Source organism: Pseudoalteromonas thalassia, from assembly GCF_049257215.1.
GTDB classification, from domain to species: Bacteria; Pseudomonadota; Gammaproteobacteria; order Enterobacterales; family Alteromonadaceae; genus Pseudoalteromonas; species Pseudoalteromonas lipolytica_C.
Window position 1 is genome coordinate 1 of the sequence record NZ_JBMMUE010000011.1, and the last position, 57,671, is coordinate 57,671.

A 57,671-nucleotide genomic window follows, 5' to 3' on the forward strand; every position below is an offset into this window, starting at 1 on the left:
GTAACAAACTTCTTAACTAATTGCCAATACTACTAAAACACAGTGGTTTTAGCTTTTGTCACGGAACAAAAACGAGCGATTGGGTCGTTTTCTTGACTATGCGAGCAATATACTTTTACGAAATAGAAAAGCAATTTTGAATGGCCGAAGTTCGCTCTTTTGAGTAATTCGCCTTAACACATTTTGGGGCAATAACGAGTTATGTCAGCTATTGGACCTTAGTCGAACTTTGGCATGGATGGTGGGTTAGCTCTTAGTTGCCTTTCAAATAAACCTCCAACCTAATAGATAAACTCTCAGATGAGATATAAACCGCTTACCTAAACAGATAAAAGCCCAGCTTAACTGGGCTTTGCACTCTCACAATTTAATGCTTTTTCATTTTACTCATTTCGGCATGACAACTTTGAATTGTCAGCAGGGTTTTTGATAACGCGGCTTCACAATCATGGGGTTGTGGTTTTTTAAGCGCATGTTTGATTTCAGCTAGTGTTTTATCTTCAACTTCTTCAAGTTCGCTAACATAGGTGGCGTTTTTGTCGGCACCTAGTTTAGTAATTAGTGATGTATAGGCTTTACGTGCTTCTACAGCAAAATCAGAGCCATTTTCGCGCTCGCCATTTTCGTTAATAGCATAAGGTTGTAAGCGCTCAACACTTACTTTACGCGCATCTATCATGCGTTGAAATAAGGCAATAATGCTTGGGTCGGTTACTTTTTCCTGAGCTTTTTCATAAAAATCGATACCGCTATTCATAACTTGGATGATATCTGCAATATGATGAACGTCTTGTCCTTGATGAGTATTCATAATGACCTCTTTTTGAATATTAAAAACAATGCAATTAGATACTTGCAAAGCATATTCCAGTTCATTACTTAAATATAAAGTTGATTTATTTCAGGTGGTTGTTGGTTTTTAATAGGACGGAACCTGCTGATAAGCTAAGTTAATACTTTGCTTATCAGCAATAATTACAATTTGGTGGGTAAAATCTTACTTAAGCTCGTCGGCCACTTCTGCAACCTTTTGGCGTAACCAAATATGGCTTGCATCACGGTGTAATAGCGGGCTCCAAATCATATCGAGCTCAAATGGCGGAATAGGGAATGGCGGCTCAAGAATTTTAAGGCCCGGATCGTCTAAATAAATATTTGCTGCTTTTGATGGTAAGGTTGCAACCAAGTTTTGTTCTTTCGCTAAGTGAATGGCAACGTGGTAGTTACGGGTAAAGGTGGCAATATTACGGTGTTTACCAAAGTGAGCGAGCGCCTCATCGACCCAGCCTAGCTTTTGCACATCTTTAGGGTCCATACCAACACCTACACCAAAGCCTGTTTTACTTACCCAGATGTGGCGCGCTTTTAAATAGCTGTCGAGGCTAAAGTCTTTAATAATCGGGTTATCTGCTTTTACTAGGCAACAAAAGCTGTCTTTCCAAATTTGCTTATAGTGAAACGATTGCGGTAAGTTTTCAAAGCGGTTGATAGCCATATCCACTTTACCGTTTTCAACATCGTGGAAGGTTACATCACTTGGGGTCAAAATATCGAGTGTGGTATCAGGGGCTTCTTCGTGTAATTTACTTAACAAGCGTGGGGCAAGGGTACTTGCTGCATAGTCACTGGCCATGATGCGAAAAACACGTTTACTTTGTGATGCTTCAAACTCGCGGTTTGGTGCAAGTGTTTCTTCAAGGGTCATTAATATGCCGCGGATCACTGGCTGTAACTCTTTTGCACGCTCTGTCGGTACCATACCCTCACTGGTACGCACCAAAATTGGGTCGTTAAATAAATTACGTAAGCGTTTTAAGCCATTACTCATTGCTGGCTGGGTAATGCTAAGCTGGTTAGCTGCTTTGGTTACATTACATTCCCTGAGAAGAGTATCTAGGTAAACAAGTAAGTTTAAATCTATTTTACTAATATTCATTCTGTGTCCTTGGTGTTTACCAATAATGGATAAATCGTTGTGCAGCAGGGTATGGGTAAATATGGCTTACTACACCTTGCTTAAAGTTGTATTGTGCTTGTCGCCAATAGGCTGGATCTTCAAGCTCTGGGTGTGTACTCAATAAGTATTTCTTATACACCGGGTTTGCTGTCACAAAGGTACATAATTGCTCTGGAAACACATCTTGTGGTGCCAAAGAGTAGCTTTGCTCATTGGTTAGGTAATCATCGTACGTTTTGGCCTTAGGTAAGGCACGAAAATTCATATCGGTTAGATACTGAACTTCATCGTAGTCATAAAAAATAACGCGATTATGTTTACTCACCCCAAAGTTTTTCAACAGCATGTCGCCTGGGAAAATATTAACGGCGATCATTTCTTTTAAGGCTTGGCCATATTCTTCTATTGCCTCAAAAGCTTGTTGCTCACTGGCATTTTCAAGATAAAGATTTAACGGTGTCATCCGTCTTTCAATATATAAATGCTTGATGATTAGCCATTCGCCTTCAATAATCATCGAAGAACCAATGGTTTTATGTAACTCTTCAAGTAATTTACTATCAAATCGGGCTAGTGGAAATACGACGTTCGAATACTCTATGGTATCGGCCATGCGACCGACACGATCATGACTTTTTACTAATTGGTAGCGTTTTAATACGGTATCGCGGCCAAAGGGTTTGCTTTCACCAAAGGTGTCTTTAATGACTTTAAATACATAGCCAAACGAGGGCAGGGTAAATACCATCATTACCATACCTGGTGTACCGGGGGCTATAACGAGCTGGTCATTTGAATGATCTAAATGACTTAAAAACTCACGATAAAATTCGGTCTTACCTTGTTTATGAAAACCTATGGCGTTGTAAAGCTCTGCCAGTGTTTTATTAGGCATAAGCTGATTTAAAAAGCGCACTAACGCAGATGGTGCATGGGTTTCAACCATAAAATAAGCGCGCGCAAAACCAAAGATAACCCGCATTTGTGATGATTTGGTAAGTAGGGCGTCAAGGTATAGGCCTTTGTCTTCGTGGTGCAATACCGCAATAATAAATGGCTGTACGCCACTTTCTGAAACGACCCGGCCAACAATATAAGCGGCTTTGTTACGGTAAAAAGGGGCTTGCAGTATATCAAAGCGCATTTGCCATGCTTGATGATGTGTATCGGGCGCTTGCTTATAAAAGGCTTTTACCAGCAAGCGAATATCGCGTTCTAAATCAACAAAGGAGGCTTTAAAATCAAACTGGTTAATAATTTTGCGAATAGTAGGTCTTAAACCATCAACAACCGGGTGGTAACTACGGTATTCGGCTTCCATTGGCAATGCTGGGGCATCTGCTAGCGTTGCTTTTACAAATATAAAGTCATTATTAAAATAACGGCGATGGAATAAACGACAAAAAACTGAGTTGTAAAAGGTTTCGGCGAGTTCTGCTTGAGGGTGAAAGCGCAAAAATTGCTGATAAAGTTGTTTGGTTTCAAGCCAGCAGGTTTGGTCTAAGGTAATAATTTGCTGTTCATTAAGCGATTTGAGCTTAGCAATGGTTTCGTTAACCCGATCATCGTAATGGCTAATTCTGAGTTTGCTTATTTCATTTATTTTTTGCCAATCACGCTGTGCAAACGCGAGTGGCGCTTTAGCAGTAATTGCTTGAAAGAGTTTATAGTGATTGCGAAACCCAGATAAAATTAACTCTGCAATGTGTTGTGGCTGCATATAAACTCCTTACTTATACCAAAATAGAGCAATAACTCTATAAGTGTTAAGAATATGTTATTTATTCTTCAAACCCAATAGTAAAGTGTATTTAATTATATCGAGCGAGTTTTTTCTCTAAGTTTACGATTTTTTTGTTAATGTTTTTCACGTCTCGCACGTATTGCTTATTAATTGCTTTAAGCTGTTTATTTATGTCTTTGTTAATTTCTTTCGCTTTTTTATCTGACAACCTTCTATTTAAGCGTTGTTCTTGTTGATATTGCGCTCTATCTCGATCGCGGCTCAAAATATCTAAACGATACTTATAACTACGGATCTCTGCTTCGAGATCTCTAATAATTTGCTGGCGCTCTAATTCATTCAGCTCTTTAACATAATTATTAGGTGCTTTAATGTCGGGATCGGTAACGTGGATTTTGTGCTTGGTTGCACGGTTACCGCAGGGGTATTCACTAAAAACGGTGCCTCTGTCTGTGACGCACTTATAGTATTCAGTTGTTGCAGCAAGTGATGAAAGGGAGCAAGTCAACAAACAAACTATTATTGAAAAAGTGATTATAGTTTTCATGACATCCATGTCTCCTAAATCAGTAAAAGGGCTGTGTGTGGGTATATTTAAAACTAGCTCGTAATAATGATTTATCAATAATCACTAAGGCGTATAACGTTTTAGTTTTTTAATACTTTGCACCAAAAACGGGACATCAAGTCTTTGCTCAATCGCAAAACCTTGTGCAGCAGAAATATTTTTAAAATTACCATCAGAGTCAATCAGAGTAATTCGGTCTTTCTTAAAGGCAATGAAAACATCTTGAGAATAGTTAACACCGGTATCATCATGGCGTTTATATAAATTGCTTCCCAGCATAGTTTGCTTTGCGAGCGTATTACAGCTGAAATAATGGCCAACACTTGTGGCAATGATATCGCTTGGTTGGATAAGACCATCAGTTTGCACCACTTTTTTGTCTGAGCTGTATAAGCGTGAGGCTGTGACAATTCCATTGCTGTTATTAGCTAAACTAAAGGCAAAAACGGCATTTGCTGCTTCACGTGGGCGTGTAGTTTCATCCGCGCGAATAAGACGAATAGCCGGATTTATATCTTCGTTGTTAATAAATTCGAATTGTTCAAAACCATTAATTTGTATTGAGCGATTATCTGCAAGCCAAACAGGGAGTTGCTGTTTGTCTAGAATCGGGGCTTTGTAAAATGCTGGTAGGCCGTACACTAAACTAAATAACGTGTCTTCAGCTTCGATAGGTTGTAAGAACAAGTCTGTCTTACGAAGTGCAGGTTCAGTGCTAACAAATTGCTCAAGAGCGTTATTGTTTTCAAATACCAAAATATCAATTGTGGCACTTGAGTCAGCCTTACATTCAGCAAGTGGAGTAGGTGCTAAGTAATCTATGTTGTGTGGGTCTAATCTAACATCATGCGCTTCTTTATAGCTTTCGATATCTAGTAAATCATTTTTAGCTAATAAGCTTTTTGCCGTTGTTGGATAAGACAATGGCAATACATTATCTTGTTTAGTGATGTCGAACTTTAAGTTGGCATCAGCCCAAATATGAATGCTATGGCTCAGTGCAAAACACACTAGAATCGTGCTTGTCGCATAACGCGGAAATTTATATTGCTTTAAGCGTGCTAAGTGGTGCCATGTATAGTTACTTACTAATAACTGAAACGCTAAAATTAAAAGTACAATACCACCCGCTAGAATCGTGGTAAGAGCAGGTGAGCTTGTTAAGCGGTGCCAAAGCAAAGACACAATTTCGGGTAGTGCAGATGTATTTAAGTGATAACCCAAGTTGAAATACACATAGGCATCAAGTGTCAATAATGAAGCACCAAGCGTTGCGATAATAGCCGCCATCCCTCGGATATGCCGAGGGTATGGAAACACTAAGCTTAATGGAAATATCGTCAAAACAAAGGCAATAAAAGTAATAAAGCTGGTGTGGCTTAACCAAGTTACGAGCATGTATAAATAGCCCATAAAGGTGGTTGGTGCACTGTCTGCAACTAAGTAGCTTACGCTAATAAATAGTACTAAGCCTATGTTTGCAAAGGTGAACCAATGTCCCCAACTTAGAAGCTGACTTACTTTTGATGAGAATTGACTTTGTTGCGATAAATTCATAAATCTTATTTAACCGACTGAGCTAATGCTTTGGCGAAATTGTCGGCAACCGCTTGTCTTTTCTCTGATGGTACATGCTCTTTTAAAATATGCGTGATAGAATTTCCTAAACACATAAGGCTTAAATCAACAGGCGCTTTGTGCTCTGTTAGTACATCGATCAGCTGATCAACGATTTGTTCTACTTGCTCATTAGAATATTTTGATATGATAGGCATCAGTTGGTTCGGTAAAAAGAGTTATATTCCCGTATTTTAACACCAGAGGCGTGAAAAACAAAGATGACAATAGATGTTAAAAAATTAGTCGTTCATTATGTAGACAAAAAAGATGACGACACAGATATTCATTTACGCAATGATGAGATGGTTGTTAACGATAAAGTGGCCGTTTTTATTGAACAGCTACACCATGCATACAATGGTAAGCCGGGTAAAGGTTATTGCGCATTCAGTGGCGAGAAAAACAGTATTGTTGCATCAGCTATGCAAAGCTACCGTAATAACGAGCTTGGTTTTTGGCACATGACAGAGCAAGCGACAAATGTGCTAAAAGAAGAGCTAAATAAGTATGCCTTCAACGAAACGGGTTATTTAGTTTTTTGCCATTATCAGTATGTTGCGAGTGACTTTTTGTTAATTGCCATGATTAATATTAAAGAGCACTACTCAATTACTTCTGAGCTTGATCTAGCGTCATCACGTCATTTAGATATTTCGCGTATGCAATTAGCTGCACGTGTAGATTTAACAGCGTGGGATGCGCAACCAGAAGATAATCGCTATGTGTCGTTTATTAAAGGTCGTGCTGGTCGTAAAGTAGCAGACTTCTTCTTAGACTTTTTAGGTTGTGAAGAGGGCATTGACCCGAAACAGCAAAGCCAAGTTATGCTTAATGCCGTAGAAGATTACTTATCTGAGCAACAATACGATAAGTCAGAAAAAGACGAGCTACGCAAACAAGTTTTTGATTACTGTAATGATTGTGTAACTACAGGTGAAGATGCCAATGTTAAAGCACTTTCTGCGACATTATCAAAAAGTGACGACAGCCCATTTGAAAGCTTTTGCCAAGAACAAAATTATGACTTAGAAGAGTCGTTCCCTGTTGATAAGAAAACAGTTACCAGCATGGTTAAGTTTTCAGGTATGGGCGGCGGTGTTAGCGTGAGCTTTGAACGTAAACACTTAGGTGAGCGCGTAATGTATAACGAAGCAACCGATACCCTTGTGATCAAAGGTATTCCACCTAATCTTAAAGATCAGCTACAGCGCTTTATGGAGCAAGAAGAAAGTTAATCTGACTCAAGCTTCAAGCGATAAGCTGAGAGAGAATAGTTTTTAGCCCAGCACTTGCTGGGTGTTTTATTTTTTGGGTACTTAAATCACTATTACGTACAAGGAAGAAACATTACACCACTATAGTTTTGTAGCGGCAAATAGTTGAAAGGATCTGCTAGATACTGTCAGCCTTTTCAGAAAAGTTTTTAGAGTGGTTAAGTGAAAAGAGTATTTAAATTTTTCCCTAATCATTAGAGGTTGTAGAATAAAATTAAATTAATTCTTTATAGCTAATATTAAATTTTTTTTATTTTTTAATGTGGCTGGGGGTTTATAGTTAATTATAAATAGATTATTTTCAGATTACGATTAATTGCTGATGAGATGGGTGTAAATGGAAAGTTATATCGCAATTTTAATTTCGGCTGGGTTCACATCGATAATTGGTAGTATTGCTGTGATTGTCAACTTTCGAATTAATCAAAGGAATAGGAAAATAAATAACACATTACAGTTGGCTAAAGATTTTGATCAAGATCATTCATTTGTTCAGGTTAGAATGTTCATGTGGGAGAAGTTTTTAGACTTACCTAAAAATAATTATGATTGGGAAGACTTAATTATTGAGTATCAATCTAATGAAAAACCATCAGAGTTAGTGAATATTACAGATAATGATTTAATAGCACTAAATAGAGTCGCAGCTTTTTATAAAATGATAGCTGGATTAATAGAAAACAATGAAGTTGATATAAAGCTTCTACGCTCTTTGTTTGGTTACAATTATAATAGGTTTTGGCAACCTTTAAGAGATAAATTCGAAACTCATACGAATAAAAATGATAGGCCATTGTTTGTTAAAATTCCTGAGCTAGAGGATTGATTTTGAGCTTATGCTATAAATAGGTATTGTAGAATTTATAGCAATTAAGAAAGAGAAGTGATTAGGAACATAAATGAAACTTGCCCAGCTAAATATTGCACTAGCTAAATATCCATTAGATGTGCCAAAAATAAAAGATTTTGTTGATAATCTCGATTTAATAAATGGCGTTGCTGAAAGTAATGCTGCTTTTGTATGGTGATTGAAAGATAAATCAGCTGATGCCACTAATATTAAACTATTTGATGATCTGAATATGATTATCAATATGTCTGTGTGGGAAAGCGCTGATGATCTAAAAATCTTTATGTTTCGCACTCACCACAGAGATTTTATGCACAGAAAAGGTGAATGGTTTCACCGTTTAGAAGAAGATAGCTATGTTTTATGGTGGATTGAAGATAACCATATTCCAACCCCTCAAGAGGTATTAGAAAGATTGCAATATCTGCGAGAAAACGGTGACACTCCTCATGCTTTTATATTTAAAAGTAATTTTATGGCTGAAGATCATAGAGGGTAAATGACTCTTTCATTTAACACTGCAAGATTAAATGTCATTGAAGTAAATTCTAATGCAGCTAAATCAGAGCGTACTGCTCTAGTTAAAGCTTTACCTTCGATATTAACCCCCGCTGTAGTTGCAAATTTACCGAGTTATTTTCAAGGCATAGAATCTAAATTAGCGGCTGAAGAGTGGCTTAATAAAATGCTTAAAGAATGCCATTTATTAATGCTGCAGTCTTCAGAAAGTGAAATTATAGGGTTCTTGTTTGTATATAGCGATAACCCAAATGCCCATATTGGTTACTTATTAGCTGAGCAATATTGGGGGAAGGGCCTTGCATTTGAATTACTGCATGGCTTTATCAACTTGGTTTATACCCACCCACAATGGCATAAGCTTATCGCTGGTGTTGATAAATCAAATACCGCGTCAGTTAAGCTTTTAAATAAACTTTCATTTGTTCAGCAAGATGAAGTGATAAATGATATGTTGTTTTGTGAATTTGACTTACGCAAAGAGCCTTTTGGAGAAGAGAAACGATGACTTACGAAGCAGTTAACTTTAAAGATAAGTTTTCTAAATTCACTGAACATTGGTCGCCACGGGTCATTGCCGAAATGAATGACTATCAATTCAAACTCGCTAAAGTTGAAGGAGAGTTTGTTTGGCATGATCATCCTGATACTGATGAAGTATTCATAGTTATTGAAGGGATACTTGAAATTGAGTTTAGGGATGGCGCTGTGACTTTGGAAGCTGGTGAGTTATTTGTAATTCCTAAGGGTGTTGAGCATAAACCAAAAGCAAACAGCGAATGCAAAATAATGCTTGTTGAACCCAAAGGGGTTGTAAATACAGGTAATGCGGGTGGGCAATTGACTGCCACAAATGATGTATGGGTGTAGCGATAATTTCGATGTCAGATTCAGAACAGTAAGAATTAAACCTTAAAAAACCGACGCATCTTAGTGTTTTTGTGCTTTTACTATTTGGCTTATACTCGTGTTTTTATTTCAGGTAATATATAAAAATCAGCCAATTTGGATCTCAACTAACAAGGCACTAGTTGCATAACGATATATTTTAAGCTTGTGCGGTGATCCTAGTTTTTAACTTAAGTATGGAAAAAGTAATGACAATAACTGCATTTTTAGTTAATTCATTTACCGCAGAGGGAACAGGTGGCAACCCTGCAGGTGTGGTATTAAATGCTGACAATCTTTCAGATACAGAAAAATTGAAGATTGCAAAAGAAGTTGGCTTTTCAGAAACGGCATTTGTAGCCCAAGATCATGAAGTTGACTTTGCAGTATCATTTTTCACGACAACAGAAGAAGTTGATTTTTGCGGCCATGCAACACTTGCGGTGTTCGCTACGTTTTATGAAAAGGGTTTATTAAAACCAGGTTATTATACTCAGCGAACAAAAGCGGGTTTGTTAGGCGTCACAATTGCCGAAGACGGCAAAATTACTATGGAGCAAGCTTTACCAAAATATCTTGGTGGCTTTTCTTATAGTGACCTTGCAGGCTTATTAGGGCTTGATGAAACTATACTTGCAGCAACAGGTTTACCAATTGACATAATAACCACAGGCTTGCCTGATATTATCGTTGCTGTGCCTAATGGCTACTTAGATAAAATGACTATTGATGAAGAAGCGCTGAGCGAATTTTGTCAACAACATAAAGTGATCGGTGTTCACGCATTTGAGCTTTTAGAGAGCGAAAGTGGGCTAACAGCAAGTTGTCGTAATTTTGCTCCTTTGGTTGGTATACCTGAAGAATCAGCAACGGGGAGTGCCAATGGTGCGCTTGCTTGCTATTTAACTAAACATGTATTTGTTCAGCAAGAAAACCATTTTCAGTTTGAACAAGGTCGAGCAATGGGCTGTCGCTCACATATTTCTACAAGTGTTTACTCGGATGAGCAGGGCGTAAGAAAAGTGTTAGTGGGCGGATACGCCAGTGCCATCGGCACACAAAAAATCGAGATTTAGTGTACATCTAAAACAAAAAAGCCGCGTTTCATAACGCGGCTTTTTTATATAGCTATCAACTAGTCAGTAGATAATGTTTTCGTCATTTCTGCTCGCGCTCTACCTGCAGGTTTAACTGAACCTGGGCGTAGACCACTATCAGGAATAGCGTCACGTTTATCATGTGCCATAGCCGCCGGAGTAGGTTGTGGCTCGCTGTCTGCAACTGGCGCTGGTTTTGCCATTGCTGCGCTTGCTGAACCTTTAACTAACATTGTTTTTTCATTGTTAGGTGTTGGTTTAGCTTCTTCAGCTTTAACTGGCTCTTCAGCTTTTACTGGCTCTTCAGCTTGTGCTGGCTCTTCAGCTTTTACTGGCTCTTCAGCTTGTGCTGGCTCTTCAGCTTGTACTGGTTCGTCAGCTTGTACTGGCTCTTCAGCTTGTGCTGGTTCGTCAGCTTTTACTGGTTCTTCAGCTTGTACTGGCTCTTCAGCTTGTACTGGCTCTTCAGCTTTAACTGGTTCGTCAGCTTGTACTGGTTCGTCAGCTTGTACTGGTTCGTCAGCTTTAACTGGTTCTTCAGCTTTTACTGGCTCTTCAGCTTTAACTGGCTCTTCAGCTTTTACTGGTTCTTCAGCTTTAACTGGTTCTTCAGCTTTAACTGGCTCTTCAGCTTTAACTGGCTCTTCAGCTTTTACTGGTTCTTCAGCTTTAACTGGTTCTTCAGCTTTAACTGATTCTTCAGCTTGTACTGGCTCTTCAGTTTTAACTGGTTCTTCAGCTTGTACTGGCTGTTCAGTTTGTGACTGCTTTGCTTTTAACTCAGCTTCATACTCTGCAGCGGCTTGATCTGCAACTGGAATAAACGCAGGTGCGTCACTTTTCGCATCACTTGATTTTTCGTCTTGCTCTGGGCGACGACGACGTTGACCAGCGGCACGTAAATGACGCGGTGAACGACGAGAGCGAGTACGAGGTTGAGCTTGTTCTTCATCAGTTGATGCTTCAACTACAGATTCAACTTGCTCTGTTTGTTTTGGCTCAGCGTCAGCTTTCACAGGTTCAGCTTTTACTTGTGATTCAGCAACTTGTTGCTCTGCTTGTTCAGTCTCAACTGCAGCCGATTCTTTTGCAGGCTTAGCTGGTTTTTCAGCTTTTGGTGCTTGCTCTACCGGTTCATTAGTTTGTACTGAATTAGCATCATCTGCATTTTCGTCTTTAACGCGAACTTTCTTGCGCAAGTTACGGCGTTGACGACGAACCTTTGGTTTAGTTTCCTTCGGTTGCTCAGACTGTGTTTCTTGTGCCGTTTCTTTTGTCGTTTGCTCTACATCATCAGTGCGTTTTTCATTACGCTTTCTGTTGTTAGAATTACGACGACGCTTGTTACGATTTTCGTTACCTTCTTTTTGCTCAGGTGTTGAAGTATTTGTATTTTCTTCTTTAGCCTGTGCGTCTTCAGGGCGTTTGTTACGAGAGTTACGACGGCGCTGATTGTTGCTACGACGACGGTTATCGTTGTTGCGACGATTATTGCTACGTCTTTGTGCTGCCTTTTTCTCTTCTTGCTCTTTCTCTGTTTCGTCTTCAGCAGTGCTAAATAACGATTTGAAGAACTTACCAATTGCAGCAAATAAACCACCTTCAGACTTTTTAGCTGCAGGAGTTGCTTGCTCAGCTTTAGGTGCTGCTTGAGGAGCCGGTGTAGTCGGCATAACGACACCTTTTAAAACTGGCTCTTCACGAACTGGTGCTGTAGGCGCTTTAGCCATTTCAAATGCTTCTGGCTCAGGCGCAACAACTTGCTCGTAGCTCACTGTTTCGATTGTTTCGTCTTTACGTAAGCGAATTACTTCGTAATGTGGCGTTTCCATGTGTTGATTAGGAATGATCACTACATCAACGTTGTGGCGCTTTTCGATGCGTTGAACACTACGACGCTTTTCGTTTAATAAGTAAGCGGCAACAGCAACAGGCACTTGTGCATTAACTTGTGATGTGTTGTCTTTAATTGCTTCTTCTTCGATTAAGCGAAGGATAGACAGAGCAATTGATTCGTTTGAGCGAATCGTACCTTGTCCATTACAACGAGGACATGGACCTTGGCTCGCTTCGCCTAATGAAGGGCGTAAACGTTGACGCGACATTTCAAGTAGACCAAAGCGTGAGATCTTACCGATTTGAACACGTGCTCTATCAGGACGAGCGGCATCTTTTAAACGGTTCTCAACTTCACGTTGGTGACGTGGTGGGGTCATATCGATGAAATCGATAACAATAAGACCACCTAAGTCACGTAAACGTAATTGACGCGCAATTTCGTCTGCTGCTTCTAAGTTTGTATTAAGCGCAGTTTCTTCAATATCACCGCCTTTAGTGGCTTTTGACGAGTTAATATCGATAGATGTTAACGCTTCAGTTGGATCAATAACAATTGAGCCACCTGATGGTAAGCGAACTTCACGTTGGAAAGCTGACTCGATTTGGCTTTCTATCTGGTAATGAGTAAATAGCGGTACATCACCTTGATAAAGCTTTACGCGGCTCATGAAGTCTGGGCGGAAACGCTCAATGTGCGCTTTCGCTTCTTCGAATACACGTGCTTTATCAATTAATATTTCGCCAATATCACGACGTAAATAGTCACGAATCGCGCGGAATATTACGTTGCTTTCTTGGTGAATTAAGAACGGAGCTGGGCCACTGTCAGCTGCTTGCTGAATAGCTTGCCAATGCACCAATAATGCTTTTAAGTCGTACTCTAACTCTTCAAAAGACTTACCAACACCTGCAGTACGAACAATTAAGCCCATACCTTTAGGAAGTTCTAAACGGCTTAGTGCTTCTTTAAGTTCAGTACGCTCATCACCTTCGATACGGCGAGAAATACCACCTGCACGTGGGTTGTTCGGCATAAGTACTAAATAGCTACCAGCAACACTGATAAAGGTTGTTAACGCAGCACCTTTTTGGCCACGCTCTTCTTTATCAACTTGCACGATAACTTCCTGACCTTCTTTGATCACGTCACGAATGTTCGGACGGCCTTGGAATGTATAGCCTTGTGGGAAGTAGGTGCGAGCTATTTCTTTAAGTGGAAGGAAACCATGTCTTTCAGCGCCATAATCTACAAAGGCAGCTTCTAGTGACGGTTCGATACGGGTAATTTTACCCTTGTAAATATTTGCTTTTTTTTGTTCGTGACCCGGGCTCTCTATGTCTAAATCATACAGGCGCTGGCCATCAACCAGTGCAACGCGCATTTCTTCTTGCTGCGTCGCATTGATTAGCATACGTTTCATATTGTTACTCTACTAATTTTGTCGCTGACATGACGAAGTAAAATCGTCTGTTCAGTGGTATTTGACGGTTATTCTTGTGCAGTCTCACGACTGGGTAAAGTCAAAACCCTAGGTTGTTTGCTTACATTGAGCATCAGTATAGTGTGGCAGACAATAACATGCTGTCATGTTATTAGATTCTATTTGGTGCCAAAACTGCCGCATTTTTTGCGGTTTTAATTTACGAGTTTTGTCCTGAAGTCGACCAGATTTCAATTTTTATTCAATGTCTTGCTACAACAGCTGCTTCTGAATGACGATGTTACGTTGTCACTATCAGTCAATTTATCTTGTTCAATTGCTTTTTATGTTCATTAATCAACATTCGTGCTCAAATTATTCAGGCGATATATTACGCGCACCGCCGATAATTGAACGCTCGTGTTGGCTGGGTAATTATAAAAGCTTTGGAAAACTTAGCGCGGATCTGTATGATCGGCAACCCAGAATATGCATCACGAATGTATTAATGTGATAAAAGCACCGTTGTTACTTGCAAACTTATGTTCGCAGCGGCGATTATCCCACTAATACAACCGGGTTAGCAACTAAATTATTTACTTAAATCAGTGATTAGGCAATGTCAGAAAAAACCGGCTTACAAGTTTCGTTTGTTACCATCAGTGAAGACCATCTAGGTCAACGTATTGATAACTTTCTTATTACCCACCTAAAAGGTGTGCCTAAAAGTGCAGTTTACAAAATCCTTCGTAAAGGCGAAGTGCGAGTAAATAAAAAACGCATTAAACCTGTTTACAAATTACAACTTAACGATGTTGTTCGCATTCCGCCTATTAAAGTCGCTGAAAAGGAAGAGTTCGTTCCGAAGAAACTTGATAAAGTTAAACAACTTGAAGATGCGATTTTGTTTGAAGACAAGTATTTAATGGTTATTAACAAACCTTCAGGAATGGCTGTTCACGGTGGCAGTGGCTTAAGCTATGGCTTAATCGAGGCACTACGTGTGCTTCGTCCTGAAGAGCGCAGCTTAGAGCTTGTCCATCGATTAGACCGCGACACATCAGGCTGTTTACTTATCTCAAAACGTCGTTCAGTGCTTACTGATTTACATAAGCAGTTACGCGAAAAAACCATGGAAAAAAACTATTGGGCACTTGTTGATGGCCAATGGGATGCGAAAACTAAAAACGTCACCGAAGGGCTTCGTAAAAACACTTTAAAATCAGGTGAGCGAGTAGTGCGTGTAGATAATACCGAGGGTAAACCATCGCATACACGTTTTCGTGTCCTTGAGCGTTATGCTGAATGCTCATTAGTACAAGCATCGCCAGTTACTGGCCGTACACACCAAATTCGTGTGCATACACAATGCAAAGGCCACCCAATTGCGTGTGATGATAAATACGGTGTGGCAGAGTTTGATCAGTACGTGAATAAGTTAACTGGATTGAATCGTTTATTCTTGCATGCCCATGATTTGCGTTTTATGCACCCTAAAAATGAAACGACTATGCATGTTGAAGCGCCATTAGATAATGCACTTCAAAACTGTATCAAAAAGCTACGTGCAGATAATGAACAAGTTTAAGTTAGTTATTTTTGATTGGGATGGCACTGTAATGGACTCAGTGCCAAAAGTCGTCAACTGTTTGCGTAATACGGCTCGTGAATTAGGAATTGATATTCCATCTGAACAGCAAGCCAAGGATGTTATCGGTTTGTCGCTGGCAAAAGCAGCTGAAGTGCTTTTTCCTGCCCATGCACATTTAAACGATGAGCTAGTGGCAAGTTATAAAGCGCAGTATCGTGAGTTGGATGTAACAACTACGCCGCTATTTGCAGATGTAGAAACTGTGCTAAAGCAGCTAAGCGAGGCTGGCATGCAACTCGCTGTGGCTACCGGTAAAGGGCGTGAAGGCATCGACAGATTACTTAATGAGTCAGGTCTTGGTCAGTACTTTGTAAATGTAAAATGCTCAGATGATGCTAAGTCGAAGCCATCACCGGACATGCTTGAGCAAATTTTGCACGAGCAGGGTATAGCTAAACGTGATGCCGTAATGATTGGCGATAGCCAACTCGATATGGCAATGGCTAACGCTGCAGGTATTGCCTGTATTGGTGTTAGTTTTGGCGCTCATAGCCCGGCGCAGTTACAAAAACATACGCCGTTATGTGTTGTTGATTCATACCAACAACTATTGCAGGTTTTAACTACGCCCCTTGCAGCGTCAACACATCAACACCAAACTCAGCCAGTAGTTTAGTTAATGTGATCAGTGGCAGGCCTATAAGTGTATTTGGGTCATCGCCACTGAGTTTTTCAAATAGGCAAATACCTAACCCTTCACTTTTGAAGCTTCCAGCACAATTGTATGGTTGTTCAGCATCACAATAGGCATTAATTTGCTCAAATGTGAGTGTTTTAAATGTCACATCAAAGGGCACTACGGTGGTAATTGCTTTACCACTTTTTATATCAAATACACTCAAACCCGTTAAAAATGTCACTGTATGGCCACTAAATGCCGATAGTTGCTTAATAGCATTCTCTTTAATATGAGGCTTACCTAAAATTGTATTGCTGAATACCGCAACCTGATCAGAGCCTATAACTAAACCTTTATCAAAATGCTTTATTGCTTCACGGGCTTTTTGTTCACTTAAACGCGCTACCAATTGCTCGGGTGTTTCAGCTTTAAAAGGGGTTTCGTCAATATCTGGAGAGAAACTTTCAAAAGGTAGATTGAATTTAGTTAATAATTGCTGTCTAAATGGTGAGCTTGACGCTAATATAAGTGTTGGTTTCATAATAAATTCTGGATGAAAATTGTATTTTGCCAAGGATAAGCCACATTGAATCCGAAAACAAAGCAGAAGATCGTTAAAAACCGGCTAAAAATGGTTTTTTACTTTGACTAACTTACTAACTATCTATATGATGCAGCCCCTATGCAAAAGGTGAAAATTCCCATCACTCTTCATCCCAGCAAAGCAGCACAAAATCGTTTAACGTATGACGGTATTGTACAGCTTGAAAAACTTTCTCGTTTAGAGCAAGTTGTGCAGGAAGAAGCAGGTGAAATAGCGGTAAAGATTCATTGCAAAATTGATGAGCAAGGTTTAGTGGTAATAAGTGGAAACTTATCAACACATGTAACTGTAACTTGTCAACGCTGCAATGGTGAATTAGGGTTGGATTTGGAACAAGACTTTGTGTATTCGCCAGTTGGTTTGGATGCAGAGTCAGATCATCTACCTGCAGGTTACGATGAAGTAGAACTGGACGAAAACGGTGAAATCAACGTATTTGAGTTAATCGAAGACGAATTGATTTTGGCTATTCCAATAGTGCCTACACACAACGAAACCTCGTGCAGTTATTCATCAGAGCCTGCCAGCTTTGGTAAATTAGCGGCAAAAGATGACAAACCAAATCCATTTGATATTTTGAAACAACTTAAGAAAGATTCTTAGGAGAAGACTAATGGCTGTACAAAAAAGCAAAAAGTCTCGTGCAAGACGCGGCATGCGCCGTTCACACGATGCGATCAGTGGTCCAACTTTAACTGTAGATCAAGTTTCTGGTGAGACTCACCGTCGTCACCACGTAACTGCTGACGGTTACTATAAAGGCGTTAAAGTAATTTCTAACTAAGAGATTGCTATATGCTGACCAATCTAACCATAGCGTTAGATATGATGGGGGGCGATTACGGCCCCCGTTCATCTATCCCCGCTGCAGTAAACGCAGTTAATGCGAATACCAACTTAAGACTCATCTTATGTGGTAATCAGCAGGTTATTCTAAAAGAACTCGAAGCACTCGATTCTGTTTCACACCCTCGTTTAATTATTCGTCATTGTAGCGAAGTCGTTACTAATGCGTGTGAACCCGCTTTAGCAGTTCGTTCTAAAAAAGACTCTTCAATGCGAGTTGCCCTTGATTTAGTTAAATCGGGTGAAGCGCAAGCATGTGTAAGCTCTGGTAATACGGGCGCTTTATTTTTTATGGCGCATTATGTATTAAAGATGCTTCCAGGCGTAAAACGCCCTGCATTAATTTCTGCTGTTCCAACTGAACGTAAAAACCCTGTCTATTTGTTAGATTTAGGTGCCAATGTGCATTGTGATGCACAAACACTTTATCAATTTGGCATTATGGGGTCTGTGGTAGCAGGGCAAGCTCTAGGTTGTGAAAATCCTAGAGTTAGTTTATTGAATATTGGCTCTGAAGACATAAAAGGGCACGAAGGAATAAAACAGGCTGCACAGTTAATGCAGCAGTGTAAATATCTTAATTACACAGGTTATAGTGAAGGTAGTGATATTTTCAGTGGCAAAGCCGATGTTATAGTTTGCGAAGGATTTGTAGGTAATGTGGCATTAAAAACCTGTGAGGGTATTGCCAAACTCATTATGCATAAACTCACCAAAGCCTTACACAAACATTTCTTATACAAGTGTTTAGCATTTTTATTACGTCCAGTGATAAAAAAACTCTACAAGCGGGTGAACCCCGACCAGTATAACGGCGCAAGTCTGGTAGGATTGCGCGGTATTGTTGTTAAAAGCCATGGTAATGCCTCTGCGAAGGCGTTTCATGCTGCTATTGATGAAGCCGCGCGGGAAGTCGAACGCCAACTCCCTGAAAAAATCGCTGCGATTTTTGAGCAAACACATCCAACAACAAAGTAGTGCAGCATAGTTAAAACTTGTTATGCTGCCTACTGATGAATATTTTTTTGTTTAATTATAAGAGCAAAGTATGGCACATAAAATTGCACTCGTATTTCCAGGTCAAGGCTCACAAGCTGTGGGCATGTTATCTGAACTATTAGCTGATTCACAAATTGCTAAAGCAACATTCGCCGAAGCATCTGAAGCACTTGGCTATGATCTCGCTGCACTTGTACTTAATGGTCCAGAAGAAGAATTAAATCAAACCCATCGTACACAACCAGCACTTCTTACTGCCAGTGTTGCTATTTACCGTCAATGGTTAGACGCAAACCCTGAAGCTGATGTTGTTATGGCCGGTCACAGTTTAGGCGAATATTCAGCCCTTGTTTGTGCTGGCGTTGTAAGCTTAAGCGAAGCCGTTAAACTTGTTGAGAACCGTGGTTTATACATGCAAGAAGCAGTACCTGCGGGTGTTGGTTCTATGGCTGCAATCATCGGTTTAGGTGATGATGAAATTAAAGCTGCTTGTGAAGCGTCAGCAAATGGTGACGTTGTTTCACCAGTAAACTACAACTCTCCAGGTCAAGTTGTAATTGCAGGTCACAAAGCGGCGGTTGAGCGTGCATCAGAAGCATGTAAAGAAGCCGGCGCTAAACGTGCTTTACCACTTGCAGTTAGCGTACCTTCTCACTGTGAACTAATGAAACCAGCCGCTGAAAAATTAGCTGCTGATTTAGCTGCTTTAACATTTAATACACCTAAGTGTGATGTAATCAACAACGTTGATGTAAAAGCTGAGCAATCAAGCGAAGGAATTAAAGATGCATTAGTACGTCAACTATACAGCCCAGTACGCTGGACTGAAACAGTACAAGCATTGGTTGCACAAGGTATTACACAAAGCTATGAGTTTGGCCCTGGTAAAGTTTTAACGGGTCTTGCGAAACGAATTGATAAAGCAATGGTATGCGCTGCGGTTAATACGCAAGCTACGATTGATGAAGCGAAATAAGTAGGAATAGAATGACAAATTTATTTTCTCTTGAGGGCAAGGTTGTCCTAATCACTGGTGCAAGCCGTGGTATTGGTAAAGCAATTGCAAACACGTTAGTTGCACAAGGTGCAAAAGTAGCGGGTACTGCAACAAGCGAATCAGGTGCTGCTAAAATCAGTGAATACTTAGGTGACAACGGTAAAGGTTATGCTCTTAACGTAACCGATCCTGAGTCGATTGAGGCAACACTTGCTGCAATTAAGGCTGATTTAGGTGATATTGACGTATTAGTTAACAATGCGGGTATCACCCGTGATAACTTATTAATGCGTATGAAAGACGGTGAATGGGATGACATCATCGACACTAACTTAAGCTCAATTTTCCGTTTATCAAAGGCTGTATTACGCCCTATGATGAAAAAGAAAAATGGCCGTATCATTAATATTGGTTCTGTAGTGGGCACTATGGGTAACGCGGGTCAGGCAAACTACGCCGCGGCGAAAGCGGGTGTTATTGGTTTTACTAAGTCATTAGCACGCGAAGTTGCCTCACGTGGTATTACAGTTAATGTAGTAGCGCCTGGTTTTATCCAAACGGACATGACAGATGAGCTGACTGATGAGCAAAAAGCAGCTACGCTTGCAAATGTACCTGCTGGTCGTTTAGGTCAACCTGAAGAAATTGCTGCTGCAGTGTGTTATTTAGCATCTGACGCTGCTGCGTATGTATCAGGCGAAACATTGCACGTAAATGGCGCGATGTACATGGTTTAATGAAAGTTGGCAAAAATTTGCTAACGAAAGATTATCGAAAATTGTTGAATTTTTTGTGATCTTGCTTTAAACATACTTGAATTCGCTATGAAAATAAGCGATAAATGAACAAATACCAAGCAAGAGGTTTGACCAGATAAGTAATTATCAGCAAATCCTTGAATCACAGAATTATGCGGCGTAAACTACGCCGCAATCTGAAAATAACGCATTGGCGTTTTTATTAAAGGAAAGAAGAATGAGCGACATCCAAGAACGCGTAAAGAAAATTATCATTGAGCAACTAGGTGTTAAAGAAGAAGAAGTAAAACATGAAGCTTCTTTCGTTGACGACTTAGGTGCTGACTCACTTGACACTGTAGAACTAGTAATGGCTCTTGAAGAAGAGTTCGACACTGAGATCCCAGACGAAGAAGCTGAAAAGATCACTACAGTTCAAGCTGCAATCGATTACGTTACAGCTCACGCTGAGTAATTTTACGCATTTTGATTTTTAAGGGCAGCGTTTAGCTGCCCTTAGTCTATCTATAGAATGATACTAATTATTACCAATTAGCAGTAAAAATTGCTAATTATGAAGGTGAAGCCTAGCAACAATGTAGTGGAAGTTTCTGATTCAAAATCACTAACAATGAAACTTTTGCCATATTACCAATTTAGCTTTTTCTTCAAATGACGCGATATAACGTTATTGGTATAATTTGGTTTACACCTACCTAAAATAATTTCCTTATTGGAGGCAACCCGTGGCTAAACGTCGAGTCGTCGTAACTGGCTTAGGAATGTTGACACCGCTAGGTAATGATGTTGAATCTACTTGGCAAGGTTTGTTAAACGGTAAAAGTGGTATTCAAACTATCACACATTTCGATACCTCAAGTTTCGGCACCAAATTCGCAGGTTTGCTGAATGACTTTGATGCATCAGCTTACATGTCACCGAAAGATGCAAAGAAAATGGATTTGTTTATCCAATATGGCATTGCAGCGGGTGTACAAGCACTACAAGATTCTGGTCTAGAGATCACTGAACAAAACGCCACGCGCGTTGGTGTTGCAGTGGGTTCTGGCATTGGTGGTTTGACGTTAATCGAAGAAAACCACATTAAACTACTAAATAGTGGTCCGCGTAAGCTTTCACCATTTTATGTGCCTTCGACTATTATCAATATGATCTCGGGCCATTTATCGATTATGCATGGTTTACGTGGTCCAAACATTTCAATTGTTACAGCATGTACAACAGGCTTACATAATATTGGTCATGCTGCGCGTATGATTGCATACGGTGATGCAGACGCAATGGTAGCCGGTGGTGCAGAAAAAGCCTCTACACCAATTGGTATGGGTGGTTTTAATGCGGCACGTGCACTATCAACACGTAACGACGATCCACAAGCAGCATCACGCCCTTGGGATAAAGACCGTGACGGTTTTGTTCTTGCTGATGGTGCCGGTGTTATCGTACTTGAAGAATATGAGCATGCAAAAGCACGTGGTGCGAAAATCTACGCTGAACTGGTAGGTTTTGGTATGAGTGGTGATGCATATCACATGACTTCTCCACCTGAAGACGGTGCAGGCGCAGCACTTGCGATGGAAAATGCATTAAACGATGCACAAGTTAATGCAGACCAAGTTGGTTATATTAATGCTCACGGTACATCGACTAATGCAGGCGATAAAGCCGAAACATCAGCCGTTAAAACTATTTTTGGTGATGCAGCGAAAGATGTGATGGTAAGTTCATCTAAATCAATGATGGGCCACTTGTTAGGTGCAGCAGGCTCAGTAGAGTCAATTATTACTATCTTGTCACTTGTTGACCAGAAAGTAAGCCCTACAATTAACCTTGATAACCCTGATGAAGGTTGTGATTTAGACTATGTACCGCACACTGCACGTGACGCTAAATTGGATTACGCACTATGTAATTCATTTGGTTTTGGTGGTACTAATGGCTCGTTGCTGTTTAAAAAGGTATAATTCTTTTTAACAACGGACTAAAAAGAAGAGCCCAGTTGTTTAACTGGGCTTTTTTGTATGAGTAAATTAAAACAAACAATAAAAATAACCACACCAGACACCACAATAAGCACACAAGATCGTGGCTTAAATTATGGCGATGGCTTTTTCACGACTGCCTCAGTGGTGGACTCAGAGGTTGAGCACTGGGATTTACATAAAGCGCGTTTAGAAGAATGCGCGCAAAGGCTATTTTTCCCGGAATTAGATTTAACCGCAATTGAGTGTGAAGTTAACCAAGCAATTAGTGATACACAAACGGGTATTTTAAAAATAGTCGTCACTCGTGGCGCAGGTGGTCGTGGTTATGGTTTACCAGATACGCCCAATATCCAAGCTCTTATCACTGTATTACCTCCGGTTTCACACTATCTATCCTGGCAACAGCAGGGCGTTAAATTAGCAATAAGTGACGTGAGACTTGCATACCAACCGTTACTTGCTGGACTAAAAACCCTAAATCGTCTAGAGCAAGTACTTATTAAAAAGCACATGCATACTGTTGAGTGTGATGACGTTGTGGTGCTTGATTATAAAAATAATGTGATTGAGTGCTCAGCTGCAAATATATTCGCCATTAAAAACGGTAAAATCGTTTCACCCAAGTTAGATGGCTGCGGTATTACAGGGGTTTATCTAAACGCTTTATGTGGTAAGTTAGCCATTGAGTTTAAAGCAATCCAACTGGATGAGTTGCTAGCTATGGATGCCGTATTTATGTGCAACAGTTTAATGGGTGTGGTTCCGGTTACAAGCATTGCTGATACACAGTTTGATATTGTACGCAGTAACGCGCTATTAGCGGCGCAGTTTGCCAAGGAGAATACGTGATAAAAGTCATTGTTAGCGTGCTGTTATTAGCATTGCTATGTTGTGGTATTGGCTATCAACAGCTTCAATCAGCACTAAAAATGCCGTTAAAAGTTGAAAACAGTACTTTATTTAAAGTAGAGCGCGGCACTGGCTTTAATCAACTCTGCCAAGCATGGCAAGCAAAACAATGGGTTGATAGCTGCTTTAAATTTCAGATACTCGCTAAATTAGATCCGACTCTTACTGATTTAAAAGCGGGTCTGTATGAGCTTGATACAAGTGCTGTGATTGATAATATTCGCCGTATCAATGAAGGTGCACAAGTAAGCTTTAGTTTCACTATTATTGAAGGGCAACCTCTTCGTGAAGTGGTGGCAAACATAGCAAAACAAGCTCATTTAACACAAGATTTAGATCCAGAAAATTTAGCTACGCAGATAAGTAGTACGCAAGAAAATTTAGAAGGCTGGTTGTTCCCAGACACCTATCATTACCATAGTGAAGATAGCGCCAGTGGCTTATTAAAACGCGCATACAGCAAAATGCAGCAAGAATTAGAGGCTGCATGGCAAAAAAGAGCGCCAGATTTAGTTTTAAACTCACCCTATGAAGCTTTAATTCTCGCGTCGATTATTGAAAAAGAAACCGGCCTTGCTTCTGAGCGACCATTAATTTCGGCGGTATTTACTAATCGTTTAAAAACCAATATGCGTTTGCAAACCGATCCGACAGTTATCTATGGTATAGGTGCGGATTTTGATGGTGATATTAAGCGCAAAGATTTAACAACGTATACACCGTATAATACATATAAAATAAAAGGCTTACCGCCAACACCAATAGCCATGCCATCGAAAGCAGCGCTACTTGCGGCAGTTAATCCGCCTGAGTCTGAGTACGTGTATTTTGTCTCGAAGGGAGATGGCAGCCATCAATTTTCGAAAACGTTACAAGAACATAATCGCGCAGTTAAACAGTATCAATTGAATTAACAACCAGAATAGAGTCATATGACAGCGAAATTTATAGTGATTGAAGGCCTTGAAGGGGCTGGAAAATCAACGGCAATTGCCGTGTGCCAAGCTTATTTAGAAAATAAGCAGATCGAATTTATCAATGTACGTGAGCCAGGTGGAACACCCATGGCAGAAGAACTACGTAGTATCGTAAAACAGGCTCATCAAGAAACAGTCACTTCTGAAACTGAGCTGTTAATTATGTATGCGGCACGTTCGCAATTGGTTGCTAATGTCATTGCTCCAGCACTTAAAAAGGGCACTTGGGTGTTAGGTGATCGTCATGATCTCTCATCGCAAGCGTATCAAGGGGGTGGTCGTGGGATTGAACAAGAGCAACTTTCTTTTTTAGCTGATATGGTGCTAAAGGGTTTAAAACCAGACTTAACGATATATTTAGATATTGAACCTGCAGTGGGTCTTGAACGTGCAAAAGGACGTGGTGAACTAGACCGTATAGAGCAAGAAGCTTTAGGCTTTTTTGAGCGCACTCGAGAACGTTATCTTGAAATTGCAAGCACTGACAACAGCATCAAAACAGTAGATGCTAATCAAACCATGCCTGAAGTGCATACAGCTATTACCAGTGTGCTTGATGAATTCTTCAAAGGTGTCAATTAGCATGCCTTTGCCATGGCTTGAACCTTTATATCAGCAATTAGCTCAAAGCTATTCGCAGCAACGTTTCCATCATGCACAGTTATTTAATGGCGATATCGGTGTAGGAAAACGTGAGCTAGTTGATATGTTAGCTGATGCGTTACTGTGCTCTAATGCCCACAACCTAATTGCCTGTGGAAAATGTAAAAGCTGTCAATTAAACCGAGCAAACACACATCCCGACAAGCGCGTTGTAAAGGCTGAAGGCCAAACTATTGGTGTTGATGAAGTGCGTGAAATTACAGATTTTATCAATCATTCATCAGCTCAAAATGGTAATAAAGTGGTGGTACTTGAACACAGTCATAAAATGACTACCGCAGCCGCAAATGCCTTGTTAAAAACTCTTGAAGAACCCAGTTTAAATCGATACCTGCTTTTAACCTGTGAACAACTGGCTTTATTGCCAGCCACAATTTTAAGCCGCTGTGCAGTTCATGAGGTAAAGGTAAATCCTAGCTTAGCTAAAAAATGGTTGGGTGAATTTAATATACCTCATTATTCTTGGTTAGAACTATTTGTAGAGCAGCCAATGCTTATTGAGCATTGGTATAATGAAAAACAATTAGACTCAATAGATTCCCTCTATAAATTTGCAACTGAGTTAAAAGACAGCGATAATTTCAGTGCTTTAGTCGAGATCCTTAGCAAAGATAGTACCTTGATTAATGTATTTGTTCTGTTTTTAACAGAACACTTAAAGAAAAAATTAGTATTAGGGATGGATTTTTTCAGCTACCAAAAAGCACAACAAGCCATAGCAGAATTTCTGTATAATAGCTCGCATGTGCTAGGTTTAAATATGTCGCTGGCCATTTCGAAGTTAGCGTTTTCATTACGTGAAAGCCAAAATTAGGATACATCGTGCAAGAATTATTAGTAGATATTGAAGACTTAGAAGAATTATATCGCTGTTACATGCCGTACTTAAAAAATGGTGGTTTATTTGTTCGCACTAATATGCGTTTTGAAATGGGCCATTCACTTGCATTAAAAGTTACTTTACCTGATGCATTGGAAGACGATGTAGTGACAGGTAAAGTTGCTTGGATCACCCCGCAAGGTGCTCAAAGTTCAAATCCACCGGGTATCGGTGTGAATTTTATTGATGACAAAACGAATTTGAATGCGAAGATCGAAAAACTTTTGGGTACTATGTTAAACTCTGGCAATCCGACCTATACCATGTAATAAAAGTAGTACCATGATTGTAGATTCTCATTGCCATTTAGACAGGCTCGATTTCGATAAACTCGACCTTAATTTAGACCAAGTACTTGAAAATGCTCGCGAAAAGAAAGTTGAACATTTCTTGTGCGTGAGTGTCACTTTAGATCAATTCCCAACGATGCTGGATAAAATCAAACACTATCCAGATGTTTCTGCATCATGCGGCGTTCACCCACTTGATCAAAAAGACTCGCTCGATAAGCAAAAACTTATTTCACTTGCTAGCCACGATAAAGTGGTTGCGATAGGTGAAACCGGTCTAGATTACTATTACTCAAAAGACACCCATATAGTTCAGCAAGAAAGTTTTGTTGGTCATATCGAGGTTGCTAATGAGCTCAATAAGCCGCTAATTATTCATACTCGTGATGCCAAAGAAGACACCATTAATCTAATGCGTGCGCATAATGCAGAGAATTGTGGTGGTGTATTACACTGCTTTACAGAGAACTGGGAAATGGCCAAAAAAGCCATTGATATGGGCTTTTATATCTCGATTTCGGGTATCGTTACGTTTAAAAATGCCGTTGAGCTAAAAGATGTTGTAAAGCAAATCCCGCTTGATCGCTTATTAATTGAAACAGACTCACCCTATTTAGCGCCTGTTCCTTATCGTGGTAAAATAAATCAACCAGCCTACGTTGAAGATGTAGCTTACTACATCGCTGAGTTAAAAGGGCTTACTTTTAACGAGTTAGCCGAAGCAACAACTAACAACTTTTACTCGTTGTTCAATCAAGCTAAAAGGGCGTAGTGGTGCAAGGCGTATCAAATTTACCTCAGTTAGTAATGGGGCCAATGGTACGCCGAGCAGATGCAGGGCGAGTGTGCTTTCAATTTGTTACAACAGTGCCTTGCCAATACCGAATTGAGTTTAAAGGTGTTGATACTTACTCCAACTTAGAGTCAATTCAATTAGGGCAACATCTTTACTTAAATTTCATCAATGTCATGCCAGTCAGTGGCCAGTTTACAGTAGATTCACTGATCTATTATTCGTTACATGATGAAGATAAAAGCATTGATCTGTCGTCTTATTGCTACGAGCGAGCTGAATCTCCTGCATTTGTGATCCCCAATAGGCTCGATAGAATTCTTCATGGCTCGTGTCGTAATCCTCATCACCCAGCAAAAGATAGCCTCGTTGCTGCTGACAAATGGCAAAATGACCAGCGTCAATCTCTTAATGCAGGTGCTGACTTATTATTGTTATCTGGCGATCAAATATATGCAGATGATGTCGCAGGGCCTATGCTGCTCGCGATTGAAAAAGTGATTAGTTTATTTGGTGTGTTTGTAGAGCCCGAACTTGATTTAGATTTACCAGCAGGGTTTGAACAACAACTTTATAAGCGCCATTTACACTTACCTAAAGTGCCTTGGCAAAAACGCAGTAAATTTGGTGTTGGTTATTGGCTCAAAAAAGATGAGCCGCACTTCTCAAGTTTAAAAGCTGAAAACCACTTAATTCATTTTCAAGAATTTATAGCGCTTTATTTACTAAACTTTAGCACTATTACTTGGCAGTTAATCGAGTTTGAAACAATTGAATGCCCAGCATTAGCTCCTAAATACGCTAATTTATTCAAACTTGAAAAAGACGCTTTACTTGGTTTCGCAAAAGGCCTTGGTAGTGTCGAAAGATTATTTGCCAATGTATCGACATTGATGATGTTTGATGATCATGATGTCACCGATGATTGGAACTTAACCGCAGGATGGGAGCAGGCTATTTATCAGCACCCAGCTAGCCGACGCATAGTAAATAATGGCCTGATTAGTTATTGGTTAATGCAAGGGATTGGTAATGATGCGGGTACTAACTCATTGTCTTTATTGCCAAGTTTTAAGCAGAGTTTAAAGCAGCAGAGTTGGCATTTTAAAGACTTTGATAAGCTAATACTCAATTTTAACCATTGGCATTATGAGCTTAATACCATACCCAAAGTTGTGGTGCTCGATACCCGAACCCATCGCTGGCGTAATGAACAAAACTTCAATGAACCATCTGGCTTACTTGATTGGGAAAGGCTAACAGAATTAGAAGAAAGCTTATTGTCTCACGATAAAGTGATTATTGTATCTCCAGCACCGGTGTTTGGTGTTAAATCAATTGAAGCAATCCAAGCGATTTTTAATTTTTGTGGGCAACCTTTGCTTGTTGATGTTGAAAACTGGATGGCCCACGAAGGTTCCGCTAAAAAGCTACTTGATACTTTCCGCCGTGAAGATACACCAAAAGAAACCTTGATACTCTCTGGTGATGTACATTATTCATTTTGTTTTTCAGTGCAAAAGCGCTTTGGCAAACATAAAAACCGTATTTGGCAGTTAACCGCCAGTGGTATTAAAAATGAGTTTCCTCGCAAGCTCATTAATGTACTCGATAAGCTAGATTCGATTTTATATGCCCCAAAAAGCCCACTTAACTTTTTTACTAAACGTTGGCAGATGGAAGTTGATAAACACCAAACCATGGGTGAAGGGCAAAAGTATTTGGTTAGTAATGCAGCTATCAGTTTGATAGAGCTCAATGATGGTTTGCTCGCAAAATATCAACTAATTCATGCTGACAACCAAATTACAGAATTCGATTTAAACACACATTAATCGAATACTCAGAATAAAAAAACGCCCAGAACGAATCCGCATTGTTCTGGGCTTAGGGGTGGCTCGTGCGAGCCTGCGCTAACTATAAAAAAACACCTTCTAAATTCAGTAGGGAGAAGTAGAAAGTACTTTTAAGTGTAGTTAATAAGCAGGAAATTGCACGGTAAATGTACAAATTTTATACTAGTTTAAAATCAGCCTGTTACGGCTTTTTACCTAAAAAGGTGCCTACTTTATACAAGCCTTATGCGCAACTTATACCCAAGTTATCAACTGGGCATTTTGTACTAAATCACGTGGTAATGAGTTCTTAATTTTATTCTTTTGCCACTTACCAAGGCCTACAGGACAGTCACATAACATTAACACTACTTCACCATTATCTTGAGTTGGTTTTTCGAGCCGAATATCTTTACCGTTAAAGTAATCGTTTGCTTGGCAAGCAGACATCTCAAAGGTATTTTTATCGCAATCTTGGCCAAATACGGTGGCAAATTCATGCGCTAAACGAACCCCACCTTTGTGAATTACACCAAGTTGAATACCTAAACGTGAGTATTTAATTTTATCTTGCAGTTCATCAAAGCCATCAGGAAACAACCAAAGCTCTTTATCACGCTGCATTAAAGTGCCTTTAAGTGATTTTAGACCGAACTGTTTTTTAATTGTTTGCATAAACGCTTGGCTTTGCTTTTTATCAAACTCAGCAAACGGAAATGCGCCTTTCTTAACTTTTTGATTGGGGTTATCGCTTGACGCTACTTTCTTAAATTTAGCGATGAAGAAACCTTCACTATCGTAAGTTTGCGGCCAAACGTGCAAATAACCTTCGCTGGTTGTCGCTTTATCTGCGCCATCGAACAGGCTATCGAGTGATTGTACTTCGATGCAATCAGGGAACTCAGCTAATAGGTATTCGCACACTTGTTGGTTTTCAAGTGGTGTTAAAGTACAGGTCGAATAAACTAATGTGCCGCCGGGTTTTAGGGCGTAAAAGGCACTTTTGATGAGTGCTTTTTGCACAGCAGCAATATCAATATTAGATTCGATTGACCAATTCTTTAGGGCGTCTGCATCTTTACGAACCGTGCCTTCACCTGAGCACGGGGCGTCTAGCAAAATACTGTCGAAGCACTCATACATGTAATCTCCAAAGATCACACCATCAAAATGTGATAACGCACAGTTACCAACACCCATACGTTTGAGGGTTGCTGCCAATACTTTTAAGCGAGACGATGACAATTCATTGGCAACTAACACGCCACTATTATCCATCATGGCAGCGATTTGTGATGTTTTTGAACCTGGTGCCGATGCCATATCTAATACCGTATTGCTTTGCTCAACCTCGGCTCTCAGTGCAACCGGCGGCAGCATTGAGCTGGCTTCTTGTACATACATAGCGCCACTTAAGTGTAAATCGGTATTACCGATTGCAAGGGCTTCTTCTTCCTCACTTGGACGTGTTAACCAGAATCCTTCTTCACACCATGGAATTGCTGTTAACTCCCATCCTTTATTGGCGCATTGACGCTGAAATTCTGAGACTGACATTTTTAATGTATTTACGCGAACTGAGCGTCTAAGTGGGCGACGACAGGCTGCAATAAAGTCGTCTAATGATAAATGTTCAGGAAGGTAGCTTTTTACATCATCAATAAATGAATCTGGAATATATGTATTAGCGTCCACTAAATGGCTCTCACGTCACGTAATAATAGGCGGATCATACCATTTATAGCGCTGTCATGGGATATTTTTAGCTTTTTACGAGCGATATTAAAGTGTCGACAAATTGCCAATATAAATGTCTTTTATAGTCATTATTTTTGATAAATATCATTTTATGTCGACATTTTGCTGGTTTTTTAGTCTATTTTTCCGATCTCAAGGTTGACACATTCGATGATAGGGCGCATAGTGAACTCACAAATTGTCGACAATCTTAATCAAGTACTTAAATAGACCTATTTATGACAGAGCAAAAAGCCAACGATAACTACAACGATATCACGATAACAACGGCATCAGACCAAGTGTTTGTCGACATGCGTCGTGAAATTGTACAAGGCACCATAGAGCAGGGTAGCAAAATTTCTGAGCCAGAACTTGCTAAACGCTATGGTGTAAGCCGTGCCACCCTTCGCGAGGCGCTAAATCGTTTAGAGAGCTGTTATTTGGTAGAGCGTAAAGCCAATGTTGGTTGCCGTGTAGTCGCACTGACCGCTGAGCGTTTAATCGAAGTCTATCAGGTACGTAGTGCCCTTGAGGGGCTCGCTTGTCGGTTAGCTGCCGACAACATGGAACCTGAAGAAGTGCAGGGTTTAAAGCAGTTGTTAAACCAGCACTTACAAACGCAGCGTGTAAAAGAAGGTGAATCATACTACCAAGAAGCGGGCGACCTTGATTTTCATTATCGCATTATAAAAGGGTCGAAAAACGCACACTTAATTCATCTTTTATGTAATGAGTTGTACCAGTTAATTCGTATGTACCGTGTACAAATGGGTATGGTTGGGCCGCGTGTATCAAAAGCATTTGATGAACACTTGGCTATTATTAATGCCATTGAAAACCATGACGGTGAATTAGCCGAAATGCTTATGAAACGCCATATCAGCGCGTCTCAGGCAAATATTCAGACTAAGTTTGACTTACTCGCAGCAAAAAATCAGTAGCGCCGTAGTTAAACAGTCACAATTTAGATTTAAAAATAGAGTCAGCCAAAGAGCTGAAACCGTTCAAAGATAGGAGTTATCCAATGTCAGCAGGATTAAAGTTCAAACAGGCAATTGCCAACAACAAGCCATTGCAAGTGGTTGGCACCGTCAATGCGTACTGCGCAATGATGGCAGAAAAAACAGGTCACCAAGCACTTTACCTCTCAGGTGCAGGTGTTGCTAACGCGTCATACGGCATGCCAGATTTAGGTATGACTAGCCTAGATAACGTACTTGAAGATATTCGTCGAATTACCAGCGCTACCGACTTACCGCTTCTTGTTGATGCTGACACAGGTTGGGGCGGTGCATTTAATATTGCTCGTACCGTTAAAGAAATGACCAAAGCGGGTGCTGCGGGCTTCCATATTGAAGACCAAGTAGCACAAAAGCGTTGTGGTCACCGTCCTAATAAAGAAATCGTGTCTAAAGATGAAATGGTTGACCGTATTAAAGCAGCGGTTGATGCCAAAACTGACAGTGATTTTTACATCATGGCGCGTACTGACGCATTCCAAAAAGAAGGCTTAAATGCCGCGATTGATCGCGCCGCAGCATGTGTTGAAGCTGGCGCAGACGCTATTTTTGCAGAAGCTGTACATGATTTAGCAGATTACCAAGCGTTTGCTAAAGCGTTAAATGTGCCAATTCTTGCGAACATCACTGAATTTGGTCAAACACCGCTCTATACAAAAGAGCAGTTAAGCGAAGTTGGTGTTGAAATTGTACTTTATCCATTAAGTGCATTTAGAGCCATGAACAAAGCAGCGCTTAATGTGTATTCGTCTATTCTTAACGAAGGCTCACAACAAAGCCAATTAGACAACATGCAAACACGTGCAGAATTATATGAGTTTTTAGATTACCACTCATATGAAAACACACTCGATAACCTTTTCTCAGCTAAAAAATCATAACGACAACATATAAGGAGAACACTCATGGTAGATAAAGCATTAGGCGGCGCAGGTTTACGTGGTCAAGTAGCAGGTGAAACAGCACTATGTACAGTAGGTAAATCAGGTTCAGGTTTAACTTATTGTGGTTATGATATTAGTGAATTAGCAGATAAAGCGCAGTTTGAAGAAGTGTCTTTTTTACTGTCGCGTGGTGAATTACCAACAGAATCTGAGCTTACTGAATATAAAGCAAAGCTAAAATCACTACGTGGTTTACCTGAAGCACTAAAAACAGTGCTTGAAAACATCCCTAAAGACGCACACCCAATGGATGTAATGCGCACTGGTTGTTCTATGCTAGGTAACCTAGAAATGGAGCAAGATTTCTCACAAGCGAATGATGCGATTGACCGCCTAGTTGCCGTATTCCCAAGTATTATTTGTTACTGGTATCGTTTTAGTCATGACGGCGTTCGTATCGACACTGAAACTGATGATGATTCGGTAGGTGCACACTTCTTACGTTTATTACATGACAAAGCACCATCAGCACTGTTTGAGCAAGTAATGAATGTGTCTTTAATTCTCTATGCTGAGCATGAGTTTAATGCATCGACATTTACTGCGCGTGTTTGTGCATCGACATTGTCGGATATTCATTCTTGTGTAACGGGTGCGATTGGTAGCTTACGTGGTCCACTGCATGGCGGTGCAAACGAAGCCGCTATGGATATGATTGAAGGCTTCACAAGCCCAGATCAAGCTGAAGATGCACTGATGGGTATGCTTGAGCGTAAAGACAAGATCATGGGCTTTGGTCACGCTATCTACCGCGAATCAGATCCACGAAACGTGATCATCAAAAAGTGGTCAGAAAAACTGGCTGCAGAAGTGGGTGACGATGTTCTTTATCCAGTGTCTGTTCGCTGTGAAGAAGTTATGTGGCGTGAAAAGAAATTATTCTGTAATGCTGATTTCTTCCATGCATCTGCGTATCACTTCATGGGTATTCCAACTAAGTTATTCACGCCAATTTTCGTGATGAGCCGTGTTACAGGTTGGACAGCACACGTGAAAGAGCAACGTGCTAACAACCGTATCATTCGCCCAAGTGCAGATTATACGGGCCCAGAAGCGCGCAGCTATACGCCAATTTCTGAGCGTTAATCGTTAATTAAATCAGTGATAGGGGTAGCTTAGCTGCCCCTTTATGAAGGGGCGAAATAAATACAAAAACAATCAGCCCACCTTTGTTCACCGTCACCAAGTACAAGTAGAATCATCATGAATACAAATTTTAGAAAACCATTAGCAGGCACAGGAGTAGATTACTTTGATACCCGCGCTGCTGTTGATGCAATTAAACCAGGCAGCTATGCCACACTTCCTTATACATCGCGAGTACTTGCCGAAAACTTAGTTCGTCGCTGTGAACCTGAAATGCTAAATGATGCGCTGTCGCAATTGATTGACCGTAAGCGTGATTTAGATTTTCCATGGTTTCCTGCTCGTGTTGTATGCCACGATATCTTAGGTCAAACAGCGTTGGTTGATTTGGCAGGCCTACGTGATGCCATTGCTGCAAAAGGCGGCGATCCTGCAAAAGTAAACCCTGTGGTACCAACACAGTTAATTGTTGACCATTCATTAGCGGTTGAACACGCAGGTTTTGAACCGGATGCTTTTGAAAAAAACCGTGCTATTGAAGACCGTCGTAACGATGACCGTTTCCACTTTATCAATTGGACAAAAACAGCATTTAAAAATATTGATGTGATCCCGCCGGGTAACGGCATTATGCATCAAATCAATTTAGAGAAAATGTCACCGGTGATCCAAAACCGCGATGGCGTGGCATTCCCAGATACACTAGTTGGTACTGATAGCCATACACCCATGGTCGATGCATTAGGTGTTATTGCTGTAGGCGTGGGTGGTCTTGAAGCTGAAAGCGTGATGCTTGGCCGAGCGTCTTACATGCGTTTACCTGACATTGTTGGGGTTGAGCTAACAGGCAAACCACAACCGGGTATTACTGCAACTGATATCGTATTAGCGATCACCGAGTTTTTACGCAATGAAAAAGTTGTGTCGACCTACCTTGAGTTTTATGGTGAAGGTGCCGATGCACTTACCTTAGGTGACAGAGCAACTATTTCTAATATGACACCAGAGTTTGGCGCAACAGCTGCGATGTTCTACATTGATGACAACACACTTGATTACCTACGCTTAACAGGTCGCGAAGAAGAGCAGGTTAAACTAGTCGAAACTTACGCAAAAGAAACCGGTCTTTGGAGCGATAGCCTTAAAACGGCAGAATATGAGCGTGTGTTAACCTTTGATCTGTCATCAGTTGGTCGCAATATTGCGGGCCCATCGAATCCACATCGCCGTGTTGCAACAAAGGACCTTGATAAAGCGGGTATCACTGGCATCGTTGAAAATGAAGAAGGCTTAATGCCAGATGGCGCCTGTATCATTGCAGCAATCACAAGTTGTACTAATACTAGTAACCCACGCAATGTAATTGCCGCTGGTTTACTTGCGCGCAATGCTAACGCTAAAGGGTTAACCCGTAAGCCATGGGTTAAAACATCACTGGCACCGGGTTCTAAAGCGGTTAAATCTTACTTAGAAGAAGCAAATTTATTACCTGAACTCGAGCAACTTGGCTTTGGTATCGTTGGCTTTGCCTGTACGACCTGTAACGGCATGAGTGGTGCGCTTGATCCAAAGATTCAGCAAGAAGTGATTGACCGTGACTTATATGCAACAGCTGTACTTTCGGGTAACCGTAATTTTGATGGCCGTATTCACCCTTATGCTAAACAAGCATTCTTAGCTTCACCACCACTGGTTGTTGCTTATGCCATTGCTGGTACTATTCGCTTTGATATCGAAAAAGATGTATTAGGGTACGATCAACAAGGCAACGAAATTCGCTTAATGGATTTATGGCCATCAGATGAAGAAATTGATGCAGTGATCAAACAAAGTGTTAAACCTGAACAATTTAAAAAGGTTTACGAGCCAATGTTTGATTTAAGTGTAGATTACGGTGAAGACAACGATCCGCTTTACCAATGGCGTCCACAAAGTACTTATATTCGCCGTCCTCCTTATTGGGAAGGTGCATTAGCGGGTGAACGTTCGCTTAGTAATATGCGTGCATTAGCGGTACTGGGTGACAACATCACCACTGACCACTTATCGCCTTCAAATGCGATTTTAGCGTCAAGTGCAGCTGGCGAGTACTTAGCTAAAATGGGCCTCCCAGAAGAAGATTTTAACTCGTATGCTACGCACCGAGGCGACCATTTAACTGCACAGCGTGCAACATTCGCTAACCCTAAGTTATTGAATGAAATGGTTAAAGAAAATGGTGGAGTGAAGCAAGGTTCATACGCTCGTATTGAACCAGAAGGCAAAGTGACGCGGATGTGGGAAGCAATCGAAACCTACATGCAGCGTAAACAACCGCTTATCATTGTGGCAGGTGCCGATTATGGTCAAGGCTCATCACGTGACTGGGCTGCAAAAGGTGTACGCCTTGCAGGTGTTGAAGTGATTGCAGCCGAGGGCTTTGAGCGTATTCACCGCACTAACTTAATTGGTATGGGCGTACTACCGCTAGAATTTAAAGCCGGCACTACGCGAACTACATTAGGTATTGATGGCAGTGAAACCTTTAGTGTGAAAGGTGAGCCAACACCAGGTGCAACCCTGACCTTAGTGATCACCCGTGCCAATGGTGAAACTGTTGAAGTACCAATGACGTGTCGTTTAGATACCGCTGAAGAAGTGTCAATTTATTCAGCGGGTGGTGTACTACAACGTTTCGCGCAAGATTTCTTAGAATCTGAGGAGCACTAAGTAATGGCGTTTAAACCACAAATTAAGGTGCCAGCTACCTATATGCGTGGCGGCACCAGTAAAGGGGTGTTCTTTAACTTAACTGATTTACCTGAGCCTGCCCAAGTGGCAGGTGAGGCGCGCGATAACCTGTTATTGCGTGTAATTGGCAGCCCCGATCCTTATCAAAAACAAACTGATGGCATGGGCGGCGCAACGTCAAGCACCAGTAAAACGGTGATTTTATCGAAAAGCGCTAAAGCTGATCACGATGTCGATTATCTCTTTGGTCAAGTGGCTATCGATAAAGCGTTTGTTGATTGGAGTGGTAATTGCGGCAATTTAACTTCAGCAGTAGGGGCCTTTGCTGTGTCGAACGGCCTTGTTGATGCCAACAAAATTCCAGAAAACGGCGTTGTCGAAGTTAAAGTATGGCAAGTCAATATTAGTAAAACCATTATAGTGCATGTGCCAATTACAAATGGTGAAGTACAAGAAACTGGTGATTTTGAGCTTGATGGTGTGACATTCCCTGCCGCTGAAGTGAAACTTGAATTTATGGATCCTGCAGATGGCGAAGGGGCCTTATTCCCAACAGGTAATTTAGTCGATGAACTAGACGTGCCAGGCATTGGTATGTTGTCTGCGACCATGATCAATGCGGGTATTCCAACGGTTTTCATTAACGCCAGTGAAGTTGGCTATGATGGTACAGAGCTGCAAGAAGCCATTAACGGTGATGTATCTGCACTTGAAAAATTAGAAACGATTCGTGCTTACGGAGCATTGAAAATGGGGCTAATTTCTCATATTGATGAAGCAAAGGCACGTCAACATACGCCAAAAGTAGCTTGGGTTGCACCAGCTAAAACTTATCATGCGTCAAGCGGTAAAGTTGTTAGTGATACAGATATTGATTTAGTGGTACGCGCTATGTCGATGGGTAAATTACACCATGCGATGATGGGCACAGCTGCGGTTGCTATTGGTACTGCAGCTGCTATTCCTGGAACCTTGGTTAACCTTGCTGCAGGCGGTGGCGAGCGTCAGGAAGTAAACTTTGGTCATCCTTCTGGTACTTTAAAAGTGGGTGCCGCTGCTACGCTTGTTGATGACAAATGGCAAGTCACAAAAGCAAGTATGAGCCGAAGTGCGCGCGTGTTAATGGAAGGCTGGGTTAGAGTGCCCGAGTAGTAATCTATAGCGTACTGATATGATCAAAATAAAGCGGCGGTTACGTCGCTTTTTCTAATCCGTAGCACTGTTGTTTCATGCCTTCAATAAACTCATCAAACTTGCCGCTTTGTTGCATCATTTCTATTTCATCATTCAAATCTTGTAAAACTTTTTGCCAATGCGGTGTTGATTTACTGACAGAGTAATAAAGTGCTTTGTATTCAAGTTTTGGTTCTAGTGCGACCAGTGATTCTAATATTTGTCGCTTACCCTTAATTGATAACTCAGATTTATGAACGCTGGCTTTTAACACTTCAAGATCTGCCACAATGAGGCTTACACGATTACTTAATAAGAGGTGTATTAATTGATACTCATTATTTGCCACGATTGTATCGATTTCTTTGTTATCGATCATGGCATCTAATTCTTTGGTGTTTTTATATGAGCGTACCACTCCAATAGGCAGGTCTTTTACTGAGTTTAAGTCACCATTGAAAGGGATTTGGTTTCCTTTTAACGCCACGAAAGATAGATCTCCTCCCGGGATTGCATGACTTAAAGCGAGTAAATCGTTACGGGTTTTATCTAAAAAGTTATCAGAAATCACATTACCTTCAATGAGGTACTCAGGAAAGAGGATGTCTGCTCGGCCTAATTCAGCTTCTCTAACTGCACGAGCCCAAGGGTAAAAACTAATATGAACGCCGTAGCCTTTTTCAAGAAGAGCACTGACCGTAAATTGGAAAAGCCAACCTTTATTACATAAGTTTTCGTCTATATAAGGGGGCCAATCGAGGGTAACGAGCTTTAGAACGTGTTTGGCATCTAGGTTATAACCGTACCCGCCATTAAAGCGTACCGCTTGCTCTGTAATAAATTCGCCATCCATTTCATAAGTAACAGGAGTAAGGTTAGCAATAGCTTGATATGAAAAAAATAAAAATAACGCTGCAAACAGTTTCATATAGTATTTAAGTTTTGTTATTTACATATAGCTTAGTCTTTTGCTGTAAATATACAACCTAATCACTTGAACAATATACCTCTAAGCTGTAGCTTAAATCTAATTCACATCGTTGACAGGGTATTTGCAACATAGTAGATTTCTTCGGGTGTAGCGAAGTGTTACACCGCTTTAAGGACGACCTTAAAGTTGTGATTTTAATTCGGGGACGACCCCAAAAGAGGTCGACCATGAATTGGATCCTACTTATTACTGCCGGCTTACTTGAAGTCGCTTGGGCTTATGGCCTAAAACAATCAAACGGTTTTACTAAACCACTCATCTCATTCTTTACAGTTTTAACTATGGCTGCGAGCTTTTATTGCTTAAGTGTGGCGCTTAAATCATTACCACTTAGTTTGGCTTATGCCGTTTGGGTAGGTATCGGCGTAATTGGCTCAGCAATTATTGGTATGACGCTACTAGCAGAAGGCGTGAGTCTATTAAAAATAGCCAGCTTACTGCTGATTGCGCTTGGAATTATTGGTTTGAAACTAGCCAGTTAGATTTTTTATCTCTGAAAATAATTAAGTAATCTTTCGGATTGGTATTAAATAAAAATCCGATAGGCTGTCGCTCTATCGGATTTTGGTCCTGATCAAATGTAATTTGGGATTTATTACTTAGTGTAATTTCTTATAATCAACGACCCGTTGCTGTTGTACACCTAAGCCTTCAATGCCTAGGGTTACAACATCACCATCGTTCAAATAAATTGGCGGAGTTTGCCCTAAACCAACTCCCGGTGGAGTGCCTGTAGAGATAACATCGCCTGGTTGTAGGCTCATAAATTGGCTGAGATAACTGACGATAAATGCTGGATCAAACACCATGGTTTTAGTATTACCATTTTGGAATTGGGTATCGTTTACTTTTAACCACATATCTAAATTAAGTGGATCAGCAATCTCATCTTTGGTTACTAGCCAAGGACCAAGTGGACCAAATGTGTCACAGCCTTTACCCTTATCCCATTGGCAGCCACGCTCTAGTTGAAAGTTACGCTCAGATACATCATTACAAACACAATAACCAGCTATGTAGTCATTGGCATTTTCAACATTGACATAGGAGGCGTGCTTACCAATGACGATGGCAAGTTCAACTTCCCAGTCTAATTTTTCGCTGTTTTTAGGTTTGATAATATTATCGTTTGGTCCACTGATGGCGCTGGTGGCTTTACTGAATACTTCAGGCTCCTTTGGGATTGCCATGCCAGATTCTGCAGCATGATCTGCGTAGTTCAAACCAATGCAAATGAACTTACCAACGTTAGCAACGCATGCGCCGATTCTTACTGACTCATCTACAATAGGCAGTGATGTAAGGTCTAAGCGTTTTATTTTTTCTAGGCTCTCAACTGAAAGAGCGGCTCCATTAACATCATTAATAATGCCACTTAAGCAACGAATTTTACCGTCACCATCTATAATACCGGGTTTTTCTTGGCCTTCAGGGCCATATCTGAGTAGTTTCATAATGATTCTCTTTACTTCAGTTAATTATTAAGTGTGACGAAACCGCCATCAATCGGGAAATTACTGCCTGTTATAAATGCAGCGTCGTCTGAGCATAAGTAATCAACAAGTCCTGCGATTTCTTCAGGTTTACCCATGCGACCAATAGGTTGGCTTTTTGAGAGCTTTTCAAACATCTCAGCCTGATTATCTGGGTAGCTTTGTGCTAAAAAGTTATCAACAAAAGGGGTATGAACACGACCAGGGGCAATACAGTTACAACGAATACCGTATGATAAATAATCTTTTGCTACAGAGTAGGTCATGGTTAAAACGGCACCTTTAGTCATTGAATAGGCAAACCTATCGGCAATTCCTACGGATGAAGCAACAGATGCTAGATTAATGATGACGCCGCTTTGTTTTTCTTTCATACTTGCAATGGCTGCATGCATACAGTTATAAACACCTTTAACATTGATGTTGTAGAGTCTGTCTAAGTCTGACTCTGTGGTATTTTCGATATTGCCAATGTGGGCTATACCTGCATTGTTTATCAGAATATCAATGGCATAGTGTTTTTTTATAGTTGCAAACAACTCAGCTACTTGTTGATGGTTAGCTACATCCACTGCAAATGCTTGTGCAGATCCACCGTTTTCATTTATTTCTTGCATCACTGTGTTTGCAGCATCGATATTTAAATCAACAACAAGAATATGCATATTCCGTTTTGCTAAACGTAAACAGATACTTCGACCTATTCCGCTACCACCTCCTGTTACTAAGGCAATTTTTTTTGAGCTTTGCTGATTCATAATGTGTCCTTAAAAGGTGTGATTAGAGTAACTTATAAAAATTTCGCGCATTTTCTGACCATATCAACTGCCGTTCTGCGTTAGGCAATTCATTGATCAATTCCTGACTAATGTCATGCCACAAAGCATAACTGCCATTCATGTTGACAACAGGCCAATCACTTCCCCAAAGAATTCTTTTCGGACCAAACAATTGATAAATGAGCTGAAAATATTGACGATAAATAGCAACATCAACACAATCTGTTGCAGCTTGTGTCATTAGTCCTGAAAACTTAATAGAAACATTTTCTAACTCTTCCAAGCAGGTTAACTGGTGTTGCCATTTAGTTGACATAGGTTTTGTTAAGTCAGGTTTAGCAAGGTGGTTAACTACAATATTTAATTGTGGATAGCGCTTTGCAATTGATGTTATCTGCTCAAGATGTATATCAAGTATGAGTGCATCAAATGTAAGGCTGTTGTTTGCTAAAAAATCAAAAATAGCAGCAAAATCGTCATTGAGTATCCAGTCAGGGTCGTCAATATCTTGCAACATTGGACGAATACCTTTGAAATAGGGATTTTTACTTAATGACGCTAAATGAGAAATGACATCGTTGGCTTGAAAATCAACCCAACCGACCACACCTGCTATGAAATCAGTTTTTTTAGCTAGTTCGAGCAAGAAGTATGTCTCATCTATTGAATCTGCAGCTTGAACCACAATTGTGCTCGTTATGCCATATAACTCTAATGCTGGAGCTAGTAATTCAGGCAAATAATCTTTATAGAGACAAGTAAAGTCAGAAGTTAGCCAGTTATAGTCTCCTCGGCTTAATTGCCAAAAGTGTTGATGGCTATCTACTTTTTCTATTATTGAGCTAGATGTTGATTTCATAATTACGCTCATTACATCGGTACTGGGGCATTTTCAGCAAGTAACTGTTCAGATTTTAAATCTTGCCAAAATGCACAAGGGATCATTTCATTAAATAGCTGTACAGTTTTTGCAACTCGCTTTGCATTGCCAAGGCCTGGAATAACCGATGCAACTGCCGGGTGTGCAAGCGGAAATTGCAGTGCAGCAGCTGCGAGAGTGACATTATGGTCTAGACAAATTTGCTCAATTCTATCTACTTTTAAAATTACTTCTTTAGGGGCAGGGTTGTAGTTATAAAAGGGCGTTTTGTTAGTGCGAACGCCAGTTGCTAATATGCCCGAGTTGTAAGGACCGCCAAGTATTATCGACGTACCATTTGCAATGCATTGAGGAAGAAACTCGTTGACTGGTTCTTGTTCAAGTAATGAGTATCGGCCGGCTAATAAAAAACAATCAAACTGGCCAATATTCATGGCACGCTTACAAATTTCTACTTCGTTTACACCTAAACCAATCGCTTTGATTTGTCCGCTACTTTTAAGTTCATCAAGTGCTCTATAACCACCTTGCTCGAACTGCATAAAATAAAATGAATCTCTATCTCCATGAGTATCTCTGCCTAGATCATGAACCAGAAGAATATCAATTTCAGCGAGCCCTAAACGTTGCTGACTATCCTCAAATGAACGCATAATGCCATCGTAGCTGTAGTCATATTGAGCATCAAAAGGCATTGGAGTAGCAAAACCATGGCGAAGCTGAGTTACATCCGCTTTCGCGTCTGGTTTAATGAGTCTTCCAACTTTTGTGGATAATATATAATCCTGTTTTGGAAGTTCCCTTAGTGCATCTCCCACTCGACGTTCACTTAGTCCTGCACCATAACGCGGAGCTGTATCAAAATAGTTGATACCTATATCAATAGCCGATGATAAAGTTTTTTTAGCTTCTTCATCACTGACTGGTTGATATAAATTACCCATAGACGCAGCTCCAAAACCTAACGTTGATATATTTAGGTTTGTGTTACCAAGTTGACGAGTGTTGAAAACGTTTTTCATAATATTCCTACCATATTGTTCAGCTATTTAACTAGGAAGCTAGGTAAGTCCGTTACTTTTTCACAGCCTAATTGGTTCATTATCTGCGTTACCTGCATCATCAATGCATTAATGGTATGAATGCCTCCTTTATCACCTAATGCGCCAACACCATATACAAAAGGTCTACCCAGAAAAGTAAAATCTGCTCCACTTGCTAGGGCACTCACAATATTAGTGCCGCTTCGTAAACCGCTATCCATAAATATCTTTATGTCTTTTGAATACTTAGATGCGATAGTTTGTAGTGGTTTTACTGGTGATTCACCTGCATCAAGTTGTCGACCACCATGATTAGAAATTACGACAGCATCAGCGCCAAGTTCTATAGCCGATTTCACATCTTGTTCACTAATTAATCCTTTTATTACTAATGGCCCTTGCCACATATCTCGTATAGGCTTTAGTCCCTCAATATCTACACGGCCCATAACCGTTTTATTCATAAATGCTGCAAGTTCATCGGTTGGCATGTCTTTAGGCATATAGGGTTTTAGGGTTTGCATTTCAGGCTTGCCGGCAAGCGCTGTTTCGTAAAACCAACGGGGTCTACTTAGCATTTGCATGATGTTTGAAAGTGTCATTTTAGGTGGCATCGCCAAACCATTGCGGATATCTCTTGGGCGATAGCCAAATGTTGGCACATCAACTGTGACAACCAATACAGGGTAGTGTGCTGCTTTTATGCGACTTAATAGATCTTTACGAATGCTCTCATCCGTTGGGTTGTATAATTGGAACCAAGCATGACCCTCAGACACTTCTGCAATACGCTCAAGGCTAGATGACGAAACAGTACTTAATACATAAGGGATATTTTTTTCAGCGGCAGCTTTAGCCAGTATCTCAGGCGCTTTTGGCCACATTAGGCCTTGCAAACCAACGGGTGCAATTCCAAAAGGAGCAGAGTAGGTGTGGCCAAATAGTTCAACTGATTGATCGCTGCCAGAAAAAGGCTTTAATAATGTACTACGCAATTGTACAGCATTGATCTCGTCTCGATTTCGCTGAACACTTCGCTCATCCATACAGCCACCTTCAAGGTAGTCAAATGCAAAGCGTGGTATGCGTTGTTTGGCTTTTTTCTTGAGGTCCGATATATCAGGGTATTTATGATTAAAGTAATTATTCATGATGATGTCCTCTGCTCACATTAATTCAAGCAAGCAGGTCCTATGCTGTCGAATGTTTTATAAGTTAACAAAAATTCCTGATGTCCCATTTGTTCAGATTTACTTTGTTCACCACTTGCAATGCGGACAATAAGATCAAAGATTTCATCTCCCACTTGCTCTACCGTTTTCTGACCTTCGATAATACTTCCAGCATTTATATCCATGTCATCACTTAAGTTTTTGTATGTTTCAGGGTTTGCGCAGATTTTAATTACTGGCGAAATAGCTGAACCAACAACGGAGCCACGACCGGTTGTAAATAATGTGATATGGGCACCTGATGCAATCATTTCGATGATTTCTTGATTATCAGAGATGTTTGGAAATCCAAATTTAGGGTCTCCATCAGGGACTACATCCATCAAGAATAAGCCTTTTTTGTGAGGCTCTTCACCCGGTTTAATAATGCCATTAATTAACGAGCCACCTGACTTAGCATAAGCTCCCATTGATTTTTCTTCTTGTGTTGTTAAGCCACCCTCTGCATTACCCGGAGCAAAGCTGCCATAGCCCATTTTCGTGTAATATTTCTCAGCTTTTATGACACAAGATACAAGCTTGTCTGCAAGGTCTTTCGATTCGGCCCTGTGCGCCATTATTTGCTCGCAGCCCACAAGTTCGCCGGTTTCTTCAAAAATGCAGGTTGCATTTTGCGTAATTAAACGGTCGAAACACTTACCAACAGCAGGGTTTGCGCTGATACCACTGGTGCCATCTGAACCACCACAAATTGTGCCAATAACTAATTCATCAACCGTCATATCAACAACAGGGCATGAAGAAATTTGTTCTAGAATAGCCGCAGCTTCTTGAACCCCTTTATCAATGGTGTTTTTTGTTCCGCCGTTATTTTGAATAACAAGTGTACTAACGGGGCGACCAGACTGACTGATAGCTTCACTTAAGTGTTCACGGTTGAACCCTTCACATCCCAAAGAAACGAGTAACACACCGCCAACATTAGGGTGGGTACACAGTTTAGTCATCATAGAAAGTGCATAATTGTTTGGATAGCAGCCAGGAAAGCCAATAAGTTGGATGTCTTGGTTATTTGACTTATTAACGATTGTTCTTGCCACATGGTGTGCACATTCAACTAAGTAGGCTACAACCACAGTGTTACGAATACCTTTTTTACCATTACTTCTTAAATAGCCCTGCATATTAATCTCCACTAACTGAGTGCCTAGTGTGGCTTGCTATATAGTCACTCTTCATATTGTGAAGGTGCACATGCTGTCCTTTTTCAATATCGTCAGTGGCAGATCCGATAGGCACACCGTATTTTAAAATTTGTTCGCCTTTTTGAATTGCACGGCAGGCAACTTTATGACCAACAGTGACATCTGTATTTAGCGTTAGCTCATCATTTGCAATGGTGATCGCTTCACCAAGGTATGCAGCCTGACAACAAACAATGACGTTGTCTTGTTCATGCAGTAACACAAATTTATTTCCAGACATTCAATCCTCACAATTAAAGTTTGTTGGTACACTAGCAATTTATTTTAAGTATGAATTATTTTTTCATATTTAAAATATTTGTAATAATTAAACAAGTCAACATCTTTCTTTTGTCTCTAGCCACTGTCATTTGTTGCTAAAGCCAGGAACCTTTAAAAAAATAGTAAATAAACAATTGTTTTTTATAGACATATTTAAAATAATATTTTTCTTATATGAAATTTAATTGTATATATGAATTTATCGTGCAATCTTTTAAACATGAACTGTACTAAGCAGTTCGTATTAACAGCATTTAACTAAGAGCGTAATTAACAATGAACACATATCAATTAGGTACAAAAGAGGGAGGGGAAACTGCACCATTAATCGCAACGGATATGCTGATACCTTTTATTCTGGTTGCAGCACTTTTTCCTCTTTGGGGCTTTGCAAATGACATTACCAACCCGCTGGTAAAAGCGTTCAAAGATATTTTTCTAATTTCAAATGCACAGAGTTCTCTTGTGCAATTTGCTTTTTACTTAGGGTATGGAGTGATGGCTATTCCTGCCGCATTGTATATTCGGCGCTATTCGTATAAATCTGGGATACTACTTGGACTTGGGCTATATGCACTGGGTGCATTACTATTTATTCCTGCTAGTTATTACATGGAATTTAATTATTTTTTGGCTTCTTTGTGTATTTTAACCTGTGGATTGGCACTCTTAGAGACAACTGCAAATCCTTATATTTTATCAATGGGAGATGAGCGGACAGCCACAAAGCGGTTAAATTTAGCGCAAGCATTCAACCCTGTTGGTTCGTTGATGGGCATGTTTGTTGCTTCAACTATGATTCTAAATAAGCTTGAAATAGAACAGTTTAGAGCTGAAGAAAAATTACAACATCCAGAATATGCACATTGGCTCCCCGCAGTTGTTGATGAAAAGCTTACCGAAGCACTTTATACCTTTTCAAAAGAAGAACCATTTAATCATATGGCGATGCAGGCAGCTGATTTGGCGACAATACGCGACCCTTATGTGGTAATTGCTATGATTGTTATTGTCTTATTTTTTATCTATTTATTTTATCGCTTGCCTAATACACAGGCTGTTAAAGTAAATCAAAGTGACAATAGCGCGAAGGAGGTTTTTGTAAAACTTATTAAAAATAAGCGCTATGTTGAAGGTGTGATTGCTCAAGTTTTTTATGTTGGTGGACAAATTATGTGCTGGACTTTCATTATCCATTACGGGATGACTGAAGTAGGCTTAACCGCTTCTGAAGCGCAGAATTACAACATTGTTGCTATGTGTGTTTTTCTGGCCAGTCGCTTTATTTGTACGTTTTTACTTAATTGGGTTAATGCCGCATTACTGCTGATGATCTTTGCAATTGCTGCAGCGAGCTTGACGTTTGCTGTCATTTTTACCGGGGGGATACTCGGATTGTATTGTCTTATTGCTGTTTCGGGGTGTATGTCTCTAATGTTCCCAACAATTTATGCTATCAGTTTAGGCGGTTTAAAAGCCGATGCAAGTATCGCATCCTCAGGGTTGGTCATGGCGATTGTCGGAGGAGCGCTAATGCCACCTCTACAGGGGCAGATGATTGATGCAGGGCCACTGATTAAGTCACTAAGTGCAGTACAAACCTCTTTTTTACTACCTTTAATTAGTTTTATGGTGATAGCTGTTTTTGCTTATCGCGTTATCTATATACATAAAACATCAGTGGAGAAATGAAATGCAATATTGCTTAACATTAGAGCTAGAAAACAACGATGATTTAATAGCCGAATATGAGAAATACCATGCCCCGGGAAATGTATGGCCTGAGGTTGTAGCGGCAATCAAAGAAGTGGGTATAACGAACATGGCGATTCATCGGCTAGGCACACAATTAATTATGATACTTGATACCTGCGATGATTTTAGTTTTGAACACAAAGCCAGATTCGATGCTCAAAATAATAAAGTTCAAGAATGGGAAGCATTAATGGAAAAGTTTCAAAAGGTTGATACGTCATCCAGTAAATCTACTAAGTGGAAGCTTGTTGAGCGGATTTTTTCACTGGATGAACAAATAGCAGCTTATTAAATGGTTATGGCGCTTTTTCTCATAAATGAAACTAATGTATACTTTTGTAATCTGAGGAAATTTTATAGCTAGTCTCAAAAAACTAGTGAGTTATATTAAGGTGAATATCAGTGGAAAAAGAAACGGATTCTAAATCACGGAAAAAAGTGTATTCAGCTCCTGCGCTTGAAAAAGGATTGGATTTGCTTGAATTGCTGTCAAGTGAAGTAGACGGTCTCAATATCACGGATATCACAGCACGACTCGATCGTTCGGTCGGCGAGTTGTTTAGAATGTTGGCTGTATTAGAGCAACGCGGCTATATTGAAACGCCAGCGGGAAGTGATAGGCATAGATTAACCTTAAAGCTTTTTGGGCTAGCCAATCGGTTTCCACCTATTAAGCGTTTAACATCGCTAGCTAACCCTTTGATGCACAGATTATCTTATACCATAGAGCAATCTTGCCATTTAGTGATCTACTACGAAGGTAAAGGTCATGTTGTAGTGCAGCAAGATTCACCTTCGGCGCGTATCTTTAGCGTTAGACTTGGCGCTGAAGCACCCTTAGTAAATACCTGTTCAGGTCATTTATTGTTGGCGTTTTCTGAACGAGAAAAGCGTGATTTAATGCTTAGTCGTGTGCCAAGTGACCACCCACAAGCAAATTCTGAACAACTCGAGGATATAATCAATCGTGTTAAAAGTCAGGGTTATGAGAGTGTGATTAGTGCGCAAGCTCATGGAGTAAATGATATTGGTTATCCGGTGTTTGATGCAACAGGTCAAATCGCAGCGGCGTTAGTTGTGCCATTTATTGATTTCACTGACGGCTCTCATACAACTGATATGGCAATGATCCACGAAAATATGCAGGTAACAGCTTTAGAGTTGTCGAAGCTATTAGGGTATGAGTGATCCCAATTATCAAATTAGAATATTTAGAGTTGGTACGAGCGAGTAGATTCGAACCACCGACCTTTGGAGCGGGCCATCAAGAGTGGTAGTGCGCTAAGCGAATGAGCTTTATGCTATAGGATATTTAGAATTGGTACGACCGAGTGGATTTGAACCACCGACCTTTGGAGCGGGCCATCAAAAGTGGTAGTGGGCTAAGCGACTTAGCTACAACTGTACAATTCAGATTTTCGGGTAATATCTTAGTAAAGGTTGGAATAAATTTGGTACGACCGAGTAGATTCGAACCACCGACCTTTGGAGCGGGCCATCAAGAGTGGTAGTGAGCTAAGCGACTGAGCTTTATGCTGTAGGGTATTTATAATTGGTACGACCGAGTGGATTCGAACCACCGACCCCTACCATGTCAAGGTAGTGCTCTAACCAACTGAGCTACGGTCGTACAGAAGTGTCAAAATCAAGAGTGGTACAACCGAGTGGATTCGAACCACCGACCTTTGGACCGGGCCATTAAGAGTGGTAGTGCTCTTTCCTTTGGTTATACCTAAATCGTGGTACAACCGAGTGGATTCGAACCACCGACCCCTACCATGTCAAGGTAGTGCTCTAACCAACTGAGCTACGGTTGTATTTTGATTTAAAAAGTTGTCAGCTTGGCTAAACAACGGAGGCTAATATATAGCGACTGCTTGTGTGAATCAAGCAGCTTTAGCTATTTTTATGCTAAGTGCTGGTTTTTTACTCATAACGGACTAATTTCGCACGCTCGATAAAAACCTTGCCACCAAGTTACATGGCTTTTAGCAGAGCGCTTAAGATTCCGTAAAATTGCCTCATTACTTTCGCTATCTACAAATGGGCTCATTTCAGTGTCACGCCATATTTGATGATAAAGTGGTTGTAGGGTTTCTAATCTTCCCACCAAGAATGATTGATAAGGTTGTAACTGCTCCAAATAAAACTTTTTAAACACATTACTTAGCGTTTGTGCTTTTTGTTTATTCTTGTTGGCAGGACAGAGTTCATCATTTGTGTACTGCATAAGCAGCTCTGTTAATTGTTGATTGTAATGTGTTTGGGCTCGAGCCGCCGAAATTAACAGCTTGTTGTATTTAAAACGGTTTAACACTTCAAGTTGGCTGATAATTTTATCGGGCTCTATATCGTTTATTTTGCCGTTATTAATTTGATTGTTTAATTTAGCAATCTGCTCCAATGCGCTCACGGTTTCGCTAAAACCTGACGTATTTTCATCAATATAAGTCGAACTTAGCTGCCAGCTTTGTTTAAACTCGGTTTCATTGAACAGCATAGCTTTAAAGTAGTTGGCTAAGTTTGCTTGTTTTTTTGCTGCGGTGAGTTTTATTTTTTCAAACAGTTCATCTTGTTCATCAATGCTTTCTAAGCATTTATTTGCGCTTTGTATAAACTTAATTTGATAACTCAAAACATTAGCGGGTGTTGCCGTTTTGCCAAGCTGGTTATTGTGCTCAGCAATAAGAGTTGCAAGCTTACACTGACGTAACTGGGCAAGTTCCAGCATGCCGATCGTTGCTTTGTCTTCATCGTCATAAGCGAAGTGCTTAACAGTTAGCGTACTCGGTTTAGATAGCTTAAAACCTTCGGTTTTAAGCACGTTATTTAGTCTTTGCGCATAGGTGTGATTTACATCACCAGAAGAGGGTGTGCAGGCAATAAGTGCCACACACACTAGAGCAATAATAGAGTTTAGAAGGCTATTGGTTTTGCAAAAATGGTGCATGTTTAAATCGCCTATGAACTGTGAACATCAACATAATTGCTGCGGCACTTAACCCCACAATAATGCCTATCCAAAAGCCATGAGGGCCCATTGCTGGAACAATTAAATCTGTACGAGCAAGTACGAATCCAAGCGCAAATCCGATCAGCCAATATGAAACAAATGTTATGTAGCCAATAGGGGCTGTGTGCTTTAATCCACGTAAAATGCCGTTAGCTGAGACCTGTAAAGCGTCTGGCAATTGGTAGATGCAAGCCAATACCATAATTGAAGAGGCAAGTGCTAATACCTCAGGATTATCTGAATACAATTGGCTGATGATATCACGAGCAAAGAATGTAATACTGGCTAGCATAAATGCAATTACAGCTGCCAGAATATAGCTAGTTCTTACTGCATTTCTTAATTGCTCAAAGTGCTGCTGACCAAATAAATTGCCAATACGTATACTTATCGCAATTGAGAGACTTAGTGGCATCATAAATAGCAAGGTGGTTACACTGGCTGCAATCTGATGGCCAGCGACTGCGACTGCACCTAAATGAGCTATAAATAAAGGAATACAAGCAAATAAGGTTACTTCAAAAAAGGTAGCAAGTGAGATAGGAATACCTACTTTGGTAATGATCCACATTGTTGAGAATTTTGGTAATGCAAAATTAGCGAGGAGTTCTTTAGCGTTCACTTTTTTACTGAAATGACAGTAAATGACTTGAGTTAGCGCCATAGAAGTAAATACAAGTGCTGTGGCTATACCGCATCCGGCACCACCGTAGGCATCAAACCCTAATTTACCGTGGATAAACACATAGTTTGCAGGAACATTTACAGCTAAACCGATTAGGCTGATATAGAAGGCTGGCTTTGTCATACCCATACCTTCAGTAATATTGCGATACACGCTAAATAGCAAAAAGCCCAGCATTCCCCATTTAACAAAGTAAATATATTGCTCAGCCAGAGATGTAATCGCAGCGCTGGTGTCCAGTTGATTTAATACGCTATCAGCAAAACCTGCGACTAAGACACCTATGAAACTGAGTATCAGTGCTAAATATAAGCCTTGTTGAAAATAATGACTAATTCCTTGTTTATCATTTGAACCTGAAAATTGCGCAATAATTCCTGTAAGCGCAAGTAAAATCCCTTGAAGGGCAAGCATTAATGGGTTCCAGATACCAGTTGCAATTGATAAAGCAGCTAAGTCAGTTGCGCTTACTTGACCTGCCATTACTGTATCAACCAGAGTCATTAAAATAAGTGTAACTTGCGCCAAAAACACTGGGATGGCTAAAGAAATTAAGCGCTTGGCTTCCCAACTACAAAAAAGCATATAAAACACACAACTAAAAAAACAGACAAACATTGTAATCTATTCATAGATCAATAAAAATCGCAGTTATCTATTTAGTGAAGAAAAGAAGTGTTGCTATGTTTACCGGAATTGTACAAACCCAAGCTATTGTAAAAAAAGCGATTCACGAAGGTGGAATTTTACGACTCACTTTACAGGTAGCTAATGACTATGCTGCTAACTTAACTGTGGGGGCGAGTATTGCTATTAATGGCTGTTGTTTGACAGTCGTGAGTTTTGAAAAACAATCAGCAGAGTCCAGTTTTATTAATTTTGATGTAATAGATGAAACACTAAGACTAACTAATTTAGGTGCATTAACTGAGCATGACACAGTAAATTTTGAGCGTTCAGTTACCTTTGGCACAGAATTAGGAGGGCATATTGTTTCTGGTCATATTCATTGTATGGCAGAAATTATTGCAATTAACCATGATCAAAATAATTGTAAAATGCACTTATCATTAGCAGCTGAATGGCAAAAATACGTACTCTACAAAGGTTTTGTTAGTGTTAATGGCGCAAGTTTGACCGTTGGCGAAGTTGATGAACAGGGCTTTTGGTTGCACCTAATCCCTGAAACACTCGCAATCACAAATTTAGATAAGTACAGTGTTGGTGATAAGCTTAACATCGAAGTTGATCAACAAACCTATACCATTATAAACACCGTAGAAAATTACCTATCCCAACAAGAACATAGCAAACGAGCAAATTAAAAAATTTGCTCGTCGTCGCTGTCAACGAAAAGTTCTAGTTTGTTGTGTGCGTAATCAATATGCATATTTAAGTGGATCGGGTTACAGCATGCGCTGCAATCTTCGTAGTAATCCTGGTCACCGTCGCTTGCATCAAGAGCAACATGTATATGGTGGCCACAATGAGGGCATGAAATACGTTGTGTGAAATGTTCTTTCATCAGCTTTTACCTTAATCAGGCATGCCTGAGTTCGTTAAATTGCAATCAGAATTAAACCTTAACCCATGAAAAATGAATCTAGATTTAATCAGATTGGTATAACTTACTAACCGCTAAACAAGCGGCTAGCACCTGTATCTGAACGCGTTATAAGTAAACTATAGCCACGATTAACGGTTTATGACATTCGTTTTACAACGATTTTAATGTTATTTAAGGAGTAATTCGATTTGTTGTTTTGCTTCAGTAAGATAGTGTCCTGCAAAAATGTTTGCATGGTTAAGAACAGGGTAAAGTTGATAGATGAGTTTTCGTTGCTCATATCCAGATTGTAATGGGTATAAGGCATTGTAAGCCTCGTAAAAGGCATCAGGCAGTGGAGCAAATAATTCGCTCATTGCGATATCGCATTCCCGATCACCATAATAACAAGCTGGATCGAAAATACTGGGTACGGTGTTATAAAACCCCATATTTCTTCGCCAAAAATCACCATGGAGTAGAGATGGTTCCACTACATGGCTATGCAGTGCATCTTTAATAAAGGCGATGAACATTTCTTGGTTTACTAACTCAATGCCTTTTTCTTGTAACAATTGCAGTTGCCAGCCTATTCGTTCCTCTGCAAAAAATACATCCCACTTTCTGTGCCATCGATTGGGCTGAACAGTTGGTCCTAAAAAGTTATCATTATCAAAACCAAACATGGCTTGAGTATGTTTTTGATGAAGCATGGCTAAATGTTCACCCATTTGATACCAATTTGAATGTGGTTGCTTATCAAGTTCTAACCATTCTAGAACGATGAATGAATACTCAATGTTACAACCTGTAGTGATGCAATCGGGTATCATAAATAAACTCTCTTGCGTGAGCAGCTCTAAATTAAAAGCTTCACATTCGAGTCGCTCTAAATCACTTAAGTGAGCCACCTTAACAAAGAAGTGGTGTAGATCATCACCAATATGGAAGTATTTATCGTTATTGGGTGATTGTAACTGGCGTTTAAAAGTATGCTTAAACTCAAAATGCATCGCTTGGCTTATCTGCTCATTCACCGAATTCCACATAATTCTGTTCACCTTTTAACCATATAATTAAACTATGGCAAAAAGACGGTGAATTAACAAACCCATGGCGTTAATATTATTAAAGTTTAGTAATTAATTTACGAGGATTCAGATGAATAAAAGTCTCATCACTAATTTAGTGGCAGTTGCCTTAGTATTAGTCGGATTTTTATTTGATCAAACAGTTGTCTTAACGGTTGGTTTATTTGCCTTATCTGGGGCTGTAACAAACTGGCTTGCAATTCATATGCTGTTTGAAAAAGTCCCTTTTCTTTACGGATCAGGCGTCATTACTCTTAAATTTGCCTCTTTTAAAGTTGCTATACGTAACTTAGTTATGACCGAGTTTTTTGCAGAAGAGAAAATTGATCAAGTCATGGCTTTAGCGAAACCTAATATTGATCTTGAGCCAGTTATTAGTGAAGTTAATTTAAGTCCGGCTTATGATTCTTTAATTGAGGTCATTGAAAACTCACAATTTGGTGGCATGCTGTCTATGTTTGGTGGCCGAGATGCGTTAGAGCCTATGCGTGAACCTTTCATTGAAAAAATGAAAGCGGCGGTGATTGATATATCAAAGAGCGACGAATTTAAAACGATTCTTGATGAAAAGCTATTTGCCAACTCTCATCTAGGTGGGTCATTACATGGTACAGTTGAGCGTTTAGTTGATGAGCGTTTAAACGAACTTACGCCAACTATGGTAAAAGATATTATTCAAACCATGATCAAAGAACATTTAGGTTGGTTAGTGATCTGGGGCGGGGTGTTTGGCGGCTTATTTGGTCTTATCGCTGCGTTAATATAATAGGGTTAGGGTGTGTAGCAGGCCGGTATCGGCCTACTACTTAGAATTCATCATAATTATTTAGAACCAGCAATAACAATGACTGTATCGTCAGATACTTTAGCAATATCTTGGATACTGGTTTTTGTTGTTGTTTCAAAATTCAAATAACTTGCTGATTTATTAAACCCATAGGTGCTAGCAAACTTTTCAGTGCTCATTTCATTACACTGTAGCTTTTCTGTCATAACCCGTTTGCTTAAGCGTAAATCACGCATTGTGTTTATTACGTTTAATGGTTTGTTTGAAGCAATTGCCATACACGCTTGAGTACCAACATTGTCATCTGCTGCTACAAATTGTGCGGCGTTTGTTTCTGTTGCTACTAATGAAGAACCTAAAATTAATGCTGTACCGAGTGCTGTTGTTAACGTATTCATCTTTCTCTCCAGTTGTTTGTCCATGTGACACGTCATATGTGCTACCTCGCTTTGGATACTGCACACTTCCTATTTGCTGGGCACAGTTAAAGTATGCGCTAACCGAGAGTAATTGCTGTTAATGAAAATCGACAAGTTGTAAGTAAGTATGTAGATGTGAACAACAAAAAATAACCGCTTGATAAGGTATATTTTTAAGTGTGAACTTTGACACAATTCGAGAAATATTTTTCTATTTTTATTATTAAAAAATCTTTATTGGCTAGTATTAAAGGTTTGGTTTTTACGTAATGGTTACATTTACGTTTTAACTCTACATTTTTTAGTCGCGCTATTTAAAGTATAAGGAGTACCAGTGGCCACGAAATTAGCAGGCTATTATCAACAAGCTTATGCATCTGAATCAAAACATTTTAATCAATGCTTCTATTGCGGTTGTGAAGCCACTGAGCGAGATTTTTGCCCACCACTACATATGCTACAAAGCATTATAGATTTAGGTGAAGACGCAGAATTTATATCTATTCCAGCATGTTATGAATGTTTTGCGTTACTACATAACGAACGGATACTGACCATTGATGGGCGAGTGAGAAAGCTTAAAAAGAAACTTTCAGCAAAATACGCTAAAGCGTTGAGAATTTATCACATGTGGCATGAAAGTGAGCTTCACGATATGAGTGATGAATTTGTACATAGCATTAAAGCAGGTATGAAGTTAGGTGCAGAGGCTGCAGAGCGGCTTGCATTTCAAGGTTATAGTTATGCAACAGAAGAGGCCAGTGTAACTATTCGTCAAAAGCGTGCCGAATTTGATGTGCAAGGCAAAGTCTTTTATGACTTTAAAGACGCGCTAAATTACTGCATTAATGATTTGAACGTAGACAGAACAGAATTCTATAAGCTGGTGGTTGAAGATTATAATGGTGATTTTAATCGTGCTTTAAGCCAATATCGCCATCGCCACGAGAATGTAACAGCAGCAAACGATGCTGATTCACTGATTAAAAGTTTTGCGAAGCAGCATAAACAAAATTCAGACTTTGTAACTCGCACTGTGAAGCATTTTATTAACAAAGATCCGAGTTTAACTACCGAAGGTGCTTTAGAGCAGCTATATAACAATTACATTAAAAAATAGAGCAAAACAAAACAGGTAATTCGTCCCAATAAACTGCTACTTGCCTCGTTTGTTCGCATTGAAATTAACATTTGGTTAAAGTGGTTCAATAATAAAAAGGAGAAACAACATAATGCAAAAATTTGCTCCATCCGTATTGGTCATGGCGCTTGGTGTCGCGCTAGCGGGATGCCAAGACAATGGCCCTCAAGATCCAAAAGTAACCATAAATAAAAACCCATACCCAAGCACCTATAAGCCTCTTGCATCACAAAGCACATTGATCACAAATGCAACAGTACTAACTGGCACAGGTGAGCGCATAGATGATGCAGATGTTTTCTTTGTTGATGGCAAAGTACAGCAAGTTGGTAAAGATTTATCAGTTCAAGCTGATAAAACGATTGATGCACAAGGCAAATGGGTAACACCAGGTATTATTGATGTGCATTCACATTTAGGTGCATATCCAACACCATCGGTGGCATCTCATCAAGATGGTAACGAAATGACAAGCCCTGTTACAGCTGAAGTGTGGGTTGAACACTCTGTCTGGCCACAGGACCCAGGTTTTAATCGTGCTCGTGAAGGGGGCATTACGTCTTTACAAATTCTACCAGGTTCTGCAAACCTGATTGGTGGTCGTGGCGTAACGCTTAAAAATATTCCTTCTCATACGATGCAAGGGATGAAGTTTCCTGATGCACCATATGGTTTAAAAATGGCATGTGGTGAAAACCCAAAACGTGTTTATGGTAGTAAAGGTGTTTTACCATCAACGCGTATGGGTAATATGGCCGGCTATCGTACAGCTTGGATAGAAGCAGCAGAATATAAGCGTCAATGGGAAAAATACGAGAGCGATTATGCTGCTGGTAAAAACCCCGAAGTACCGCACCGTGATATCAAGCTTGATACCTTAGCGGGTGTTCTTGATGGCGAGATACTCATTCATAACCACTGCTACAAGGCAGAGGAAATGGCTATGATGATCGATCTTGGTAAAGAATTTGGCTATCACTCAGGTACATTCCATCATGGTGTTGAAGCTTATAAGATTGCTGATCTATTAGCTGAAAATGGCAACTGTGCAGCACTTTGGCCAGATTGGTGGGGCTTTAAAATGGAAGCCTACGACATGGTTCAAGAGAACGTAGCAATTGTTGATGCAGTTAAAAATTCATGTGCAGTGGTTCACTCAGATTCCGACACAACAATTCAGCGTCTAAACCAAGAAGCAGGGAAAGTTATGTACCGTGCCAATGATGTTGGTTATAACATTTCTGAACAACATGCAATCAAGTGGATCACATCAAACGCTGCGAAATCACTAGGCATTGATGACAAAACAGGTTCACTAGAAGCGGGTAAACAAGCTGATGTGGTTATTTGGAATCAAAACCCATTCAGTGTTTATGCGAAAGCTGAACAAGTGTTTATTGATGGTGCCAAAGTTTATGATCGTAATGATGATAAATATCAAGCACAAAGCGATTTCATGCTAGGTCAAAAATAGGAGTAACATTGATGACAAAATTAACTCAATCATTAAAACTGTCTCTCGTTGCTGCTAGCCTGGTCTCGGCAACTGCGAGTGCTGCATCTGTAGCGATTGTTAATGCAACACTGCACACATCAACAGAACAAGGTGTTCTAGAAGGCGCGAGCGTCGTTATTGACGAAGGTAAAATTGTTGCAATCAACCCTGCATCTATTGATGCTGATACAACCATTGATGCAAAAGGTCAAATTGTAACCGCTGGTTTTATTGGCACAATGAATCAATTAGGTTTAGTGGAAGTGGGTGCTGTTGCCGGCTCTCGTGATGGTGGGGATGATAAAGCAGGGATCGATTTCGATCCTAGCCTTGCATTTAACCCGCGTAGTAGCTTAATTCCTTATGCACGTAAAGGCGGCATTACTCAGGATCTAATCGTACCAAACGGTGGTGAAAGTATCTTTGCAGGTCTAGCCTCTGTTGTTGATTTATCTGGTAGCTTTGACAGCATAAATAAAAAGCAAGTTGCACTTGTTGTTCACTTAGGTGAAAAGAGCAAAGGTTCCCGTGCTATGTCGATGAAAACACTTATCGACAAGTTAGAAGGTCAAAAGTCAGC

Annotated in this window: 57 protein-coding genes, 2 tRNA genes and 1 pseudogene (1 of these 60 running past the window's edge); 36 read left to right on the forward strand and 24 right to left on the reverse strand. The window is 40.2% G+C overall.

Annotated features, from left to right (window positions below; all coding sequences use genetic code 11):
- Nucleotides 1-367: 367 nt before the first annotated feature.
- From AAEU31_RS13340 to AAEU31_RS13365, 6 genes are all read right to left on the reverse strand, one after another.
- Nucleotides 368-811: a ferritin-like domain-containing protein gene (locus AAEU31_RS13340; RefSeq protein WP_054554697.1), complete on the reverse strand. Its 444-nt coding sequence runs from the start codon at nucleotides 809-811 to the stop codon at nucleotides 368-370.
- A gap of 186 nt (nucleotides 812-997) precedes the next feature.
- On the reverse strand, nucleotides 998-1,936 hold the full coding sequence (locus AAEU31_RS13345) for a LysR family transcriptional regulator (protein WP_054554698.1): 939 nt from the start codon (nucleotides 1,934-1,936) through the stop codon (nucleotides 998-1,000).
- Between the two features lie 16 nt (nucleotides 1,937-1,952).
- Entirely contained in the window at nucleotides 1,953-3,677 is a 1,725-nt protein-coding gene (gene aceK / locus AAEU31_RS13350; protein WP_421967470.1) for a bifunctional isocitrate dehydrogenase kinase/phosphatase, read from the reverse strand.
- 91 nt (nucleotides 3,678-3,768) lie between these two features.
- Nucleotides 3,769-4,248: a DUF4124 domain-containing protein gene (locus AAEU31_RS13355; RefSeq protein ID WP_295510385.1), complete on the reverse strand. Its 480-nt coding sequence runs from the start codon at nucleotides 4,246-4,248 to the stop codon at nucleotides 3,769-3,771.
- Nucleotides 4,249-4,332: 84 nt separating this feature from the next.
- Nucleotides 4,333-5,826, reverse strand: a complete 1,494-nt coding sequence (locus AAEU31_RS13360) for a DUF3413 domain-containing protein (RefSeq protein ID WP_421967471.1) — start codon at nucleotides 5,824-5,826, stop codon at nucleotides 4,333-4,335.
- 5 nt (nucleotides 5,827-5,831) lie between these two features.
- Nucleotides 5,832-6,044 (reverse strand): YejL family protein, encoded by a 213-nt coding sequence (locus tag AAEU31_RS13365; RefSeq protein WP_036967930.1) that lies wholly within the window; start codon nucleotides 6,042-6,044, stop codon nucleotides 5,832-5,834.
- A 63-nt stretch (nucleotides 6,045-6,107) separates the two neighbouring features.
- Between AAEU31_RS13365 and yejK the strand changes: the two genes are divergently transcribed.
- The 6 genes and pseudogenes from yejK (at nucleotide 6,108) to AAEU31_RS13395 (ending at nucleotide 10,496) form a co-directional block, all read left to right on the forward strand.
- Entirely contained in the window at nucleotides 6,108-7,124 is a 1,017-nt protein-coding gene (gene yejK, locus AAEU31_RS13370) for a nucleoid-associated protein YejK (protein ID WP_421967472.1), read from the forward strand.
- A gap of 376 nt (nucleotides 7,125-7,500) precedes the next feature.
- A complete protein-coding gene (locus tag AAEU31_RS13375; protein ID WP_421967473.1) occupies nucleotides 7,501-7,989 on the forward strand; it encodes a DUF4760 domain-containing protein in 489 nt (162 codons plus the stop codon).
- 73 nt (nucleotides 7,990-8,062) lie between these two features.
- Nucleotides 8,063-8,512, forward strand: a pseudogene (locus AAEU31_RS13380) (DUF3291 domain-containing protein).
- Nucleotides 8,513-9,040, forward strand: a complete 528-nt coding sequence (locus tag AAEU31_RS13385) for a GNAT family N-acetyltransferase (RefSeq protein ID WP_421967474.1) — start codon at nucleotides 8,513-8,515, stop codon at nucleotides 9,038-9,040.
- Entirely contained in the window at nucleotides 9,037-9,402 is a 366-nt protein-coding gene (locus tag AAEU31_RS13390; protein WP_421967475.1) for a cupin domain-containing protein, read from the forward strand. Before AAEU31_RS13385 ends, AAEU31_RS13390 begins: the two co-directional genes overlap by 4 nt.
- Nucleotides 9,403-9,629: 227 nt before the next feature.
- The gene (locus AAEU31_RS13395; RefSeq protein WP_421967476.1) at nucleotides 9,630-10,496 is read left to right on the forward strand and encodes a PhzF family phenazine biosynthesis protein; all 867 of its coding nucleotides are present in this window, start codon (nucleotides 9,630-9,632) and stop codon (nucleotides 10,494-10,496) included.
- 59 nt (nucleotides 10,497-10,555) lie between these two features.
- On the opposite strand, the gene rne is transcribed toward AAEU31_RS13395, so the two are convergent.
- A complete protein-coding gene (gene rne, locus AAEU31_RS13400; protein ID WP_421967477.1) occupies nucleotides 10,556-13,777 on the reverse strand; it encodes a ribonuclease E in 3,222 nt (1,073 codons plus the stop codon).
- 619 nt (nucleotides 13,778-14,396) lie between these two features.
- On the opposite strand from rne, the gene rluC reads away from it, so the two are divergent.
- Complete coding sequence (gene rluC / locus AAEU31_RS13405; RefSeq protein WP_138558443.1) at nucleotides 14,397-15,365, forward strand: 23S rRNA pseudouridine(955/2504/2580) synthase RluC; 969 nt, start codon at nucleotides 14,397-14,399, stop codon at nucleotides 15,363-15,365.
- Nucleotides 15,352-16,044: an HAD family hydrolase gene (locus AAEU31_RS13410; RefSeq protein ID WP_421967478.1), complete on the forward strand. Its 693-nt coding sequence runs from the start codon at nucleotides 15,352-15,354 to the stop codon at nucleotides 16,042-16,044. Before rluC ends, AAEU31_RS13410 begins: the two co-directional genes overlap by 14 nt.
- Here the strand turns inward: AAEU31_RS13410 and AAEU31_RS13415 are convergent.
- On the reverse strand, nucleotides 15,992-16,588 hold the full coding sequence (locus tag AAEU31_RS13415; protein WP_421967479.1) for a Maf family protein: 597 nt from the start codon (nucleotides 16,586-16,588) through the stop codon (nucleotides 15,992-15,994). The genes AAEU31_RS13410 and AAEU31_RS13415 overlap by 53 nt on opposite strands.
- Before the next feature lie 141 nt (nucleotides 16,589-16,729).
- On the opposite strand from AAEU31_RS13415, the gene yceD reads away from it, so the two are divergent.
- The 14 genes from yceD to AAEU31_RS13485 all read left to right on the forward strand — a co-directional run bounded on the left by yceD (nucleotide 16,730) and on the right by AAEU31_RS13485 (nucleotide 28,583).
- Entirely contained in the window at nucleotides 16,730-17,254 is a 525-nt protein-coding gene (yceD, locus tag AAEU31_RS13420) for a 23S rRNA accumulation protein YceD (RefSeq protein WP_421967480.1), read from the forward strand.
- A 10-nt stretch (nucleotides 17,255-17,264) separates the two neighbouring features.
- A complete protein-coding gene (gene rpmF, locus AAEU31_RS13425; RefSeq protein WP_036967969.1) occupies nucleotides 17,265-17,435 on the forward strand; it encodes a 50S ribosomal protein L32 in 171 nt (56 codons plus the stop codon).
- A gap of 11 nt (nucleotides 17,436-17,446) precedes the next feature.
- Nucleotides 17,447-18,475, forward strand: a complete 1,029-nt coding sequence (plsX, locus tag AAEU31_RS13430) for a phosphate acyltransferase PlsX (RefSeq protein ID WP_135924339.1) — start codon at nucleotides 17,447-17,449, stop codon at nucleotides 18,473-18,475.
- Nucleotides 18,476-18,545: 70 nt separating this feature from the next.
- Nucleotides 18,546-19,472, forward strand: a complete 927-nt coding sequence (gene fabD, locus AAEU31_RS13435; protein ID WP_421967481.1) for an ACP S-malonyltransferase — start codon at nucleotides 18,546-18,548, stop codon at nucleotides 19,470-19,472.
- An 11-nt stretch (nucleotides 19,473-19,483) separates the two neighbouring features.
- Nucleotides 19,484-20,230, forward strand: a complete 747-nt coding sequence (gene fabG, locus AAEU31_RS13440) for a 3-oxoacyl-ACP reductase FabG (protein WP_063704919.1) — start codon at nucleotides 19,484-19,486, stop codon at nucleotides 20,228-20,230.
- A gap of 238 nt (nucleotides 20,231-20,468) precedes the next feature.
- Nucleotides 20,469-20,705, forward strand: a complete 237-nt coding sequence (gene acpP, locus AAEU31_RS13445) for an acyl carrier protein (RefSeq protein WP_016707440.1) — start codon at nucleotides 20,469-20,471, stop codon at nucleotides 20,703-20,705.
- Between the two features lie 271 nt (nucleotides 20,706-20,976).
- A complete protein-coding gene (gene fabF / locus AAEU31_RS13450; RefSeq protein ID WP_135924341.1) occupies nucleotides 20,977-22,215 on the forward strand; it encodes a beta-ketoacyl-ACP synthase II in 1,239 nt (412 codons plus the stop codon).
- Between the two features lie 57 nt (nucleotides 22,216-22,272).
- Nucleotides 22,273-23,085, forward strand: coding sequence for an aminodeoxychorismate lyase (gene pabC, locus AAEU31_RS13455; RefSeq protein WP_421967482.1), 813 nt, complete (start codon nucleotides 22,273-22,275; stop codon nucleotides 23,083-23,085).
- Nucleotides 23,082-24,059, forward strand: a complete 978-nt coding sequence (gene mltG, locus AAEU31_RS13460; RefSeq protein ID WP_421967483.1) for an endolytic transglycosylase MltG — start codon at nucleotides 23,082-23,084, stop codon at nucleotides 24,057-24,059. Before pabC ends, mltG begins: the two co-directional genes overlap by 4 nt.
- A gap of 18 nt (nucleotides 24,060-24,077) precedes the next feature.
- Entirely contained in the window at nucleotides 24,078-24,704 is a 627-nt protein-coding gene (gene tmk / locus AAEU31_RS13465; protein WP_421967484.1) for a dTMP kinase, read from the forward strand.
- Nucleotide 24,705: 1 nt separating this feature from the next.
- Nucleotides 24,706-25,599 (forward strand): DNA polymerase III delta subunit-related protein, encoded by an 894-nt coding sequence (locus AAEU31_RS13470; RefSeq protein WP_421967485.1) that lies wholly within the window; start codon nucleotides 24,706-24,708, stop codon nucleotides 25,597-25,599.
- Between the two features lie 8 nt (nucleotides 25,600-25,607).
- Nucleotides 25,608-25,934 carry a PilZ domain-containing protein gene (locus AAEU31_RS13475; protein WP_054554720.1) on the forward strand — a complete coding sequence of 109 codons (327 nt, stop codon included), beginning with the start codon at nucleotides 25,608-25,610 and terminating at the stop codon, nucleotides 25,932-25,934.
- A gap of 13 nt (nucleotides 25,935-25,947) precedes the next feature.
- The gene (locus AAEU31_RS13480) at nucleotides 25,948-26,727 is read left to right on the forward strand and encodes a TatD family hydrolase (RefSeq protein WP_421967486.1); all 780 of its coding nucleotides are present in this window, start codon (nucleotides 25,948-25,950) and stop codon (nucleotides 26,725-26,727) included.
- 35 nt (nucleotides 26,728-26,762) lie between these two features.
- Entirely contained in the window at nucleotides 26,763-28,583 is a 1,821-nt protein-coding gene (locus tag AAEU31_RS13485; protein ID WP_421967558.1) for an alkaline phosphatase D family protein, read from the forward strand.
- 255 nt (nucleotides 28,584-28,838) lie between these two features.
- Here the strand turns inward: AAEU31_RS13485 and rsmF are convergent, their stop codons facing one another.
- Nucleotides 28,839-30,278 (reverse strand): 16S rRNA (cytosine(1407)-C(5))-methyltransferase RsmF, encoded by a 1,440-nt coding sequence (gene rsmF, locus AAEU31_RS13490; protein WP_421967487.1) that lies wholly within the window; start codon nucleotides 30,276-30,278, stop codon nucleotides 28,839-28,841.
- Between the two features lie 281 nt (nucleotides 30,279-30,559).
- Here rsmF and AAEU31_RS13495 point away from each other — a divergent pair, with 281 nt between their 5' ends.
- From AAEU31_RS13495 to prpF, 5 genes are all read left to right on the forward strand, one after another.
- Entirely contained in the window at nucleotides 30,560-31,264 is a 705-nt protein-coding gene (locus AAEU31_RS13495) for a GntR family transcriptional regulator (RefSeq protein WP_054554723.1), read from the forward strand.
- Nucleotides 31,265-31,347: 83 nt separating this feature from the next.
- The gene (prpB, locus tag AAEU31_RS13500) at nucleotides 31,348-32,223 is read left to right on the forward strand and encodes a methylisocitrate lyase (RefSeq protein WP_135924348.1); all 876 of its coding nucleotides are present in this window, start codon (nucleotides 31,348-31,350) and stop codon (nucleotides 32,221-32,223) included.
- Nucleotides 32,224-32,247: 24 nt separating this feature from the next.
- Nucleotides 32,248-33,372 (forward strand): bifunctional 2-methylcitrate synthase/citrate synthase, encoded by a 1,125-nt coding sequence (prpC, locus tag AAEU31_RS13505; RefSeq protein WP_135924349.1) that lies wholly within the window; start codon nucleotides 32,248-32,250, stop codon nucleotides 33,370-33,372.
- A gap of 117 nt (nucleotides 33,373-33,489) precedes the next feature.
- On the forward strand, nucleotides 33,490-36,081 hold the full coding sequence (gene acnD / locus AAEU31_RS13510) for a Fe/S-dependent 2-methylisocitrate dehydratase AcnD (RefSeq protein WP_421967488.1): 2,592 nt from the start codon (nucleotides 33,490-33,492) through the stop codon (nucleotides 36,079-36,081).
- A gap of 3 nt (nucleotides 36,082-36,084) precedes the next feature.
- The gene (gene prpF / locus AAEU31_RS13515) at nucleotides 36,085-37,254 is read left to right on the forward strand and encodes a 2-methylaconitate cis-trans isomerase PrpF (RefSeq protein WP_199526574.1); all 1,170 of its coding nucleotides are present in this window, start codon (nucleotides 36,085-36,087) and stop codon (nucleotides 37,252-37,254) included.
- 40 nt (nucleotides 37,255-37,294) lie between these two features.
- On the opposite strand, the gene AAEU31_RS13520 is transcribed toward prpF, so the two are convergent.
- On the reverse strand, nucleotides 37,295-38,203 hold the full coding sequence (locus AAEU31_RS13520) for a substrate-binding periplasmic protein (RefSeq protein ID WP_421967489.1): 909 nt from the start codon (nucleotides 38,201-38,203) through the stop codon (nucleotides 37,295-37,297).
- Nucleotides 38,204-38,433: 230 nt separating this feature from the next.
- Between AAEU31_RS13520 and AAEU31_RS13525 the strand changes: the two genes are divergently transcribed.
- A complete protein-coding gene (locus tag AAEU31_RS13525; protein WP_421967490.1) occupies nucleotides 38,434-38,748 on the forward strand; it encodes a DMT family transporter in 315 nt (104 codons plus the stop codon).
- 117 nt (nucleotides 38,749-38,865) lie between these two features.
- Here the strand turns inward: AAEU31_RS13525 and AAEU31_RS13530 are convergent, their stop codons facing one another.
- Genes AAEU31_RS13530 through AAEU31_RS13560 form a run of 7 tightly spaced genes read right to left on the reverse strand, consistent with a single transcriptional unit; the run spans nucleotide 38,866 to nucleotide 45,118 of the window.
- The gene (locus AAEU31_RS13530; RefSeq protein WP_135924354.1) at nucleotides 38,866-39,720 is read right to left on the reverse strand and encodes a fumarylacetoacetate hydrolase family protein; all 855 of its coding nucleotides are present in this window, start codon (nucleotides 39,718-39,720) and stop codon (nucleotides 38,866-38,868) included.
- A gap of 20 nt (nucleotides 39,721-39,740) precedes the next feature.
- Nucleotides 39,741-40,517, reverse strand: a complete 777-nt coding sequence (locus AAEU31_RS13535; RefSeq protein ID WP_135924355.1) for an SDR family NAD(P)-dependent oxidoreductase — start codon at nucleotides 40,515-40,517, stop codon at nucleotides 39,741-39,743.
- Between the two features lie 22 nt (nucleotides 40,518-40,539).
- Nucleotides 40,540-41,397, reverse strand: coding sequence for an amidohydrolase family protein (locus AAEU31_RS13540; protein WP_421967491.1), 858 nt, complete (start codon nucleotides 41,395-41,397; stop codon nucleotides 40,540-40,542).
- Between the two features lie 11 nt (nucleotides 41,398-41,408).
- A complete protein-coding gene (locus AAEU31_RS13545; RefSeq protein WP_421967492.1) occupies nucleotides 41,409-42,440 on the reverse strand; it encodes an aldo/keto reductase in 1,032 nt (343 codons plus the stop codon).
- Nucleotides 42,441-42,463: 23 nt separating this feature from the next.
- The gene (locus AAEU31_RS13550; protein WP_421967493.1) at nucleotides 42,464-43,612 is read right to left on the reverse strand and encodes an alpha-hydroxy acid oxidase; all 1,149 of its coding nucleotides are present in this window, start codon (nucleotides 43,610-43,612) and stop codon (nucleotides 42,464-42,466) included.
- Between the two features lie 20 nt (nucleotides 43,613-43,632).
- A complete protein-coding gene (locus tag AAEU31_RS13555) occupies nucleotides 43,633-44,817 on the reverse strand; it encodes a UxaA family hydrolase (protein ID WP_421967494.1) in 1,185 nt (394 codons plus the stop codon).
- Between the two features lies 1 nt (nucleotide 44,818).
- Entirely contained in the window at nucleotides 44,819-45,118 is a 300-nt protein-coding gene (locus tag AAEU31_RS13560) for a UxaA family hydrolase (RefSeq protein ID WP_135924360.1), read from the reverse strand.
- A gap of 317 nt (nucleotides 45,119-45,435) precedes the next feature.
- On the opposite strand from AAEU31_RS13560, the gene fucP reads away from it, so the two are divergent.
- The 3 genes from fucP to AAEU31_RS13575 all read left to right on the forward strand — a co-directional run bounded on the left by fucP (nucleotide 45,436) and on the right by AAEU31_RS13575 (nucleotide 48,102).
- Entirely contained in the window at nucleotides 45,436-46,851 is a 1,416-nt protein-coding gene (gene fucP / locus AAEU31_RS13565; RefSeq protein ID WP_421967495.1) for an L-fucose:H+ symporter permease, read from the forward strand.
- 1 nt (nucleotide 46,852) lies between these two features.
- Entirely contained in the window at nucleotides 46,853-47,206 is a 354-nt protein-coding gene (locus AAEU31_RS13570) for an L-rhamnose mutarotase (RefSeq protein WP_421967496.1), read from the forward strand.
- A gap of 110 nt (nucleotides 47,207-47,316) precedes the next feature.
- Nucleotides 47,317-48,102: an IclR family transcriptional regulator gene (locus AAEU31_RS13575; protein WP_235382397.1), complete on the forward strand. Its 786-nt coding sequence runs from the start codon at nucleotides 47,317-47,319 to the stop codon at nucleotides 48,100-48,102.
- A gap of 365 nt (nucleotides 48,103-48,467) precedes the next feature.
- Here AAEU31_RS13575 and AAEU31_RS13580 read toward each other — a convergent pair.
- The 4 genes from AAEU31_RS13580 to AAEU31_RS13595 all read right to left on the reverse strand — a co-directional run bounded on the left by AAEU31_RS13580 (nucleotide 48,468) and on the right by AAEU31_RS13595 (nucleotide 51,197).
- Nucleotides 48,468-48,544: transfer RNA gene (locus AAEU31_RS13580), tRNA-Val, on the reverse strand.
- Nucleotides 48,545-48,654: 110 nt separating this feature from the next.
- Nucleotides 48,655-48,731 (reverse strand) — tRNA-Val (locus AAEU31_RS13585).
- A 113-nt stretch (nucleotides 48,732-48,844) separates the two neighbouring features.
- On the reverse strand, nucleotides 48,845-49,864 hold the full coding sequence (locus AAEU31_RS13590) for a DUF3080 family protein (RefSeq protein WP_421967497.1): 1,020 nt from the start codon (nucleotides 49,862-49,864) through the stop codon (nucleotides 48,845-48,847).
- Entirely contained in the window at nucleotides 49,839-51,197 is a 1,359-nt protein-coding gene (locus tag AAEU31_RS13595; protein WP_421967498.1) for an MATE family efflux transporter, read from the reverse strand. Before AAEU31_RS13595 ends, AAEU31_RS13590 begins: the two co-directional genes overlap by 26 nt.
- A 98-nt stretch (nucleotides 51,198-51,295) precedes the next feature.
- On the opposite strand from AAEU31_RS13595, the gene AAEU31_RS13600 reads away from it, so the two are divergent.
- Complete coding sequence (locus tag AAEU31_RS13600) at nucleotides 51,296-51,937, forward strand: riboflavin synthase subunit alpha (RefSeq protein WP_421967499.1); 642 nt, start codon at nucleotides 51,296-51,298, stop codon at nucleotides 51,935-51,937.
- On the opposite strand, the gene AAEU31_RS13605 is transcribed toward AAEU31_RS13600, so the two are convergent.
- Complete coding sequence (locus AAEU31_RS13605; protein ID WP_135924367.1) at nucleotides 51,934-52,137, reverse strand: CPXCG motif-containing cysteine-rich protein; 204 nt, start codon at nucleotides 52,135-52,137, stop codon at nucleotides 51,934-51,936. The genes AAEU31_RS13600 and AAEU31_RS13605 overlap by 4 nt on opposite strands.
- Nucleotides 52,138-52,346: 209 nt before the next feature.
- On the reverse strand, nucleotides 52,347-53,207 hold the full coding sequence (locus tag AAEU31_RS13610; protein WP_135924368.1) for a fructosamine kinase family protein: 861 nt from the start codon (nucleotides 53,205-53,207) through the stop codon (nucleotides 52,347-52,349).
- Between the two features lie 112 nt (nucleotides 53,208-53,319).
- Between AAEU31_RS13610 and AAEU31_RS13615 the strand changes: the two genes are divergently transcribed.
- Nucleotides 53,320-54,015: a DUF445 domain-containing protein gene (locus AAEU31_RS13615; RefSeq protein ID WP_199526560.1), complete on the forward strand. Its 696-nt coding sequence runs from the start codon at nucleotides 53,320-53,322 to the stop codon at nucleotides 54,013-54,015.
- 56 nt (nucleotides 54,016-54,071) lie between these two features.
- Here the strand turns inward: AAEU31_RS13615 and AAEU31_RS13620 are convergent, their stop codons facing one another.
- Entirely contained in the window at nucleotides 54,072-54,434 is a 363-nt protein-coding gene (locus AAEU31_RS13620; RefSeq protein WP_135924370.1) for a DUF3718 domain-containing protein, read from the reverse strand.
- Nucleotides 54,435-54,789: 355 nt separating this feature from the next.
- Here AAEU31_RS13620 and AAEU31_RS13625 point away from each other — a divergent pair, with 355 nt between their 5' ends.
- The 3 genes from AAEU31_RS13625 to AAEU31_RS13635 all read left to right on the forward strand — a co-directional run.
- On the forward strand, nucleotides 54,790-55,575 hold the full coding sequence (locus AAEU31_RS13625) for a hypothetical protein (RefSeq protein ID WP_421967500.1): 786 nt from the start codon (nucleotides 54,790-54,792) through the stop codon (nucleotides 55,573-55,575).
- Between the two features lie 112 nt (nucleotides 55,576-55,687).
- Nucleotides 55,688-57,070, forward strand: a complete 1,383-nt coding sequence (locus tag AAEU31_RS13630) for an amidohydrolase (protein ID WP_421967501.1) — start codon at nucleotides 55,688-55,690, stop codon at nucleotides 57,068-57,070.
- An 11-nt stretch (nucleotides 57,071-57,081) separates the two neighbouring features.
- Nucleotides 57,082-57,671: the 5' portion of an amidohydrolase family protein gene (locus AAEU31_RS13635; protein WP_421967502.1), read on the forward strand. The gene runs 649 nt beyond the window's last position; only the first 590 of its 1,239 coding nucleotides appear in the window; it begins with the start codon at nucleotides 57,082-57,084; its stop codon lies beyond the right edge, outside the window.

Excerpts from the sequence above, each read along its gene's own strand:
- AAEU31_RS13340 (WP_054554697.1), bottom strand. The coding sequence starts at position 811 with ATGAATACTCATCAAGGACAAGACGTTCATCATATTGCAGATATCATC.
- AAEU31_RS13345 (WP_054554698.1), bottom strand. The coding sequence starts at position 1,936 with ATGAATATTAGTAAAATAGATTTAAACTTACTTGTTTACCTAGATACT.
- aceK (WP_421967470.1), bottom strand. The coding sequence starts at position 3,677 with ATGCAGCCACAACACATTGCAGAGTTAATTTTATCTGGGTTTCGCAAT.
- AAEU31_RS13355 (WP_295510385.1), bottom strand. The coding sequence starts at position 4,248 with ATGAAAACTATAATCACTTTTTCAATAATAGTTTGTTTGTTGACTTGC.
- AAEU31_RS13360 (WP_421967471.1), bottom strand. The coding sequence starts at position 5,826 with ATGAATTTATCGCAACAAAGTCAATTCTCATCAAAAGTAAGTCAGCTT.
- AAEU31_RS13365 (WP_036967930.1), bottom strand. The coding sequence starts at position 6,044 with ATGCCTATCATATCAAAATATTCTAATGAGCAAGTAGAACAAATCGTT.
- yejK (WP_421967472.1), top strand. The coding sequence starts at position 6,108 with ATGACAATAGATGTTAAAAAATTAGTCGTTCATTATGTAGACAAAAAA.
- AAEU31_RS13375 (WP_421967473.1), top strand. The coding sequence starts at position 7,501 with ATGGAAAGTTATATCGCAATTTTAATTTCGGCTGGGTTCACATCGATA.
- AAEU31_RS13385 (WP_421967474.1), top strand. The coding sequence starts at position 8,513 with ATGACTCTTTCATTTAACACTGCAAGATTAAATGTCATTGAAGTAAAT.
- AAEU31_RS13390 (WP_421967475.1), top strand. The coding sequence starts at position 9,037 with ATGACTTACGAAGCAGTTAACTTTAAAGATAAGTTTTCTAAATTCACT.
- AAEU31_RS13395 (WP_421967476.1), top strand. The coding sequence starts at position 9,630 with ATGACAATAACTGCATTTTTAGTTAATTCATTTACCGCAGAGGGAACA.
- rne (WP_421967477.1), bottom strand. The coding sequence starts at position 13,777 with ATGAAACGTATGCTAATCAATGCGACGCAGCAAGAAGAAATGCGCGTT.
- rluC (WP_138558443.1), top strand. The coding sequence starts at position 14,397 with ATGTCAGAAAAAACCGGCTTACAAGTTTCGTTTGTTACCATCAGTGAA.
- AAEU31_RS13410 (WP_421967478.1), top strand. The coding sequence starts at position 15,352 with ATGAACAAGTTTAAGTTAGTTATTTTTGATTGGGATGGCACTGTAATG.
- AAEU31_RS13415 (WP_421967479.1), bottom strand. The coding sequence starts at position 16,588 with ATGAAACCAACACTTATATTAGCGTCAAGCTCACCATTTAGACAGCAA.
- yceD (WP_421967480.1), top strand. The coding sequence starts at position 16,730 with ATGCAAAAGGTGAAAATTCCCATCACTCTTCATCCCAGCAAAGCAGCA.
- rpmF (WP_036967969.1), top strand. The coding sequence starts at position 17,265 with ATGGCTGTACAAAAAAGCAAAAAGTCTCGTGCAAGACGCGGCATGCGC.
- plsX (WP_135924339.1), top strand. The coding sequence starts at position 17,447 with ATGCTGACCAATCTAACCATAGCGTTAGATATGATGGGGGGCGATTAC.
- fabD (WP_421967481.1), top strand. The coding sequence starts at position 18,546 with ATGGCACATAAAATTGCACTCGTATTTCCAGGTCAAGGCTCACAAGCT.
- fabG (WP_063704919.1), top strand. The coding sequence starts at position 19,484 with ATGACAAATTTATTTTCTCTTGAGGGCAAGGTTGTCCTAATCACTGGT.
- acpP (WP_016707440.1), top strand. The coding sequence starts at position 20,469 with ATGAGCGACATCCAAGAACGCGTAAAGAAAATTATCATTGAGCAACTA.
- pabC (WP_421967482.1), top strand. The coding sequence starts at position 22,273 with ATGAGTAAATTAAAACAAACAATAAAAATAACCACACCAGACACCACA.
- tmk (WP_421967484.1), top strand. The coding sequence starts at position 24,078 with ATGACAGCGAAATTTATAGTGATTGAAGGCCTTGAAGGGGCTGGAAAA.
- AAEU31_RS13470 (WP_421967485.1), top strand. The coding sequence starts at position 24,706 with ATGCCTTTGCCATGGCTTGAACCTTTATATCAGCAATTAGCTCAAAGC.
- AAEU31_RS13480 (WP_421967486.1), top strand. The coding sequence starts at position 25,948 with ATGATTGTAGATTCTCATTGCCATTTAGACAGGCTCGATTTCGATAAA.
- AAEU31_RS13485 (WP_421967558.1), top strand. The coding sequence starts at position 26,763 with ATGGGGCCAATGGTACGCCGAGCAGATGCAGGGCGAGTGTGCTTTCAA.
- AAEU31_RS13495 (WP_054554723.1), top strand. The coding sequence starts at position 30,560 with ATGACAGAGCAAAAAGCCAACGATAACTACAACGATATCACGATAACA.
- prpB (WP_135924348.1), top strand. The coding sequence starts at position 31,348 with ATGTCAGCAGGATTAAAGTTCAAACAGGCAATTGCCAACAACAAGCCA.
- prpC (WP_135924349.1), top strand. The coding sequence starts at position 32,248 with ATGGTAGATAAAGCATTAGGCGGCGCAGGTTTACGTGGTCAAGTAGCA.
- acnD (WP_421967488.1), top strand. The coding sequence starts at position 33,490 with ATGAATACAAATTTTAGAAAACCATTAGCAGGCACAGGAGTAGATTAC.
- prpF (WP_199526574.1), top strand. The coding sequence starts at position 36,085 with ATGGCGTTTAAACCACAAATTAAGGTGCCAGCTACCTATATGCGTGGC.
- AAEU31_RS13520 (WP_421967489.1), bottom strand. The coding sequence starts at position 38,203 with ATGAAACTGTTTGCAGCGTTATTTTTATTTTTTTCATATCAAGCTATT.
- AAEU31_RS13525 (WP_421967490.1), top strand. The coding sequence starts at position 38,434 with ATGAATTGGATCCTACTTATTACTGCCGGCTTACTTGAAGTCGCTTGG.
- AAEU31_RS13530 (WP_135924354.1), bottom strand. The coding sequence starts at position 39,720 with ATGAAACTACTCAGATATGGCCCTGAAGGCCAAGAAAAACCCGGTATT.
- AAEU31_RS13535 (WP_135924355.1), bottom strand. The coding sequence starts at position 40,517 with ATGAATCAGCAAAGCTCAAAAAAAATTGCCTTAGTAACAGGAGGTGGT.
- AAEU31_RS13540 (WP_421967491.1), bottom strand. The coding sequence starts at position 41,397 with ATGAAATCAACATCTAGCTCAATAATAGAAAAAGTAGATAGCCATCAA.
- AAEU31_RS13545 (WP_421967492.1), bottom strand. The coding sequence starts at position 42,440 with ATGAAAAACGTTTTCAACACTCGTCAACTTGGTAACACAAACCTAAAT.
- AAEU31_RS13550 (WP_421967493.1), bottom strand. The coding sequence starts at position 43,612 with ATGAATAATTACTTTAATCATAAATACCCTGATATATCGGACCTCAAG.
- AAEU31_RS13555 (WP_421967494.1), bottom strand. The coding sequence starts at position 44,817 with ATGCAGGGCTATTTAAGAAGTAATGGTAAAAAAGGTATTCGTAACACT.
- AAEU31_RS13560 (WP_135924360.1), bottom strand. The coding sequence starts at position 45,118 with ATGTCTGGAAATAAATTTGTGTTACTGCATGAACAAGACAACGTCATT.
- fucP (WP_421967495.1), top strand. The coding sequence starts at position 45,436 with ATGAACACATATCAATTAGGTACAAAAGAGGGAGGGGAAACTGCACCA.
- AAEU31_RS13570 (WP_421967496.1), top strand. The coding sequence starts at position 46,853 with ATGCAATATTGCTTAACATTAGAGCTAGAAAACAACGATGATTTAATA.
- AAEU31_RS13590 (WP_421967497.1), bottom strand. The coding sequence starts at position 49,864 with ATGCACCATTTTTGCAAAACCAATAGCCTTCTAAACTCTATTATTGCT.
- AAEU31_RS13595 (WP_421967498.1), bottom strand. The coding sequence starts at position 51,197 with ATGCTTTTTTGTAGTTGGGAAGCCAAGCGCTTAATTTCTTTAGCCATC.
- AAEU31_RS13600 (WP_421967499.1), top strand. The coding sequence starts at position 51,296 with ATGTTTACCGGAATTGTACAAACCCAAGCTATTGTAAAAAAAGCGATT.
- AAEU31_RS13605 (WP_135924367.1), bottom strand. The coding sequence starts at position 52,137 with ATGAAAGAACATTTCACACAACGTATTTCATGCCCTCATTGTGGCCAC.
- AAEU31_RS13610 (WP_135924368.1), bottom strand. The coding sequence starts at position 53,207 with ATGTGGAATTCGGTGAATGAGCAGATAAGCCAAGCGATGCATTTTGAG.
- AAEU31_RS13615 (WP_199526560.1), top strand. The coding sequence starts at position 53,320 with ATGAATAAAAGTCTCATCACTAATTTAGTGGCAGTTGCCTTAGTATTA.
- AAEU31_RS13620 (WP_135924370.1), bottom strand. The coding sequence starts at position 54,434 with ATGAATACGTTAACAACAGCACTCGGTACAGCATTAATTTTAGGTTCT.
- AAEU31_RS13630 (WP_421967501.1), top strand. The coding sequence starts at position 55,688 with ATGCAAAAATTTGCTCCATCCGTATTGGTCATGGCGCTTGGTGTCGCG.